The sequence below is a fragment of the Spiribacter curvatus genome (assembly GCF_000485905.1).
Taxonomy (GTDB): Bacteria; Pseudomonadota; Gammaproteobacteria; order Nitrococcales; family Nitrococcaceae; genus Spiribacter; species Spiribacter curvatus.
The window spans coordinates 962049-1019542 of the sequence record NC_022664.1 but is presented as its reverse complement, the minus strand read 5'-3'; the positions used below and the strand labels follow the sequence as shown (position 1 = coordinate 1019542).

Annotated in this window: 56 protein-coding genes (2 of these 56 cut by a window edge); 44 read left to right on the top strand and 12 right to left on the bottom strand. The window is 64.1% G+C overall.

Annotated features, from left to right (window positions below; genetic code table 11):
- Positions 1–286, top strand: the 3' portion of a protein-coding gene (locus tag SPICUR_RS05045; protein ID WP_041381702.1) for a type II toxin-antitoxin system RatA family toxin. It extends 152 nt beyond the left edge of the window; the window shows 286 of its 438 coding nt (coding positions 153–438); its start codon lies off the left edge, out of view; it ends in the stop codon at positions 284–286.
- Positions 273–596, top strand: a complete 324-nt coding sequence (locus SPICUR_RS05040) for an RnfH family protein (protein WP_023366711.1) — start codon at positions 273–275, stop codon at positions 594–596. The genes SPICUR_RS05045 and SPICUR_RS05040 overlap by 14 nt, the downstream gene beginning before the upstream one ends.
- Here the strand turns inward: SPICUR_RS05040 and SPICUR_RS05035 are convergent.
- Positions 593–976: an outer membrane protein assembly factor BamE gene (locus SPICUR_RS05035; RefSeq protein WP_023366709.1), complete on the bottom strand. Its 384-nt coding sequence runs from the start codon at positions 974–976 to the stop codon at positions 593–595. The two genes, SPICUR_RS05040 and SPICUR_RS05035, sit on opposite strands and share 4 nt — an antisense overlap.
- A 35-nt stretch (positions 977–1011) precedes the next feature.
- Between SPICUR_RS05035 and fur the strand changes: the two genes are divergently transcribed.
- A complete protein-coding gene (fur, locus tag SPICUR_RS05030) occupies positions 1012–1491 on the top strand; it encodes a ferric iron uptake transcriptional regulator (protein WP_023366707.1) in 480 nt (159 codons plus the stop codon).
- Here fur and recN read toward each other — a convergent pair.
- Together recN and SPICUR_RS05020 are read right to left on the bottom strand one after the other, a co-directional pair.
- A complete protein-coding gene (gene recN / locus SPICUR_RS05025; RefSeq protein WP_023366705.1) occupies positions 1479–3149 on the bottom strand; it encodes a DNA repair protein RecN in 1671 nt (556 codons plus the stop codon). The two genes, fur and recN, sit on opposite strands and share 13 nt — an antisense overlap.
- The gene (locus SPICUR_RS05020) at positions 3143–4027 is read right to left on the bottom strand and encodes an NAD(+) kinase (RefSeq protein WP_023366703.1); all 885 of its coding nucleotides are present in this window, start codon (positions 4025–4027) and stop codon (positions 3143–3145) included. Before SPICUR_RS05020 ends, recN begins: the two co-directional genes overlap by 7 nt.
- A gap of 121 nt (positions 4028–4148) precedes the next feature.
- Between SPICUR_RS05020 and hrcA the strand changes: the two genes are divergently transcribed.
- The 6 genes from hrcA (at position 4149) to SPICUR_RS04990 (ending at position 10963) form a co-directional block, all read left to right on the top strand.
- Positions 4149–5204 carry a heat-inducible transcriptional repressor HrcA gene (hrcA, locus tag SPICUR_RS05015; protein WP_023366701.1) on the top strand — a complete coding sequence of 352 codons (1056 nt, stop codon included), beginning with the start codon at positions 4149–4151 and terminating at the stop codon, positions 5202–5204.
- A gap of 44 nt (positions 5205–5248) precedes the next feature.
- Entirely contained in the window at positions 5249–5851 is a 603-nt protein-coding gene (gene grpE, locus SPICUR_RS05010) for a nucleotide exchange factor GrpE (protein WP_023366699.1), read from the top strand.
- A 67-nt stretch (positions 5852–5918) separates the two neighbouring features.
- Positions 5919–7847, top strand: coding sequence for a molecular chaperone DnaK (gene dnaK, locus SPICUR_RS05005; RefSeq protein WP_041381698.1), 1929 nt, complete (start codon positions 5919–5921; stop codon positions 7845–7847).
- 139 nt (positions 7848–7986) lie between these two features.
- Positions 7987–9132: a molecular chaperone DnaJ gene (dnaJ, locus tag SPICUR_RS05000; RefSeq protein ID WP_023366695.1), complete on the top strand. Its 1146-nt coding sequence runs from the start codon at positions 7987–7989 to the stop codon at positions 9130–9132.
- Position 9133: 1 nt separating this feature from the next.
- Positions 9134–9940 carry a 4-hydroxy-tetrahydrodipicolinate reductase gene (gene dapB / locus SPICUR_RS04995; RefSeq protein WP_023366693.1) on the top strand — a complete coding sequence of 269 codons (807 nt, stop codon included), beginning with the start codon at positions 9134–9136 and terminating at the stop codon, positions 9938–9940.
- A 27-nt stretch (positions 9941–9967) separates the two neighbouring features.
- Positions 9968–10963 carry an NAD(P)/FAD-dependent oxidoreductase gene (locus tag SPICUR_RS04990; protein WP_023366691.1) on the top strand — a complete coding sequence of 332 codons (996 nt, stop codon included), beginning with the start codon at positions 9968–9970 and terminating at the stop codon, positions 10961–10963.
- On the opposite strand, the gene dapE is transcribed toward SPICUR_RS04990, so the two are convergent.
- From dapE to map, 5 genes are read right to left on the bottom strand one after another with little or no spacing between them, the layout of a single operon-like run.
- Positions 10923–12107, bottom strand: a complete 1185-nt coding sequence (gene dapE, locus SPICUR_RS04985; RefSeq protein WP_023366689.1) for a succinyl-diaminopimelate desuccinylase — start codon at positions 12105–12107, stop codon at positions 10923–10925. The genes SPICUR_RS04990 and dapE overlap by 41 nt on opposite strands.
- Positions 12108–12926: a 2,3,4,5-tetrahydropyridine-2,6-dicarboxylate N-succinyltransferase gene (dapD, locus tag SPICUR_RS04980; RefSeq protein ID WP_023366687.1), complete on the bottom strand. Its 819-nt coding sequence runs from the start codon at positions 12924–12926 to the stop codon at positions 12108–12110.
- A 17-nt stretch (positions 12927–12943) separates the two neighbouring features.
- The gene (gene dapC / locus SPICUR_RS04975) at positions 12944–14170 is read right to left on the bottom strand and encodes a succinyldiaminopimelate transaminase (protein ID WP_023366685.1); all 1227 of its coding nucleotides are present in this window, start codon (positions 14168–14170) and stop codon (positions 12944–12946) included.
- Positions 14160–16835 carry a [protein-PII] uridylyltransferase gene (glnD, locus tag SPICUR_RS04970; protein WP_041382257.1) on the bottom strand — a complete coding sequence of 892 codons (2676 nt, stop codon included), beginning with the start codon at positions 16833–16835 and terminating at the stop codon, positions 14160–14162. Before glnD ends, dapC begins: the two co-directional genes overlap by 11 nt.
- A gap of 1 nt (position 16836) precedes the next feature.
- Positions 16837–17595 (bottom strand): type I methionyl aminopeptidase, encoded by a 759-nt coding sequence (gene map / locus SPICUR_RS04965; protein ID WP_023366681.1) that lies wholly within the window; start codon positions 17593–17595, stop codon positions 16837–16839.
- Between the two features lie 166 nt (positions 17596–17761).
- Between map and rpsB the strand changes: the two genes are divergently transcribed.
- The 25 genes from rpsB to truD all read left to right on the top strand — a co-directional run bounded on the left by rpsB (position 17762) and on the right by truD (position 44102).
- Positions 17762–18574 (top strand): 30S ribosomal protein S2, encoded by an 813-nt coding sequence (gene rpsB, locus SPICUR_RS04960; protein ID WP_041381696.1) that lies wholly within the window; start codon positions 17762–17764, stop codon positions 18572–18574.
- Complete coding sequence (gene tsf / locus SPICUR_RS04955; RefSeq protein WP_023366677.1) at positions 18564–19448, top strand: translation elongation factor Ts; 885 nt, start codon at positions 18564–18566, stop codon at positions 19446–19448. Before rpsB ends, tsf begins: the two co-directional genes overlap by 11 nt.
- Positions 19449–19458: 10 nt before the next feature.
- Positions 19459–20178 carry a UMP kinase gene (pyrH, locus tag SPICUR_RS04950; RefSeq protein ID WP_023366674.1) on the top strand — a complete coding sequence of 240 codons (720 nt, stop codon included), beginning with the start codon at positions 19459–19461 and terminating at the stop codon, positions 20176–20178.
- 4 nt (positions 20179–20182) lie between these two features.
- Positions 20183–20740 (top strand): ribosome recycling factor, encoded by a 558-nt coding sequence (gene frr, locus SPICUR_RS04945; protein ID WP_023366672.1) that lies wholly within the window; start codon positions 20183–20185, stop codon positions 20738–20740.
- Between the two features lie 13 nt (positions 20741–20753).
- Positions 20754–21515 carry a polyprenyl diphosphate synthase gene (gene uppS / locus SPICUR_RS04940; RefSeq protein WP_023366670.1) on the top strand — a complete coding sequence of 254 codons (762 nt, stop codon included), beginning with the start codon at positions 20754–20756 and terminating at the stop codon, positions 21513–21515.
- Entirely contained in the window at positions 21499–22329 is an 831-nt protein-coding gene (locus SPICUR_RS04935; protein WP_023366668.1) for a phosphatidate cytidylyltransferase, read from the top strand. Before uppS ends, SPICUR_RS04935 begins: the two co-directional genes overlap by 17 nt.
- The gene (locus SPICUR_RS04930; RefSeq protein ID WP_023366667.1) at positions 22326–23525 is read left to right on the top strand and encodes a 1-deoxy-D-xylulose-5-phosphate reductoisomerase; all 1200 of its coding nucleotides are present in this window, start codon (positions 22326–22328) and stop codon (positions 23523–23525) included. Before SPICUR_RS04935 ends, SPICUR_RS04930 begins: the two co-directional genes overlap by 4 nt.
- Positions 23522–24886 (top strand): RIP metalloprotease RseP, encoded by a 1365-nt coding sequence (rseP, locus tag SPICUR_RS04925; protein ID WP_041382255.1) that lies wholly within the window; start codon positions 23522–23524, stop codon positions 24884–24886. The genes SPICUR_RS04930 and rseP overlap by 4 nt, the downstream gene beginning before the upstream one ends.
- An 11-nt stretch (positions 24887–24897) precedes the next feature.
- Entirely contained in the window at positions 24898–27192 is a 2295-nt protein-coding gene (gene bamA / locus SPICUR_RS04920) for an outer membrane protein assembly factor BamA (protein ID WP_023366663.1), read from the top strand.
- Positions 27193–27729: an OmpH/Skp family outer membrane protein gene (locus SPICUR_RS04915; RefSeq protein ID WP_023366661.1), complete on the top strand. Its 537-nt coding sequence runs from the start codon at positions 27193–27195 to the stop codon at positions 27727–27729.
- 14 nt (positions 27730–27743) lie between these two features.
- Positions 27744–28793, top strand: a complete 1050-nt coding sequence (gene lpxD, locus SPICUR_RS04910) for a UDP-3-O-(3-hydroxymyristoyl)glucosamine N-acyltransferase (RefSeq protein WP_237220314.1) — start codon at positions 27744–27746, stop codon at positions 28791–28793.
- Positions 28777–29271 carry a 3-hydroxyacyl-ACP dehydratase FabZ gene (gene fabZ / locus SPICUR_RS04905; protein ID WP_023366657.1) on the top strand — a complete coding sequence of 165 codons (495 nt, stop codon included), beginning with the start codon at positions 28777–28779 and terminating at the stop codon, positions 29269–29271. Before lpxD ends, fabZ begins: the two co-directional genes overlap by 17 nt.
- The gene (gene lpxA, locus SPICUR_RS04900; RefSeq protein ID WP_023366655.1) at positions 29268–30044 is read left to right on the top strand and encodes an acyl-ACP--UDP-N-acetylglucosamine O-acyltransferase; all 777 of its coding nucleotides are present in this window, start codon (positions 29268–29270) and stop codon (positions 30042–30044) included. Before fabZ ends, lpxA begins: the two co-directional genes overlap by 4 nt.
- 12 nt (positions 30045–30056) lie before the next feature.
- On the top strand, positions 30057–31214 hold the full coding sequence (gene lpxB, locus SPICUR_RS04895) for a lipid-A-disaccharide synthase (protein ID WP_023366653.1): 1158 nt from the start codon (positions 30057–30059) through the stop codon (positions 31212–31214).
- A complete protein-coding gene (rnhB, locus tag SPICUR_RS04890) occupies positions 31201–31809 on the top strand; it encodes a ribonuclease HII (RefSeq protein ID WP_023366651.1) in 609 nt (202 codons plus the stop codon). Before lpxB ends, rnhB begins: the two co-directional genes overlap by 14 nt.
- A 37-nt stretch (positions 31810–31846) precedes the next feature.
- Positions 31847–35344, top strand: coding sequence for a DNA polymerase III subunit alpha (dnaE, locus tag SPICUR_RS04885; RefSeq protein ID WP_023366649.1), 3498 nt, complete (start codon positions 31847–31849; stop codon positions 35342–35344).
- A gap of 43 nt (positions 35345–35387) precedes the next feature.
- On the top strand, positions 35388–36353 hold the full coding sequence (locus tag SPICUR_RS04880; RefSeq protein ID WP_023366647.1) for an acetyl-CoA carboxylase carboxyltransferase subunit alpha: 966 nt from the start codon (positions 35388–35390) through the stop codon (positions 36351–36353).
- On the top strand, positions 36337–37695 hold the full coding sequence (gene tilS / locus SPICUR_RS04875) for a tRNA lysidine(34) synthetase TilS (protein ID WP_158499829.1): 1359 nt from the start codon (positions 36337–36339) through the stop codon (positions 37693–37695). The genes SPICUR_RS04880 and tilS overlap by 17 nt, the downstream gene beginning before the upstream one ends.
- A gap of 108 nt (positions 37696–37803) precedes the next feature.
- Positions 37804–39447 (top strand): CTP synthase, encoded by a 1644-nt coding sequence (locus SPICUR_RS04870; RefSeq protein WP_023366643.1) that lies wholly within the window; start codon positions 37804–37806, stop codon positions 39445–39447.
- 2 nt (positions 39448–39449) lie between these two features.
- The gene (gene kdsA / locus SPICUR_RS04865; protein ID WP_041382247.1) at positions 39450–40283 is read left to right on the top strand and encodes a 3-deoxy-8-phosphooctulonate synthase; all 834 of its coding nucleotides are present in this window, start codon (positions 39450–39452) and stop codon (positions 40281–40283) included.
- An 11-nt stretch (positions 40284–40294) separates the two neighbouring features.
- Entirely contained in the window at positions 40295–41590 is a 1296-nt protein-coding gene (gene eno / locus SPICUR_RS04860; RefSeq protein WP_023366639.1) for a phosphopyruvate hydratase, read from the top strand.
- Between the two features lie 8 nt (positions 41591–41598).
- The gene (locus SPICUR_RS04855) at positions 41599–41877 is read left to right on the top strand and encodes a septum formation initiator family protein (RefSeq protein ID WP_023366636.1); all 279 of its coding nucleotides are present in this window, start codon (positions 41599–41601) and stop codon (positions 41875–41877) included.
- The gene (gene ispD, locus SPICUR_RS04850; RefSeq protein WP_023366634.1) at positions 41870–42580 is read left to right on the top strand and encodes a 2-C-methyl-D-erythritol 4-phosphate cytidylyltransferase; all 711 of its coding nucleotides are present in this window, start codon (positions 41870–41872) and stop codon (positions 42578–42580) included. The genes SPICUR_RS04855 and ispD overlap by 8 nt, the downstream gene beginning before the upstream one ends.
- Complete coding sequence (gene ispF / locus SPICUR_RS04845) at positions 42577–43053, top strand: 2-C-methyl-D-erythritol 2,4-cyclodiphosphate synthase (protein ID WP_023366632.1); 477 nt, start codon at positions 42577–42579, stop codon at positions 43051–43053. The genes ispD and ispF overlap by 4 nt, the downstream gene beginning before the upstream one ends.
- Positions 43050–44102 carry a tRNA pseudouridine(13) synthase TruD gene (truD, locus tag SPICUR_RS04840; RefSeq protein WP_023366630.1) on the top strand — a complete coding sequence of 351 codons (1053 nt, stop codon included), beginning with the start codon at positions 43050–43052 and terminating at the stop codon, positions 44100–44102. Before ispF ends, truD begins: the two co-directional genes overlap by 4 nt.
- On the opposite strand, the gene SPICUR_RS04835 is transcribed toward truD, so the two are convergent.
- The gene (locus SPICUR_RS04835) at positions 44103–44639 is read right to left on the bottom strand and encodes a Smr/MutS family protein (RefSeq protein ID WP_041382245.1); all 537 of its coding nucleotides are present in this window, start codon (positions 44637–44639) and stop codon (positions 44103–44105) included.
- Between the two features lie 70 nt (positions 44640–44709).
- Between SPICUR_RS04835 and surE the strand changes: the two genes are divergently transcribed.
- From surE to SPICUR_RS04815, 4 genes are read left to right on the top strand one after another with little or no spacing between them, the layout of a single operon-like run.
- The gene (surE, locus tag SPICUR_RS04830) at positions 44710–45459 is read left to right on the top strand and encodes a 5'/3'-nucleotidase SurE (protein ID WP_041381692.1); all 750 of its coding nucleotides are present in this window, start codon (positions 44710–44712) and stop codon (positions 45457–45459) included.
- Positions 45459–46121 (top strand): protein-L-isoaspartate(D-aspartate) O-methyltransferase, encoded by a 663-nt coding sequence (locus SPICUR_RS04825; RefSeq protein WP_023366624.1) that lies wholly within the window; start codon positions 45459–45461, stop codon positions 46119–46121. Before surE ends, SPICUR_RS04825 begins: the two co-directional genes overlap by 1 nt.
- Entirely contained in the window at positions 46121–46699 is a 579-nt protein-coding gene (locus SPICUR_RS04820) for a YqaA family protein (RefSeq protein ID WP_023366623.1), read from the top strand. The genes SPICUR_RS04825 and SPICUR_RS04820 overlap by 1 nt, the downstream gene beginning before the upstream one ends.
- Positions 46651–47418, top strand: coding sequence for a peptidoglycan DD-metalloendopeptidase family protein (locus tag SPICUR_RS04815; protein ID WP_237220313.1), 768 nt, complete (start codon positions 46651–46653; stop codon positions 47416–47418). The genes SPICUR_RS04820 and SPICUR_RS04815 overlap by 49 nt, the downstream gene beginning before the upstream one ends.
- On the opposite strand, the gene SPICUR_RS04810 is transcribed toward SPICUR_RS04815, so the two are convergent.
- Positions 47406–47786: an Mth938-like domain-containing protein gene (locus SPICUR_RS04810; RefSeq protein ID WP_023366619.1), complete on the bottom strand. Its 381-nt coding sequence runs from the start codon at positions 47784–47786 to the stop codon at positions 47406–47408. The genes SPICUR_RS04815 and SPICUR_RS04810 overlap by 13 nt on opposite strands.
- 169 nt (positions 47787–47955) lie before the next feature.
- Between SPICUR_RS04810 and alaC the strand changes: the two genes are divergently transcribed.
- Genes alaC through recJ form a run of 5 tightly spaced genes read left to right on the top strand, consistent with a single transcriptional unit; the run spans position 47956 to position 54384 of the window.
- Positions 47956–49146 carry an alanine transaminase gene (alaC, locus tag SPICUR_RS04805; protein WP_041382242.1) on the top strand — a complete coding sequence of 397 codons (1191 nt, stop codon included), beginning with the start codon at positions 47956–47958 and terminating at the stop codon, positions 49144–49146.
- 19 nt (positions 49147–49165) lie between these two features.
- A complete protein-coding gene (locus SPICUR_RS04800; protein ID WP_041382240.1) occupies positions 49166–50476 on the top strand; it encodes a homoserine dehydrogenase in 1311 nt (436 codons plus the stop codon).
- Entirely contained in the window at positions 50476–51612 is a 1137-nt protein-coding gene (gene thrC, locus SPICUR_RS04795; protein ID WP_023366613.1) for a threonine synthase, read from the top strand. Before SPICUR_RS04800 ends, thrC begins: the two co-directional genes overlap by 1 nt.
- Before the next feature lie 55 nt (positions 51613–51667).
- Positions 51668–52642, top strand: a complete 975-nt coding sequence (locus SPICUR_RS09545) for a hypothetical protein (protein WP_023366611.1) — start codon at positions 51668–51670, stop codon at positions 52640–52642.
- Complete coding sequence (recJ, locus tag SPICUR_RS04785; RefSeq protein ID WP_023366609.1) at positions 52639–54384, top strand: single-stranded-DNA-specific exonuclease RecJ; 1746 nt, start codon at positions 52639–52641, stop codon at positions 54382–54384. The genes SPICUR_RS09545 and recJ overlap by 4 nt, the downstream gene beginning before the upstream one ends.
- Positions 54385–54391: 7 nt before the next feature.
- On the opposite strand, the gene SPICUR_RS04780 is transcribed toward recJ, so the two are convergent.
- Entirely contained in the window at positions 54392–56443 is a 2052-nt protein-coding gene (locus tag SPICUR_RS04780) for a carboxy terminal-processing peptidase (RefSeq protein WP_023366607.1), read from the bottom strand.
- Between the two features lie 158 nt (positions 56444–56601).
- Between SPICUR_RS04780 and SPICUR_RS04775 the strand changes: the two genes are divergently transcribed.
- Entirely contained in the window at positions 56602–57423 is an 822-nt protein-coding gene (locus SPICUR_RS04775) for an alpha/beta hydrolase (protein ID WP_041382235.1), read from the top strand.
- A 3-nt stretch (positions 57424–57426) separates the two neighbouring features.
- On the opposite strand, the gene SPICUR_RS09540 is transcribed toward SPICUR_RS04775, so the two are convergent.
- A protein-coding gene (locus SPICUR_RS09540; protein WP_023366603.1) for a DUF6231 family protein crosses the window boundary here: on the bottom strand, positions 57427–57494 show its 3' end. 415 nt of this gene lie beyond the right edge of the window; 68 of the gene's 483 nt are visible here — the last part of the coding sequence; the start codon falls outside the window, past its right edge; the stop codon is at positions 57427–57429.

The window sequence follows — 57494 nt, the reverse complement described above, 5'->3', positions numbered from 1 at the left end:
ACTGTTCTCGAAGGCGGGGTTCGAGAAGTCCTTTGTCACGCGCAACCTTCGCCAGCCCGGCAAGATGATCGAGATCCGCCTGATCGAGGGGCCATTCCGGCATCTGGAGGGGTTCTGGCGCTTTGAACCGATGGGCGAGGGTGCCTGCAAGGTCTCGGTGGATCTTGAGTTCGAGTTCTCGAGCCGGTTGCTGGCAATGGCCTTTGGCAGGGTCTTCACCCAGGTCGCCGGCACCCTCGTCGACTCCTTTGTCACCCGCGCCAATACCTGCTATGGCCAACGCTGACGCGATGGCAGACGCATCGACGATGAACGTGGAAGTGGTCTATGCGCTGCCGTCCGATCAGCGTCTGATCACGCTCGAGGTACCGGCGCAGACCAGCGCCCGGAAGGCGATCGAGCGCTCCGGGTTACTCGCCGAATTCCCTGATCTCGATCCAGCGGCGTGCGGTGTGGGAATATTCTCCCGGCCGATCGACCTCGATACAGTGCTCAGCGATGGTGATCGGGTCGAAATCTACCGACCGCTGCAGATCGACCCGAAGGCCCAGCGGCGGGCCCGGGCAAAGACGCAGCGCCGGTCCGGGAACGGCTAGTCGGCCGACATCGAGAGCGGGTGGTCGGCATCAACGAAATCACCCTCTGCACTGACCAGCTCGCCGTCATCAAACCGCACCGTCACGTGTCGCGAAATGGCGTCGACATCAGCACTGCGCGGCTCAACCTCGTAGATATAGTCCCACCGGTTGTCGGTGAACGGATCCTCGATGGTTGGTGGCCCCAGAACGAAGCGCACCTGCCGCTCGGTCATGCCGGGGCGGAGCGCATCAACCGCTTCCTCATCAATCAAGGTGCCCTGGCGGATCTCCGGTTTGTAGAGAAACGGGAGGTTATTCACCGTGCTGGTGCAGCCCGCAACGGCGACCGACAGGAGAGTAGCTGCGGCGATCCGTTTGCCAATGTATACTGGAATCATTATAAAGAGAGCATCGTCCTGAGTGGTTTAGTGCAATGGTAACCCAAGCCCGTCCCGCCTCACACATTCCCTGGGAAATCAGCCACGAGTCGGATGAGCTCCGGCGGGCCGGCCTGAAGGCCACCGCGCCGCGACTCAAGATCCTGCGTATCCTCGCGGGCCGCGAGCGTGCTCACCTCGCCGCCGAGGAGGTCTATCAGCGTCTACATGACGACGGCGAGGATATTGGTCTGGCGACGGTCTATCGCGTGCTCACCCAGTTCGCGGAGGCCGGCATCGTGATCAGGCACAACTTTGATAGCGACCGGGCCGTGTTCGAACTCAACTCAGGCATTCACCATGACCACCTGGTCTGTGTCGATTGTGGCCGGGTTGAGGAATTCAAGGACCGGGTCATCGAACGTCGTCAGGCGGATGTCGCCGCCGTCTCTGGCTATGAGCTGCAGAGCCACTCGCTGATCCTCTACGGTCGCTGTCCGGACTGCGCCAGAACGGGGAGTCGTCAGCCCGCCTGATCGAGCATCTCGCGGGCATGGTTGAGCGTTTTCTCGGTGATCGCGAGTCCGCCAAGCATGCGGGCGATCTCGTCAATGCGCTGATCCTCCGACAGGACCTGTACGTCGGTAACCGTGCGGCCGGTCTCGGTCTGGCGCTTTTCCACCTGTAATTGGTGCATGCCCTGCGCGGCGACCTGGGGCAGGTGGGTAATGCAGATGACCTGATGATGCTGCGACAGTGCCCGCAGCTGCCGTCCCACTACCTCAGCCACGGCGCCGCCGATACCCGTGTCGGCCTCATCGAAAATCAGCGAGGGCAGCTCGGCGGTGTCCGCTGTGGCGACTTCCAGTGCCAGTCCAATGCGTGAGAGCTCGCCGCCCGAGGCGATCTTCTGAAGCGGGGCGGGGCGTTGGTCGGGATTGGTGCGGATATCGAACCGCACGCGGTCGGCGCCATGCTCGGTGGGTGCGGCGTCAAGGTTGGGCTCGACCACAATGATCAGCTGGGCCCCCGCCATGCCCAGTTCGCCGAGAAGCTCGCCGACGCGCTCGCCGAGCGCGGCGGCGGCTGACTGTCGTGAATCCGAGAGCTGCTCTGCCGCGAGGCGATAGTCGGCGACCAGCGCGGCCTGTTCCGCCTGTAGGGCGACCAGCCGCTCGTCCGCCGATTCCAGTCGCTCCAGCTCGTGGCGAAGCTGCTCGGTGTGGGGGGCGAGGTCCTCGGGTTCGATCTGGTGCTTGCGGGCGAGGTCGTGGAGTTGACTCAGCCGATCCTCGACGGTCTGAAGCCTTTGTGGGTCCATCTCCATATGATCAGTGAAGGCCCGCAGCGCCTGGGAGGCCTCATCGATCTGGACCTGCCCGGTCGCAAGCAACTGCTGGATGTCGCTCATCTGCGTGTCCACATCGAGATGAGGCTGCAGATCACGCTCGGCGCTCGCGATCAGCGACTGTGCGCTGACCTCGCCGTCGTAGAGTGTCTCGAGGCTGCGTTGGCAGGCCGCCATGATCTCGCCGGCGCTGGCGAGGCGGCGTTGTTCGCGCTCCAGATCCGCGAACTCCTCGGCACTCGGTGCGGCGTCATCCAGTTCGTGGAGCTGGTAGCGGAGCAGGTCGATGCGATCCTGGTGATCGGCGCTGCCGCCACTGAGTGATTCGATCTCGGCGTTGACGCCCCGCCAGCGCGCATGCAGATCGGCCACTCTTGCGAGGTGTTCGGGATGGGCTGCAAAGCCATCCAGCGTGCGCCGCTGCATGTCGGTACGCATCAACGCCTGGTGGGCATGCTGGCCGTGGATCCCCATCAGCCGCGCGCCGAGCTGCTCGAGCTGGTAGCGGGTCACGGGGCGGCCATTGATCCATGCCTGAGAGCGGCCGTTGCGCTGGACGACCCGGCGGATCAGGCAGTCGTCATCCTCGTCCAGGGACTCGTCGGCGAGCCAGGCGCGCGCGCCAGGCGTATCCGTTACATCGAACAGGCCATGGATCTCGGCGCGCTTCGCTGCCTCGGGGACCATTGAGGTATCCGCCCGATCGCCGAGACACAGCCCGAGCGCGTCGAGCAGGATCGATTTACCTGCGCCGGTTTCGCCGGTGAGGACGGTCAGACCGGCCTCGAAGTTGAGCCCGAGGTAGTCAATGATGGCGAAGTCACGGATTTCGATACGGTTCAGCATGGTGGTGCCCCATCTCCCCAGTGCAGCTTGGCACGGAGGATATCGAAGTAGCGGTGCCCCGGTGGGTGCACGAGTCGCAGCGCGTGCGGATAGGTGACGATATCCAGTCGCCCCTCGCGTGCAAGCTTCAGATCGCTCTGGCTATCGCAGCTGACATGGACGTGGTCGATGGAGGCATGCTGCACCCGGACCTCAATATGACTGCTCGCGCTGATGACCAACGGCCGGTTGCTGAGCGTGTGCGGTGAGATCGGCACCATCGCAACCGCGTTGATCCCGGGGTGCATGATCGGTCCGCCGCCGGAGAGCGCATAGGCGGTCGAGCCAGTGGGCGTCGAAATGATCAGCCCATCCGAGCGGTGACGGTTGCATGGCTCGCCGTCGATCCAGGTCTCAAACTCGATCATCCGCGCTGTGTTCCAGCGCTGCAGGACGACTTCATTCACCGCCGGGGCGCGTGCGACGACCTGATCATCGGCCACGACGCGGGCCTCGAGCATGAGCCGCTCTTCGATGTGCATATCGCCGTCGATGACGCGTGTGATCTCGTCGAAACGATCGGGCGAGACATCGACCAGAAAACCCAGCCGACCCCGGTTCACGCCCAGAATCGGCACCTGGTGTGCTGCCACCCGCTTGCCGGCATGGAGCAGCGTCCCGTCGCCCCCGACGACGATCAACAGGTCGAGACTCGCGGCCACGGATTCCAGGCGCGCGACAGGGGGGGCGCCAGCGTGGGTCAGGGCATCGCCAATGGCGTCGTCGAGGAAGACCTCCAGTCCGCGTCCCTCGAGCTCGGTGACGAGCTTTTGAATCGTATCGATGACCGCGCTGTCACCGGGCTTACCTGTGATGGCGATACGTTGGAACGGTTGCATGCGATTCCCTCGACAGTTCGTCGTCAACCTAGCACGGCGGCCGCAAATTGACAGCCATAGGGGGCGTTGATAGCTTGGATTAGCACTCTGTTTTCTGGAGTGCCAATCCCGGGAGGATGCTATGGTTCAGCGACGTCGCGACGAGCCACTCAGTGCTCGTTCGCAGCACCTGCTGAGAGTGCTGGTGCATCGCTATATCCGCGACGGTCAGCCCGTCGGCTCACGGGCGCTCACCCGCGAAACCGAGCTTGATCTGAGTGCGGCATCGATTCGCAACGTCATGGCCGATCTCGAGGAGGCGGGCTATGTGCGCTCGCCCCATACCTCCGCGGGCCGCATCCCCACCGATCGGGGCTACCGATTTTTCGTCGATACCCTATTGAGCGCCCGTCGCGACACCGGGCTCGACGCCGAGAGCCTGCGAATCCGGCTCGACGGGGCGGGTAATACCGATTCACTGGTGGACTCGGCATCGAACGTACTCTCCGGGCTTACCCACCTCGCCGGTGTGGTGACGCTGCCGCGGCGGGATCACGGGGCGATCCGGCATATCGAATTCCTGCCGCTGTCACCGCGCCGGATCCTGGCGATTCTTGTGCTCAATGACTCCGAGGTGCAGAACCGCGTGATCGAGACCGATCGCGATTACAGTGCCGCCGAGCTCCAGCAGGTCTCGAATTTCCTGTCGGCGGAATTCGCCGGCAAGAGCGTGGGCGATGTCCGCCGTGGCCTGCTCGAAGCAATGCAGGCGGATCAGCATGACGTCAATGCTCAGATGAGCTCGGCCATTGCGGTGGCGCGTGAGCTGTTCGCCGGCGACGCGGGCGAGGACGACGATTTCGTGATGGCGGGCGAGACCAATCTGATGACCCTCGCCGAGCTCGCCAGCGTCGAAAAGCTCAAGGAACTGTTCGAGGCATTCGGCCGTAAACGCGACATACTCCATCTCCTCGACCGCTGCCTGTCGGCGGACGGGGTGCAGATCTTCATCGGCCAGGAGTCGGGCTATCAGGCCTTTGACGGTGTCAGTCTGGTGACCTCCACCTACCGGACCGATGACGACGTGCTGGGCGTGCTCGGCGTGATTGGCCCGACGCGCATGGAATACGACCGCATCATCCCCATCGTCGATGTCACGGCACGTCTGCTCGGGCATGCCTTGAAACCCACGCATTGATCCCCACTTCTGCGATCAGGTGATTTCCAACAGCGGAGCGAAGCATGAACGAAGACGATAAACAGGCGGCCCAGCCCGACGAAGAACAGCCGACCGACCCGGTGACGGCGGACCAGTCCGGCGAGACGCTCGAGGGAGACACCGAGCAGCGGACACCGGAGGAGCTCAGCGCGGCACTCGAGGCGGCCGAGGCCCGTGCCCAGGAGAACTGGAGCGAGTATCTGCGCGCCCGCGCCGAAATGGAAAACCTGCGCCGGCGCTCGGAAAAGGATGTGGCTGCGGCTCGGCAGCAATCGCTGGAGAAGCTTGCCGGTGAACTGCTCGCGGTTAAGGATAGCCTCGAAATGGGCCTCAAGGCCGCGCAGGAAGAGAACGCCGATGCGGCGCGGCTTGCCGAGGGCTCAGAGCTCACACTGCGGATGTTCGACCAGGCGCTTGATAAGTTCAGCATCGAGGCCATCGATCCGCAGGGCGAGCGGTTTGACCCGGAGCGTCACGAGGCGATGACCGCGCAGGAGACGGCCGACTACGAGCCCAACACCGTGGTGACGGTGATCCAGAAAGGCTATCGGATCGGCGAGCGTCTGCTCCGGCCGGCGCGGGTGATCGTTTCAAAGGCCCCGACCGATTCAGGGGACGGGGCTTGAAAAATCCGTTGGGCGGCACCACATCTGCCGGCAACACGAAGTTTAGGATATTGAGGAGCAATCTCTGATGGGTAAGATCATAGGCATTGACCTGGGAACAACGAATTCCTGCGTCGCCGTCATGGAAGGTGGCTCGGCACGGGTCATCGAGAACGCGGAGGGCGACCGCACCACGCCGTCCACCGTGGCCTTTACCGAGGATGGCGAGGTGCTCGTCGGCGCGGCCGCCAAGCGCCAGGCCGTCACCAACCCTGAGAATACGCTGCACGCGATCAAGCGGCTGATCGGTCGTAAGTTCGAAGAAGACGTCGTCCAGCGCGACGTTCGCGAGATGCCCTATAGCATCGTCAAAGCGGACAATGCCGACGCCTGGGTCGAAGTGCGCGACAAGAAAATGGCGCCGCCGGAGGTCTCCGCACGCGTCCTGCAGAAAATGAAGAGCACTGTCGAGGACTACCTCGGCGAGGAAGTGACTGAGGCGGTCATCACCGTACCGGCGTACTTCAATGACTCGCAGCGTCAGGCGACCAAGGATGCCGGCCGTATCGCGGGGCTCGAGGTCAAGCGGATCATCAACGAGCCGACCGCCGCCGCGCTCGCCTATGGACTCGATAAACAGGGTGGCGATCGCAAGGTCGCGGTCTACGACCTCGGTGGCGGTACGTTCGACGTCTCGATCATTGAGATCGCGGAAGTTGAGGGCGAGCACCAGTTCGAGGTGCTGTCCACCAACGGCGATACCTTCCTCGGGGGCGAGGACTTCGACCGCGCGGTCATCGATTACCTGATCGCCGAGTTCAAGAAGGACCAGGGCATCGACCTGTCCGGCGACCGGCTGGCGCTGCAGCGGCTCAAGGAAGCCGCTGAGAAGGCCAAGATCGAGCTCTCCTCGGCGCAGCAGACCGAGGTCAATCTGCCCTACATCACGGCGGATAACACCGGGCCCAAGCATCTCAATCTCAAGCTCACGCGGGCCAAGCTCGAAAGCCTCATTGAGTCGCTGGTCAAGCGCACCATCAAGCCCTGCGAGGTGGCATTGAAGGATGCCGGTCTCAAAGCGAGCGATGTCGACGAGGTGATCCTGGTGGGCGGCCAGACCCGTACGCCGAAGGTCCAGGAAGCGGTGAAGTCATTCTTCGACAAGGACGCCCGCCGCGATGTCAATCCGGATGAGGCGGTTGCGGTCGGTGCGGCCATCCAGGGCGGCGTGCTCGGCGGTGACGTCAAGGACGTGCTGCTGCTCGACGTCACCCCGCTGTCGCTCGGTATCGAGACGCTCGGCGGTGTGATGACCAAGCTGATCGAGAAGAACACCACAATCCCGACCAAGGCCAATCAGGTGTTCTCCACTGCCGAGGACAACCAGAGTGCGGTCACCGTGCATGTCCTGCAGGGCGAGCGGGAGATGGCCAACGATAACAAGTCGCTGGGTAAGTTCGATCTGTCCGATATCCCGCCGGCACCGCGTGGTGTACCGCAGGTCGAGGTGACCTTCGACATCGACGCCAACGGTATCCTCCATGTCACTGCGAAGGACAAGGGCACCGGTAAGGAGCAGTCGATCCAGATCCGCGCCTCAGGCGGGCTGTCGGACGAGGACATCGAGCGGATGGTGGATGACGCGGAGTCGAACGCCGAGGAAGACCGCAAGGCCCGTGAGCTGGTGGAGGCCCGCAACCAGGCCGATGGTCTGATCCATGGTGCGCGCAAGAGCCTCGAGGAGGCCGGTGACAAGGTCTCGGACGAGGAAAAGCAGTCTGTCGAAGAGGCCATCACCAACCTCGAAGAGGCGGTGAAGGGCAGCGACAAGGACGCCATCGAGTCCGCCACCGAGGCGCTCGCCACCGCATCGGGCAAGATTGCCGAGAAGCTCTACCAGGACGCCGGCGCCGATGACGGCGGTGAGCAGTCTGGCGACAGCGGCAAGGCGGAGTCCGATCAGGACGATGTCGTCGACGCCGATTTCGAGGAAGTCAAGGACGACGACAAGAAGTAAGACCGTCCCGCGGTCTTCCGCTTCGTCGGCAAGGCGCAGCTCACCGTCTGATCCGGCTCTGGCCGGCATTCGGTGCCTGCGCCTTTGCTGTTAGCGAAGCGGCCGTTACTCTGCAACGACAACGGTTAGTACGGGCACCATGGCAAAACGCGACTATTACGAAATTCTCGAGGTCTCCAAGAACGCCTCGGAGAGCGATCTAAAAAAGGCCTATCGCCGTCTGGCGATGAAATACCATCCGGACCGGAATCCGGATGACGGCGACGCCGAGGTGCGCTTCAAGGAGGTGAAGGAAGCCTACGAGGTCTTGAGCGATCCGCAGAAGCGATCGGCTTATGATCAGTTCGGTCATGCCGGCGTCGATCCCAGTGCGGGCGGCGGTGGCGCCGGCGGCGGTGGATTCGGCCGCGGCAGCGCCGACTTCGCCGATATCTTCTCCGATGTCTTCGGCGATATCTTCGGTGGTGGCGGTCGCGGCGGTGGGCGTGCCTTCCGCGGCGCCGATCTGCGCTATCGCATGGAGATTTCACTCGAAGAGGCGGTCCAGGGTGTCGAGCAGGACATCCGTATTCCCACGCAGGTGGAATGTGACGCCTGCGAGGGCAGCGGTGCGGCGCCGGGTAGCGAGCCCGAGACCTGTCCCACCTGTAATGGCCATGGTGATGTCCGTGTCCAGCAGGGCTTTTTCTCGATCCAGCAGAGCTGCCCGCGCTGCCAGGGGACTGGTCAGGTGATCAGCGATCCCTGTCGCAAGTGTCGGGGCAATGGGACGGTGTCCGATCAGAAGACCCTGCATGTTCAGGTCCCGCCGGGTGTTGATACCGGTGATCGTATCCGGCTGAGCGGCGAGGGCGAGCCCGGTGAGCAGGGTGGCCCGCCGGGGGATCTGTACGTGGAAATGGTGGTGAAACCCCATCCGATCTTTACCCGTGAAGGCGCCGATCTGCGCTGTGATATCCCGCTGAGCGTGACCACGGCGGCCCTCGGGGGTGAAATCGAGGTGCCCACGCTGGGCGGGCGCGTCACGCTGCGTATCCCGGCGGGTACCCAGTCCGGCAAGGTCTTCCGGGTCCGCGGCAAGGGCGTGAAGCCGGTGCGTGGCGGTACCCACGGTGATCTGCTCTGCCGGGTCATGATGGAGACACCCGTCAATCTCACGGGCCGGCAGAAAGAGCTGCTCGAGGAACTCGCCGAGACGCTGGATCAGGATGGCCAGCACCATAATCCACGGGGCAGCTCGTGGCTGGACTCGGTGAAGTCATTCTTTGATCGGATGAAACTCTGAAATGACCCGAATCGCGATCCTCGGTGCCTCCGGTCGGATGGGACGGACACTTATCCGGCTGATTGGTGATGCCGATGGGCTGACGCTTGCCGGCGCGACGGCCCGGCCAGGCAGCGACGCGGAGGGTCAGGATGCCGGTACATTGGCCGGGTGCGGAGCGCTTGGTGTCAGCGTTTCAACATCGGTACGGAGTGCCCTGGCGGGCGCCGATGTGGCCATTGATTTCACGCTTCCGGCGGGCCTGCCCGGTAACCTCGAAGCCGCGTTAACGGCCGGCTGTCCGTTGGTGATCGGCACCACGGGGATCGGTGCCGAGGGCACGAGCGCTATCGACGCCGCCGCCGCGTCGCTGCCCATCGTCTATGCCGCTAACTACAGCAGTGGCGTGACGCTCCTCCAGCAGCTGGTCCGCACGGCCGCCGCGGCGCTCGACAGCGACTATGACGTCGAGATCGTTGAGGCGCATCATCGCCATAAACGGGATGCACCGTCAGGCACTGCACGTGCCCTCGGGCAGTCGGTGGCTGAGGGACGGGGCGTGCGGCTTGACGATCAGGCGATCTACGCTCGTGAAGGTGCAACCGGCGAGCGCCCGGTCGGTGCAATCGGCTTCCAGGCCCTTCGTGGGGGCGATATCGTCGGTGAGCATACGGTGATGCTCGCCGGCGACGGTGAGCGCATCGAGCTGACGCATCGCGCCGGGAGTCGCGAGACCTTTGCCCGCGGTGCCCTTCGGGCCGCCCGGTGGTTAACGGCGCAGCCGGCGGGCCGCTACGATATGGAGGACGTCCTCGGCCTCAAGGGCTGAAGCGGCGTGGAACGCAGGGAGTCGACCATGCGCATCGCCATTATCGGGGCAGGCATCGCCGGGCTTAGCGCGGCTGGCGCACTGAGGAACGCCGGCGTCGAGCCGGTCGTCTTTGATAAAGGGCGTGGCCCCGGCGGACGCATCGTCAGCAAGCGTACCTCCTACGGAGGCATCGATCTGGGCACGCAGTACTTCACTGCTCGCGACGGTGCGTTCCGGGCGGCGGTGGATGATTGGCGGCGGGCCGGGGTCGTGGAGCCATGGGTCGTTACCCCCATGGTTCTCCCTGAACGCCAGCCGGCCCGTGCGCAGGAGCGGCTGGTGGCGGTGCCGCGTATGTCCGCACTGGCCCGTCACATGGCTGATGGGGTGGATGTGCACTGCGGTGTCCAGGTCAGTGAGATGATCCGTGAGTCGTCGGACTGGGCGATTTATGATCGTCACGGTGAGTGCCTGGGTCGGTTCGATAGTGTACTGCTCACGGCTCCGGCCCCTCAGGCCCAGTCGCTGCTGGCTGAGCCCAGCCCGCGTCTGGCCGCGCGGGCGGCTGCCGCGCCGATGCAGCCCTGCTGGTCGGTCGGTGTGGTGCTCGAGAAACCGCTTGATGTGGATTTTGAGGCTGGTTTTCCAAGCAGCGGTCCACTTGGCTGGGTCGCGCGGCTGGGCTCCCGGCCGCAGCGCCCGGACGACCCCGAGATCTGGACGCTGCACGCAACGGATGCCTGGAGCGAGGCAAACATTGAGTGGTCGGAAGATGCCGCCGGAGAGTTCCTTGCGCAGTCCTTTTCAGAACTGGTGCGGCGGCAGCCACTGATTCGTGACCGCATCGCCCATCGCTGGCGCTTTGCCCGGGCCCGGGCTGCACTGGCCGAGTCTGCCGGTTATCTCGAGCATGATCATCTGCTCTGTGCCGGTGACTGGGTCGCCGACGGCCGGGTCGAGGGGGCCTGGCGAAGTGGTCAAGCGGCCGCGCGGCGGCTACTCAGTCTGGGAGCGGAGCAGACCGGCCCAGCTGTCGGATGATCGCCTCATAGGCCTCGGTGAGCTGACCGATGGCCGCCAGGGCGACATGTTCATCGACCTGATGGATGCTCTGATTGACCGGCCCGAATTCCACCACTTCTGCGCCCAGCGGGGCGATGAAGCGCCCGTCGGATGTCCCGCCAGCGGTGTTGGCGATCGGCGCTGCGCCGGTCTGCGCCGCAATCACATCGATGACCGCCTGCCGCAGGGGACCGGCATCGCTGGCGAACGGAACCGCGGAGTGATGCCAGTCGATCGCCGCCGTCGGGGCATGGGCATCAAGCGTCTGAGCGATGCGTTGCTGCAATGCCTCGGCGGTGGTGGCGGGGGAATAGCGAAGGTTGAACCGAGCCGATGCCCGGCCCGGGATGACGTTACCGGCGTCTGTGTCGGTATCAATGCCAGTGACCTGTAGCTGGGTCGGGGGGAATTCGTCGGTCCCGGTATCCCATTGCACGTTGACAAGCTCCGCCAGCACTGGAGTCAGGCGATGAAGGGGGTTATCCGCCTGATCCGGGTAGGCGACATGGCCCTGGCGACCGGTGACCGTGATCTCGCCACTCAGTGAGCCGCGTCGACCCACTCGGATGGTGTCGCCCAGGGTCGATTGGCTGCTCGGCTCCCCCACCAGACACCAGTCAATCGTACCGAGGCGATCGGCGATGACCGGCGCAATCGCCCGTATCCCGTCCTGCGCTGGCCCCTCCTCGTCACTGGTGAGCGCAATGGCGATACGCAGACCATCGGTGGCCGAGGGGGTGGCTGCTAGCGTTTCGCAGGCGGTCACGAAGGCGGCGACGCTCGTCTTCATGTCGGCGCTGCCGCGACCGTAGAGGTAGCCGTCGCGTCGCGTTGGCGCGAACGGTGGCGACTGCCAGTCAGCCGCCGGTCCGGGGGGCACCACATCGGTGTGGCCGACAAACAGCAACAGTGGGCCCGACTGACCACGGGTCGCGAGCAGGTTGGTGACCTCGCCGCGCGGCAGCCAGTCGATCGTGAAACCGGCGCTTTCCAGATGGGCGGCGATCTGTGACTGGCAGCCCGCATCGCTGGGCGTCACCGAAGCGCGGGCAATCAGGGCCTCGGTCAGTGCGACAGCCCGATCAGCACTCGCGGCGCTATCCATGGCGTTATGATCCGCCATTCAGGGCCGGAGCAGCTCATTGATGCCGACCTTGGCACGGGTCTGAGCGTCGACATGCTTGATGATGACCGCGCAGGCAAGGCTGTGACTGCCGTCGGCAGCGGGCAGACTGCCGGGTACCACGACAGCGCCAGCCGGCACGCGGCCATGGATTACCTCGCCGGTCTCGCGGTTGTAGATCTTAGTGCTCTGGCCGATGAATACGCCCATCGAGATGACAGCGCCTTCCTCGACCCGAACGCCCTCGACGATCTCGGAGCGCGCACCGATAAAGCAGTTGTCCTCCACAATGGTGGGGCTGGCCTGTAGGGGCTCGAGCACACCACCGATGCCGGCGCCGCCGGAGAGATGGACATTGCGCCCGATCTGGGCACAGGAGCCGACCGTCGCCCAGGTATCGACCATCGTGCCGCGATCGACATAGGCGCCGATGTTGACATAGGAGGGCATCAGCACCACGCCTTCGGCGATATAGGCGCCACGACGGGCGGCGGCCGGCGGGACGACGCGGACACCATCCGCCTCGAAATCGGCGCTGTTGTAGTCGGCATACTTCATCGCGACCTTGTCGAAATAATCCGTCTCACCGCCGCGGATACGCTGATTGGGGGTAAGGCGGAATGAGAGCAGCACGGCCTTTTTCAGCCACTCATTGACCTGCCAGTCGCCGTGCATCTTCTCGGCCACTCGGGCCTCGCCCCGATCCAGTCGCCCCAGCGCCTCCGCCACGGCATCATGCAGTTCGGCGGGGGCGTTTGCCGGCGTCAGTGTGTCGCGCCGCTCGAAAGCGGTCTCGATCGTTGCCTGGATGGATTCCATTGAATGCTCTCCGTGAGTCACTTCGGTTGCTCGATGAATTGACGGATACGATGCATGGCATCCTCGCAGACCGCGGTATCGGCGACCAGTGCCATGCGGACATGGCCGGCGCCGGGATCGCCGTTGGCGGTGGGACGCGACAGATAGCGACCCGGCAGGACCGTGATTCCGGTGCGGGCGTAGAGCGCACGGGTGAATGTCTCGTCATCACCACCGGGGACCGGCAGCCAGATGTAGAAACCGGCTTCGGGGTCGCGATACGGCGCCACATCGGCGAGGATCGACCGGGCGCGGCGGAATTTCTCGCGATAGGCCTCGCGGTTTTCGAAAACATGGGTTTCGTCGGACCACGCCGCCTGACTGGCGCGCTGCACATGCAGGGGCAGGGCACAGCCCTGGTAGGTGCGATAGGCCCTGAACGCCTCAATGAGCCGCGCATCACCGGCGATGAACCCGGAGCGAAGCCCGGGAACGTTGGAGCGTTTTGACAGGCTGTGAAAGACCAGGCATCCCTCAAAGCGGTCACGGCCATCCGCGGCGCAGGCCTGCAGAAGGCCCAGCGGCGCCCGCGTCTCGTCGCGATAGAGCTCGCTGTAGCACTCGTCGGCGGCGATCACGAAGCCGTGGCGGTCCTGCAGGCGGAAAAGCCGTTCCCAGAACCCCTGCGGGATGACCCGGCCGGTCGGATTGCCGGGACTACATAGATAGATCAGCCCGCAGCGTGCCCAGTCGGCATCGCTGAATGCCTCGATCATCGGCAGACCGCTGTCCGCATCGGTATTGAGCATGCGGGGCCGGCCACCCGCGAGCAGGGCCGCGCCTTCGTAGATCTGGTAGAAGGGGTTGGGCATGAGTACATCGGGGCGACTGGCCGGATCGAGCAGGGCCTGGGTGACGGCGAACAGCGCCTCTCGGGTCCCTGCTGCCGGCAGGATGTGCCGCTCCGGATCGACGCCCGTATCCCCTAACCGAAACCGTTCGCCAAGCCAGGCTGCAATGGCTTCACGGAGCGCCGGCTGCCCCGCCGTAGCGGGGTAGCGGCCGAGACTTTCGGCAACGCCGGCATGAAGCGCATCGGCGATCAATGCCGGCACCGGATGCTTGGGCTCACCGATGGACAGTGGGACCGATGGCTGATCCGAAGGTGGTTCGACATCCGCCAACAGCGTGCGCAGGCGCTCGAAGGGGTAGGGCTGCAGCTCGGCGAGCCCGGGCTGGCCGGGGTTATACCGGTTAGACACCATCACCCCTCCGCATGATGTCCGAATCATCATCAAACGCGCTCAGCAGTTCACTGCGCAATTGCTGCCGGATAGCACTCCCGAGTGGCGCATTCGCATCATCGGTCATGAAAAAGACATCTTCGGCGCGTTCACCGAGGGTCGCGATCTTGGCGTTCTGTACCCGCAGGCCATGGCGCGCCAGTGTGTAACCGACCTGCGCGAGCAGCCCGGGCTGATCACCGGCAATCAGCTCCATGGCGGTGCGGTTGTTACGGGTGTCGTCACTGAAATCGACCTGCGTCATCGTATTGAAATGCCGCAGCCGACGGGGTGTGGCGCCGGTGGCAGGCTCGGGCAGCGTCTTCGGGTCAGCGAGATGGGTGCGCAATGTCTCGCGGATGGTCACGGCTGTCGCGGTGGGATCGTCGCCGCCGGTCGGGGTGTGGACCAGAAAGCTATCCAGCGTATAACCGTTGTCGGTGGTGATGATGCGCGCATCGAGGATATCCAGGCTCAACTGATCCAGCGCCGACACCGCCAGCGCGAAGATATTGTCGCGGTCGCGGGTATAGATGAATACCTCGATGCCGCCGCGCTGGGTGTCCGGTTCAACCAGTACCAGCGGCGCATGAGCGGCATCGCCGGCGGCGTGGATCGCCGCGGTGTGCCAGGCCACCTCGGCCGCCGAGTAGCGTAGGAAGTAATCCGGCGTGAAATGGCGCCAGATCGAGCGCACCGTCATGTGGTGCAGGCCCTTGTGCCGGAGTAGCTCGCGGGCACGATGCTGCGCCTCGGCCACAAGCTCATCCTCGTCGATCGGCTGGCCGAGCCCGCGCCGGAGTGCCTGGGCCGTGCGGCGATAGAGCTCCTGGAGGAGCGACTTGCGCCAGTTGTTCCAGAGCTTGGCGTCGGTGGCCCGTATATCGGCAACCGTGAGCAGGTAGAGATACTCGAGATGCTTGCGATCGCCAACCTCGCCGGCAAACTCGTTGATCACGCCGGGGTCGCTGATGTCCCGGCGCTGCGCGGTCATGGACATTAACAGGTGCTTGCGTACCAGCCACGCGACGAATCGGCAGTCATAGCGCGACAGACCATGCTGCAGGCAGAACGCATAAGCGTCTTCGGCGCCGAGTTCGGAATGATCGCCGCCCCGCCCCTTGGCGATATCGTGAAAGAGGGCGGCCAGGTAGAGCAGTTCAGGCTTGGGCAGGCGCGAGTGGATCTCGCTGAGGAGCGGGAATTCGTCGCGATGCTCGGGCACGCTGAGCCGCCGCAGGTTACTGACCACCATCAGCGTGTGGGTATCGACGGTATAGACGTGGAACAGGTCGTACTGCATTCGACCGGTGATCGTCGCGAACGCCGGGATGTAGCGCCCCAGAATGCCGTGGCTGTGCATGCGCCGCAGCGCATGGGTAATGCCTGCAGGCTGGCGGAAGATCTCCATGAACAGGCTTCGGGCGCGCAGATCGCGGCGGAAGGCGTTATTGATGCGATGACGGTGCTCACGGAGCTGACGGATCGTCGCGGCGCGGATACCGCGGATCTCCGGGTGCTGCTGCATGAGCAGGAAAAGCTCAAGCATGGCAAAGGGATAGCGCTGAAAGACGTTGCGGTGTGTGATCTCGATAAAGCCCCGCTTGATCTGAAAACGCTTGTTGAGCAGCTGCGGTTTCTCATCGAGTTCGGTGTAGAGGATGGTTTCCTGATAGAGCTGCAGCAGCATCTCATTAAGCCGCGATAAGCGCTTGATCATGCGATAGTATCGCTGCATGAACTGCTCCACCGCGAGGGTGTGCTCCGCGTCCTTGTAACCAAACTGACGGGCGAGATCGGCCTGATAGTCAAACAGGAGGCGGTCCTCCCGGCGACCCGCGAGCCGATGCAGCGCGAAGCGGATATCCCACAGGAAATGCTGGCCCTGGATCAGCTCCTCGTATTCACTCTCGCTGAGGAATCCAAGGTCGACGAGGTCACTGAGTGCCCCGGCGTTGAAGTGCCGCTTAGCGACCCAGCCGATCATATGGATGTCGCGCAACCCGCCGGGGCTTTCCTTGAGGTTGGGCTCAAGGTTGTAGGCGGTGTCGTCGTAGCGCTCGTGGCGTTTTTGCTGCTCCGCCCATTTCGCCTCGAAGAAATCCGGCCCGGACCAGATTCGATAGGGACTGGTGGCCGCATCCATGGCATCGAATAGCGACCGATCACCCGCCAGCGGGCGAGCCTCCATTAGATTCGTGGCGACCGTTATGTCCCGCCGGGCCTGTTCGACGCAGTCGTTGACACTGCGCACGCTATGCCCGACCTCAATACCGATATCCCAGAGTCGTGTGACCAGATCGCTGAGGCGCGACTCGAGAGCCTCGGGCAGTGGCGCCGGGATGATGATCATCAGATCGGTGTCCGAGCCCGGATGCAGCTCACCGCGGCCGTACCCCCCGACCGCTGCCAGACAGGCATGGTCGGCGAGATCCCCGAGACAGATTGCCCAGGCCCGCGTGACCACCGCATCCATGACCGCGGCGCGGAGCGGTACGAGCTTGAATGCCGGCTCGCCATCGAGGAATCGGGCACTCAGCGTATCGTCCGCATCGGCCAGCGCGCGCTGGAGAACGGGGGTGACGTTGGCCGTGTCGGTGAGCGCACGATCGAGCGCGTCGAGATCGAGCAGCTGCCGATCGATCATGTCAGTCGTCGCCACTGAGGGTCAGGATATCGACTCCCTCATCGGTGACGGCGACGGTGTGCTCCCACTGGGCGGAGAGGCTGTGATCCTTGGTGACAACGGTCCACTGATCGCCGAGTAGACGGGTCTCGGCGCGGCCGGCGTTGATCATCGGCTCGATGGTGAAGGTCATGCCGGGCTTCAGGGTCTCGCCGGTCCCCGGCTGGCCGTGGTGGAGGACCTGGGGATCCTCGTGAAAGCCCTGGCCGATGCCATGGCCGCAGTACTCGCGGACGACCGAGCACCCCTGGCCTTCGGCGAACGACTGGATGGCATGGCCGATATCTCCAAGCCGGGCGCCGGGACGGACGATATCGATACCGGCGTAGAGCGCATCATATGCCACACGGCTGACGCGCTGGGCCTGGACGCCGGGTTCGCCGGCGAAGTACATGCGACTGGTGTCGCCATGCCAGCCGTCATGGATCACCGTGACATCGATGTTGAGGATGTCGCCGCGCTTGACCTTCTTGCTCCCGGGGATGCCGTGGCAGATCACATGGTTGACGGAGATGCAGGTGGCTTTCGGGAAGCCACGGTAGTTGAGCGGGGCGGGGATATCCCCCATCGCCTCGATTTTCTCGTGACAGAGGCGATCGAGTTCACCCGTGGTGACGCCGGGACGGACATGCTCACCGATCATGTCGAGGACGGCGGCGGCGCGTGCGCCGGATTCACGCATTTTCTCGATCTCGGCGGGTGATTTGATGGAAATCGTCATGAGGGCTTTCAAATTGTCGCTGTTAGCCGCCTATGGTATAAATACGCCGCCTTTTGGGCAATTCAATCTAAAACCACACATGGTCCGACACGGCTGGCGGGGTGCCCCTGGAGGTTGTCAGCTGCGGGTCCATGGAGGCTCAACCCAATCACAAGGAGTTTCAGACATGGCAAAAGTAACCATGCGCCAGATGCTGGAGGCCGGCGTTCATTTCGGCCATCAGACCCGTTACTGGGATCCGAAGATGGCGCCGTATATCTTCGGCCACCGCAACAAGATCCACATCGTCAACCTCGAAAAGAGCCTGCCGCTCTACGAGGATGCCGTTAACTATGCCGGCAAGCTCGCCGCCAATGGCGGTCGGATCCTTTTCGTGGGGACCAAGCGCGCCGCACAGGATGCCGTCCGCGAAGAGGCCGAGCGCTGCGGTATGCCCTACGTCAACCACCGCTGGCTGGGCGGCATGCTCACCAACTTCCGCACGGTGAAGCACTCGATCCGCCGCTATAAAGAGCTCCAGCAGCAGAAGACCGACGGCACATTCGAGAAGCTTGGCAAGCGTGAGGTCCTTTCACTGCAGCGTGAGATGGACAAGCTCGAGCGCTCCTTCGGCGGTATCGTCAACATGGAGTCGCTGCCCGATGCGCTGTTCGTGATCGACGTCGGGTACGAAAAGATCGCCATCCAGGAGGCGAAAAAGCTCGGCATTCCGGTGGTGGCCGTTGTCGACACCAACAACAGCCCGCGCGAGGTCGACTATGTCGTGCCGGGCAACGACGACGCCATCCGAGCGATCCGTCTCTATCTGCGTGGCATTTCCGATGCGATCCTCGATGCGCGCATGAGCACGGCGCAGGCGCCGGCGGGCGATGACGAGTTCGTCGAGCTGCCTGGCGAGGCCGCTGCAGCCGAGACAGCCGAACCGGCGGCCAGCGACGAGACGAGTACCGAACAGAAGGGAACAACGCATGGCAATTAGTGCACAACAGGTAAAGGATCTGCGCGAGCGCACCGGCGCCGGCATGATGGAGTGCAAAAAGGCACTGGTTGAGACCGACGGCGATATGGAGTCGGCGGTCGAGCATATGCGCAAGCGCGGACTCGCCAAGGCGGATAAGAAGGCCGATCGAGTGGCGGCGGATGGTGCCGTGATCGCCCGCGTGGCCAGTGACGGGCACAGCGGTGCGATCGTGGAGATCAATAGCGAGACGGATTTTGTCGCCAATGGCGACGATTTTCAGGCATTCGCGAACAAGGTGGTCGAACGGATCCTCGAGGATGACCCGGCCGACCGCGAAGCGCTGATGGCACTGCCGCTCGAAGCGGGCGGTGAGGCCGTGGAGCTCGCCCAGAAAGAGTTGGTCGCGAAGATTGGCGAGAACATTCAGGTCCGTCGATTCCAGCGCTATGGCAGCGAATCGGCCCAGGTCCATCACTACCTCCATGGCAGCCGGATTGGCGTGCTCATCGAGCTCGAGGGCGGTGATGAGGCGTTGGGGCGGGATCTGTGCATGCACATCGCCGCGAGTCAGCCGGTCTGCGTGAGCGTTGATGACGTGCCCGAGGAGCGCGCGGCAAGCGAGCGTGAGGTGCTGGTGGCGCAGGCCGAGGCTTCGGGCAAGCCGCCGGAAATCATCGATAAGATGGTTGAAGGCCGACTCCGCAAGTGGCTCGCCGAAATCACCCTCCTCGGGCAGCCCTTCGTCAAGGATCCAGACCAGACCGTCGAGGCGCTGCTCGAGGCCAGGGGCGCACGCGTGGTCAACTTCACGCGGCTCGAGGTCGGTGAGGGCATCGAGAAGAAGGAAGAGAACTTCGCCGACGAGGTGGCCGCGACGATTCAGGGTAGCTGAGGGTCGTCTGATGGCAGATCCAGTCTACCGGCGAATCCTGTTAAAGCTCAGCGGCGAGGCGTTGCTTGGAGAGGCCGACTACGGGATCGATCCCGAGGTCCTCCGGCGCCTCGCCGCCGAGGTGCACGCACTGATCGACCGCGGGGTCGAGGTGGCACTCGTGATCGGTGGCGGTAACATCTTCCGGGGCGCGGGTCTCGCAGCCTCCGGCATGGACCGGGTCAGCGCTGATCATATGGGCATGCTCGCCACGGTGATGAACGGATTGGCAATGCAGGATGCGCTTGAGCATGAGGGTGTCTTCACCCGCGTCATGTCGGCGGTGAAGATCAACCAGGTCTGCGAGGACTACATCCGGCGTCGGGCCGTACGGCATCTGGAAAAGGGGCGGGTGGTGATTCTCGCCGCCGGCACCGGCAATCCCTTTTTTACGACCGATTCAGCGGCCAGCCCCCGCTCCGTGGAGATCGGAGCGGATGTGATGCTCAAGGCGACGAAGGTCGACGGGGTCTATTCGGCGGATCCAGTCAACGATGATTCGGCATTCCGCTATGAGCGCCTGACCTATGACCGGGTGCTCGATGAGCGGCTGTCGGTGATGGATGCGACGGCGATTGTCATGTGCCGCGACCAGAATATGCCCATCATCGTGTTCGACATTAACCGACCCGGGGCACTGGCAAGCATCGTTGAAGGTGAGAATGTCGGTACACGGGTCGAGCGGGGGTAACGCAATGATCGACGATATCACCAGCGACGCGGATCAACGCATGGACAAGAGCGTTGAGAGCCTGCGTCAGGATCTCCAGAAAATACGCACGGGCCGGGCCAATACCAGTCTTCTCGATCAGGTGACAGTCAGCTACTACGGCACGGAGGTGCCACTCCACCAGGCGGCTTCGGTGACGGTGAGCGACGCCCGGACGCTGATGGTGACGCCGTTCGAGAAAAGCATGGTCTCTCCGATTGAAAAAGCGATCATGGAATCGAATCTGGGCCTGATGCCCAACTCTGCAGGCCAGACGATTCGGATTCCACTGCCACCGCTGACCGAGGAGCGTCGCAAGGACCTGGTCAAGGTGGTGCGCAGCGAAGGCGAGCAGGCCAAGGTGGCGGTCCGGAATATCCGTCGCGATGCGAATGGCGACTTCAAGCAGCTCCTCAAGGACAAGGAAATCACTGAGGACGATCAAAAGCAGGGCGAGGATCGCATCCAGAAGCTGACCGACCGTCACGTCAGGACGATTGACGAGATGCTCTCGGCCAAGGAAGAAGAGTTGATGGCCGTCTGAGGTCATCCGACCTATGACGACCGAACAGACTGCCTCCCCCCATGCCGTTCCGCGGCATGTCGCGGTCATCATGGATGGCAACGGGCGTTGGGCCGCCGAGCGGGGAAAACCCCGCCACCACGGGCACCGAGCCGGCGCCGAGTCGGTGCGTCGCACAGTGGAGTACTGTGCTCGGTCAGGGGTCGAGGCGCTCACCCTGTTCGCGTTCAGCAGCGAGAACTGGCAGCGGCCGGCGGCCGAGGTCAGTATGCTCATGTCGCTTTTCATGCGGGTCCTCGACCGCGAGGCCGAGCGTCTGCAGCGCAACGGCATTCGACTGAACATTGTTGGCGACCGCGGACGATTGTCAGAGCGCTTGCAGGCGCGCTGCGCTTCGGCCGAAGCGCTGACCGCTGATGAGACCGGGATGCAGCTCAACATCGCGGCGAGTTATGGCGGACGCTGGGATATTGCGACCGCGGCGCGGCGCCTTGCCGAGCAGGTAGCAGCCGGGGAGCGCTCGCCGGCCTCCATCGATGTCGATTCGCTCGGCGATGAGATCTGTCTGCATGCGCTGCCGGCACCGGATCTTTTCATTCGCACGGGTGGCGAGCAGCGGATCAGCAACTTCCTGCTCTGGCAGATGGCCTATACCGAGCTCTACTTTACGCCGGTGCTATGGCCGGACTTCGACGATGATGAGATGGCCCGCGCGATGGACTGGTTCGGCGCCCGTGAGCGCCGTTTTGGACGGGTCAGTGCATCACCCGTGAGCGGGGATGCCGACGGTGCTTAAACAGCGGATCCTCACCGCGGTGCCGCTCGCACTCATCGTGCTCGCGCTCATCTGGCGGGCGCCTGTCGTGTGGATACAGATCGTCATGGCCGCCGCAATGCTCGTCGCTGCGTGGGAATGGGCGGATCTGTCCGGGTATCAACGGCGCTCGTCCCGCATCGCATATGTCGGCGTTATGGCCGTGTTGCTCGCCGTCATGGCGACCACTGAGCTTGCCGATCAGACCCTCTGGCGGGTGCCGGGCCTGCTCTGGTGGCTCGGGGTGGGCGTGTGGCTCCTCTATCAGGCGCGTCGTCCCATGCCGGCACACCTGCCCGGCTGGCTCCGAGGCGGCGCCGGGCTGGTCACACTCACCCTCGCCTGGGCCAGCGTCGCATCGATCCATGGCCAGCCCGGAGTCGGACCGTTCTGGCTGACCGTGCTGGTGATTCTGGTCTGGGGGTCGGATATTGGCGGGTATTTCGCCGGCCGTCGGTATGGCCGCCACAAACTCGCCCCGTCGATCAGTCCCGGCAAGACCTGGGAGGGCGTCGCTGGCGGCCTCGCGCTGGCGATCGCCCTTGTGGTGGCGCTGCGCGCCATCGCGGACGGGTACTATACCGATCTGCCCGGTTATAGCTGGTTGATCGCGGTGGGGATCATGGTCGCGCTGCTCTCGGTGGTCGGCGATCTGTCTGAGAGTGTTCTCAAACGCCAGGCCGGGCGCAAGGACAGTGGTCGGCTCTTACCGGGTCACGGCGGAATGCTTGACCGTATTGATGCGCTCCTTGCGGCTGCCCCGGTGCTGGCGGCAGCGCTCGTGAGCGGGCCATGACGGTGACACGGAAACCAACCGGCGTCGCCGTACTCGGCGCCACGGGCTCGATCGGCACCAGCACCCTGGATGTTGTCGCACGGCATCCTGACGCGTATCGCGTCATCGCGCTGTCGGCAAGCCGTGATGTCGATGGTATGGCAGCACTGTGTCGTCGCTTCCGGCCGGCGCTCGCGGCAATGGCCGATCCACAGGCCGCGGCCGTGCTGCGTGACCGGCTCAGTGATCTCGCCGATATCCGCGTCACCGATGGAGCCGCCGGTCAGCGGGAAGCCGCTGCCCACCCCGATGCCGGGACCGTGGTGGCCGGGATCGTGGGTGCAGCGGGACTTGCCCCCTGTCTGGCGGCGGTCGAGGCGGGCAGGCGCGTTCTGATCGCCAACAAGGAAGCGCTGGTGGTTGCGGGGTCGTTGATCATGGCCGCGGCACAGACCAGCGGGGCGGTGCTGCTGCCGATCGATAGCGAGCACAACGGGATCTTTCAGTGCCTGCCCAGTCAGCCTGGTCAGCCACTGGCACTGACCGGCGTCGAGCGATTGATTCTGACGGCATCGGGTGGACCGTTCCGTGATCGCGACCCGTCAACACTCGCGACCGTCACCGTCGACGAGGCCTGTACCCATCCCAACTGGTCGATGGGCAGAAAGATCTCTGTGGACTCGGCAACGATGATGAACAAAGGCCTGGAACTGATTGAGGCGTGTCGTTTTTTTGGTATGCCCGCGGAGCAGGTCGATATCGTGGTTCATCCGCAGAGCCTGGTCCACGCCCTTGTCCAGTACCGCGATGGATCAACGCTCGCGCAGATGGGCAACCCCGATATGCGCACGCCCATTGCCAACGCGCTCGCCTGGCCCGAGCGGGTCGACGCCGGAGTCGGTCGGCTCGATCTCCTTAAAGCGGCGCGGCTTGATTTTACGGCGCCAGATGATCAGCGATTCCCCTGTCTGGCACTGGCGCGGGCCGCGCTTGAAGCCGGAAGCGGGGCGACGGCCGCCCTCAATGGCGCCAACGAGGTGGCCGTCGCCGAATTTCTCGATGGCGGGCTGCGATATGACCGGATTGCTGCGGTCATAGAGGATACGCTCGCCGCATTGCCGGTGGAGCCGGAGGCAAACCTCGAGGCATTGATTGCCCATGAACAGTGGGCGAGACGGCAGGCGGCCGACTCGCTCCAACGCTGGAGGCATCGTTGAGCTGGCTTATTAACATCATCGGTTTTCTGCTCGTCATTGGCGTGCTGGTCGCCGTGCACGAATTTGGGCATTTCTGGGTCGCGAGACGCGTGGGTGTGCGCGTCCTGCGGTTTTCGATCGGGTTTGGCAAGCCGTTGCTCCAGCGTACCGGTAGCGACGGCACGGAGTACGTGCTGGCCGCGATTCCGCTGGGTGGCTACGTGAAAATGCTCGACGAGCGTGAAGCGCCCGTTGCCGAGGACTCGCTGCATCAGGCGTTCAATCGCAAGCCACTGTGGGCGCGGAATGCGGTGATCTGCGCGGGGCCAGCCTTCAACTTCGCGCTGGCGATCGTCGCCTATTGGCTGGTATTCGTGATTGGGGCGACGGAAGTCCGGCCAGTGGTCGGTCCGGTTACGCCGGAATCGCCCGCGGCGGAAGCGGGGCTTGTCAGCGGCGATGAGTTCCTGCGTATTGACGACAAGCGAGTCCAGGCCTGGGATGACACGGTCATGACCCTGATCGGTTCAGCCGACGACGGGCCCTTCCCGGTTGAGGTTGAGCGGGAGAGCGGCACCCGTACCTCTCTCACCCTCGATCTGACCGGCGTTCGATTGCTCGAGGAGCAGGGCGAGGCCCTCCAGAGGGTCGGACTGCAGCCGATGCAGCCCACGATCGATCCAGTGATCAATGAAGTCGTGCCGGAGAGCAGCGCGGCGCGGGCCGGACTCGAGTCAGGCGATCGAGTGCGCCAACTTGATGGTGAGCCCATCGATTCCTGGCGGGCATTAGTGATGGCGATCCGCGAGCGTCCCGACTCGGAAGTGACGCTGACGATCGAACGTGGAGGCACGGCGCTGACCCGGTCATTCACGCTGGACAGTCGCGGGGCCGGTGACGGGCGTACCGGCGTGCTGGGTGTCACCCCGCAGGTCCCCGAGGGGGTATTGTCCGATCTACGCCATGAGGTGCGTTATGGGCCGGTAGCGGCTGTGGGCCAGGCGGTTGGATCGAGCTGGCAGGCGGCAGCACTGACTGTCGACGTGCTCGTGAAAATGGTGATCGGCGAGGCATCGGTCAAGAACCTCAGCGGACCGATTAACATTGCCCAGTACGCCGGCGACTCGGTGTCGCTGGGACTGATACCGTTTCTGAAGTTTCTTGCGATCGTGAGTATCAGTCTTGGTATCCTGAACCTGATGCCGGTGCCCGTCCTTGATGGCGGGCACTTGCTGTATAACGCAATCGAGTGGGTGCGGGGGCGTCCCCTCTCCGAGGCCGCCCAGGGGATGGGTCAGCAGATCGGTATGGTGCTGCTGTTGATGCTCATGACCCTGGCTTTCTACAACGATCTCAACCGGGTATTCGGCGCCGGGGGCTGAGTAAAGAGCGAATGATGCGATTAAGACTGGCCGCGTTTGTGCTGCTGCTGACCATCGTCAGCGCCGCACAGGCATTCACGATTGAACAGATCCGCATTCGCGGTCTGGACCGCATCGCTGAGGGCACGGTGCTCAATTACCTGCCCCTGGAGGTTGGCGACGAGCTCGACGCCCGGCGCAGCGCGGATTCGGTGGAGGCGCTGTTTGACACGGGGTTTTTCGATGATGTTTCGCTGCTTCGCGATGAGGCGACGCTGATTGTCGAAGTGGACGAGCGACCAGCCATCGCGCAGATCGATTTCATCGGCAACAGTCAGATTGATAATGACCGTCTGCGCGAGGGCTTGACGGGCGCCGGTCTGGGAGAAGGTCAGAGCTTCGACCGGCCGCTGCTGGCACGAATCGAGCGTGAGCTCGAACAGCAGTACTTCGCCCTTGGTTACTACGACGTCGACATCGAGAGTACGGTCTCACCGCTGCCCCGGAACCGCGTCAGCCTTCGCGTTGACGTCGAGGAAGGCGAGCCGGCGTCGGTCCAGGGCATCCGTTTCATCGGCAACCGCGGCTTCGATGCCGATCGCCTCCGGGATGTCTTCGAGATGGGCGCCAAGCCCTGGTGGGCGGTCCTCTCGCAGCGCGATAAGTATTCCCGGCAGCGGCTCTCCGGCGATCTCCAGCGGTTACGGGCGTTTTACCGCGACCGCGGCTATGCCGACTTAAGCATCGATTCGACGCAGGTCACGATCAGTCCAGACCGCCAGCGAATCAATATCACCGTCAACCTCGATGAGGGGCAGCAATACACGGTGGGTGACATCGAGCTGGCCGGCAATCTGATCTACCCTGAGGAAACGCTGCGTGATCTCATCGAGATCGACAGCGGTGCGATCTATAACCAGCGCAATATCAGCCGGACCGTGGAGGCGATCCAGGATAAGCTCGGTGAGCGGGGCTATGCGTTCGCGCGTGTCAATCCGGTGCCGGATCTGCGGGCCGCCGAGCGGATCGTCGATATGACACTGTTCGTCGACCCGGCTGAGCGGGTCTATGTCCGACGCATCCGTATCAGTGGCAACGAGTCGACGCGCGACGATGTGATCCGCGGCGAGCTCCGCCAGTACGAGGGGACGTGGCTGTCCACCAGCGATCTTAGCGATTCCGAGTCACGGCTCGGGCGGCTCGGCTTTTTCAGCGACGTCAGCATCGATACCCCACGCGTCCCCGGGACCACCGATCAGGTGGACGTCGAGGTCGATACCACCGAACGGCTCTCCGGTAGCCTGCGCGCCGGCGTCGGTTTTGGCAGTGATCAGGGGCTGCTGCTCAATCTCGGTATCCAGCAGGACAATGTGTTCGGCACCGGTGACCGGGCCGAATTCGTCGCGAACAGTGATGATGCCGATACCGTCTATCGCCTGTCCTATCTCGAGCGCAATCACACCATGAGCGGCATCGACCGCCGCTATGCGCTGTCATTCCGGGATCGCGACGCCGATGAGGCGGATCTGGCCGATTACGGCGTCAAGACCGCGCGGGGCTCCTACGGCTATCGCATCCCGGTGAGTGATACGGATCGCCTCGGCGCCGATGTCACCTTCGAGGACGTGTCCCTGGACTTCGCCGATCCAACGGATTTTCAGGAGGATTTCCAGGCGCGCAACGGCACGTCCAATCGCGCCATCCTCACCGACCTGTCGTGGACGCGGGATTCCCGGGACACCGCCATATTCCCCACCAGCGGTGCGCGGCAACGGCTGGGTCTCGCCGTCGCCCTGCCACAGGTCTCGGATATCGAGTATTACCGTTTCAGCTACGAGCAGTCGCGTTATCTGGCGATCAGTGAGCGGTTCACCCTGGTCCTCGATGGCACGCTCTCCTATGGAAACGCCTATGGCGCGGGCGAGCGGCTACCGTTCTACGAGAACTTCTTCGCCGGTGGTATCCGCACCGTGCGTGGCTTCGAGGCGAATTCGCTGGGACCACGGGATGAGAACGATGACCCTACCGGCGGAAACCTGCGCGCATTGGGTCGAGCGGAAATCCGCTTCCCGCTGGCCGAGGATGAGGACGGCAATAATCTACGATTCGCCACCTTCGTCGACGCCGGTCAGGTCTGGGACCGTGAACGCGACAGTCTCGATTACAAGTCAGATATCGCCTTTTCCGGCATGCGCTTCTCGGCGGGGCTCGGGCTGGTCTACTATTCGCCGATTGGCCCATTCACCGTCAGTGTCGCGGAGCCGCTCAATGAAAAGGACCGGGATGATACGCAGCGCTTCCAGTTCACCATCGGAGCCAGCTTCTGAATGAATGTCCGCGTGATCATAGCCGGCCTGCTAATGCTGGCGACCTCAGGAACGTCGGCGCAGATGGATACCGATATGACCATCGGCTATGTCAATCCCGGCCGGGTCTCGGATGAAGCCCCGCAGGCCGACGCGGCGCGCCAGCGCCTGCAGGAGGAATTCGCGCCCCGCGATGAGGAAATCGTTGCCCTGCAGGAATCGTTGCGGGCATTGGAGGATCGCCTCGCCAGCGAGCGGATGAGCCTCGACAGCGAGGCAGAGCAGGCGTTGCGCCGTCGGATTGTCAATCAGCGGCGGCAGATCCAGCGCCAGCAGGAGATTTTTCGTGAGGATTTCAACCTGCGGCGCAACGAGTCGTTGGGTGATCTCCAGCGACGTATCCTGCGGGTCGTCGAGCGCTTTGCAGAGGAGCAGGGCTATGATCTGGTCGTGAGCGATGGCGTGGTCTTCGCCAGCGATGCGGTGAATATTACCGACCGGATCATCGAGCGCCTCGAGCGCCAGTACGAGCAGCGCAATGATGATGACGATGAGTGATGGAGGAAGGGCCGGTGGCTGGAACGCGGTACACGCTCGCTGAGTTGGCGCGTTTAACCGGCGCCGATCTGGAGGGGCCGGGTGATGCCTTGATCACCGGCGTGGCGGCACTGGAAACGGCCGGATCGAGTGATGTCAGTTTTCTCGCCAACCGCCGCTATCGCCACCAGCTCGCGGATACCCACGCCGCCGCCGTTATCCTGTCCCGCGGGGAAACCGGTTCGGGGTACGATTTCACAGTGCTGCGGGCGGACAACCCCTACCTGGTGTTCGCGCGGATGGGCTGGCTCCTGAATCCGGGGCCATCGCCGCAACCCGGCATCGACCCGGACGCGTCCGTGTCCGCGTTGGCGGACATCGACGCCAGTGCCACCATCGCGCCGCGAGCGGTGATTGAGGCAGGTGCACGGGTGGGGCCTCGGTGTTGGATCGGCCCGGGCGCCGTCGTAGCCGCCGGTGTCCATATGGGCACGGCATGCCGCATCGATGCCAACGCCTCGGTGCTGGCCGGGAGCCAGCTGGGGGACCGGGTCGAGATCATGTCGGGCGCTGTCATCGGCAGCGCCGGATTCGGCTTTGCCGATGCCGGTGATCACTGGGAGGCCGTTCCCCAGCTGGGTCGGGTGCTGATCGGTGATGACGTCTCGGTCGGCGCCAACACGACCGTCGATCGGGGCTCGCAGGGCGATACCCGAATCAGCAACGGCTGTAAGATCGACAATCTCGTGCAGATCGCGCATAACGTGCAGATTGGCGACCATACCGTGATCGCCGCGAATGCCGGGATCTCGGGCAGTACACGCATCGGACGATACTGTCGGATTGCCGGCGGTGTCGGCTTTGCCGGGCATATCGACATCGCCGATGGATCGACGTTTACCGGAATGAGCATGATCACCGGTAGCATCCACGAGTCAGGCGTGTATTCCTCGGGTGTCCCGCTGATGCCGACCCGCGAGTGGCGGCGTAGCGCGGTGAGATTCCGCCAGCTCGATGACATGGCACGCCGGCTGGATACGCTTGAGCGAATAATGACAACCACAGAGGATGGTGATGGGCGCTGAACAGACCAACGGTACAACCAACCGCCAGCTTGGGCCCGAGGCCATCCGGCAGCGACTGCCGCATCGATATCCGTTCCTGATGATCGATCGGGTGCTCGACTACACACCGGGCGAGTCCCTGAGCGCAGTGAAGAATGTCAGCGCCGCCGAACCCTGGGTGCCGGGACACTTCCCTGAAAAGACGGTTATGCCGGGTGTCCTGCTGGTCGAGTCGATGGCCCAGGCCTGCGGTCTGTTGGCCTACGTCACCCGCGAGGCCGAGCCGGCGGCCGAAATGCCGTCCACACCCCCGCTTTTCTATCTGGTGGGCGTCGATGACGTGCGCTTCAAGCAACCGGTCGGCCCCGGTGACAGCCCACGGATTACCGCCACGCTGGATCGGGTGGTCCGCGGGATCTGGCTATTCAAGGCGCGGGTCGACCTCAACGACCGGCTCGTCACGAGCGCGGGCATCCGCTGCACGATGGAGGCAGCGTGACGGACATCCATCCCACCGCGATCATCGATCCCGCTGCTGATGTGGCGCCGACTGCAACGGTGGGTCCCTACGCAGTGATCGGGCCGGGTGTGGAGATCGAGGCAGGTTGTACGATCGGCCCGCATGCCGTCATCAATGGTCCGACCCGGATCGGCGCCGGTACGCATATATTTCAGTTCGCCTCGGTGGGCGAGCAGCCGCAGGATAAGAAGTTCGAGGGTGAGGACAGCCGGCTGGACATCGGTTGTGACAACACCATCCGCGAGTTTGTCACGATCAATCGTGGTACTCAGGATGGTGGCGGTGTGACAACGATCGGTGATGGCAACTGGATCATGGCCTATGTCCACATCGCCCATGACTGTCAGATCGGGCAGGGCGTTGTGTTCGCCAACGGTGCGTCCCTGGCGGGGCATGTCAGTGTCGGCGATCGGGCGACACTGGGCGGATTTACGCTGGTTCACCAGTTCTGTCGGTTGGGTGAGGGCTGCTTTACCTCGATGGGGAGCTGCATTCGCCGTGATGTTCCACCATGGGTCATGGTGGCCGGCGATCCGGCGGCGCCGCATGGCACCAACAGCGAAGGGATGCGCCGTCGGGGCTTTGATGCCGATGGCCAACGCCGTTTTCGATCGGCCTATCGCACGCTCTATAAACGCGGTCTGCGGCTACAGGAAGCGATCGAGTCGATCAGCGCAGAGGCCACGGATGATCCCGCATTGCAGCGGTTCGTGGCGTTCCTGCAGGCCTCTCCCCGCGGCATCGTCCGCTGAACCGCCGGCGCTATGCGAATCGCGCTGGTTGCGGGTGAACTATCCGGTGATTTCCTTGGCGCCGGACTGATCCGATCCCTGGCAAAGCGCTATCCAACAGCCCGATTCGAGGGGATCGGCGGGCCGTCCATGCAATCGGCCGGCCTGCATAGCGACCACCCCCTGGAGGCGCTCTCGGTAATGGGACTGGTGGAAGTGCTGGGCCACCTGCCGCGTATTCTGGGCATCCGTCGGGACCTTCGGTGGCGCTGGCTCGACGATCCGCCGGATGTCTTCATTGGTATCGACGCGCCAGACTTCAATCTGGGGCTCGAGCAGGCGTTGCGCGCCGCAGGCGTCCCCACATTGCACTATGTCAGTCCCACGGTCTGGGCCTGGCGGGGTGGACGGATTCGACGGATCCGCAAGGCCGTCGATCGCATGCTCTGTATATTCCCGTTCGAGGAGCGCTTTCTCATCGATCAGGGCGTCGATGCATGGTTTGTGGGTCATCCGCTGGCCGATGCGATCGAGCCCATGACCGATCCCCGAGCCCCGCGCCGGGAGCTCGGCATCGCAGCGCACGAGACCGCCATCGCGATCCTTCCCGGCAGCCGTCGTAGCGAGGTGAACACACTGCTGCCGGTGTTCCTCGCGGTGGCGGCGCGGATTACCGAACGCTTTCCAGATGTCCGCTTCCTGGTCCCGGCCGCGACCCCCGCGCTGCATGCCCGCATCCGGGCGCGGATCGATGCGCGCGCCGAGCGGCTGCCGATCGAGGTGGTCGACGGCCAGGCGAGAACGATACTGGCGGCCGCCGACGCGGGTCTGATTGCATCCGGTACGGCAACGCTCGAGGCCATGCTGCTGCGTTGTCCATCAGTGATGGCCTACCGCGTTCATCGCATCACCGCGATGCTGGTACGACGCAGCCTGCGTATCTCGTATTTCGCCATGCCCAATCTAATGGCCAATGAGATGTTGATGCCGGAGTTCGTCCAGAACGAGGCCGACCCCGATCACCTCACCGACGCATTGGCGGGGTTGCTCGAGGCGCCGGATCAGCGTGCCGAAATCGCAGCCCGCTTTGCCAGTCTTCATGAATGCCTTCGCCGCGATGCCAGTGAGCGCGCCGCCGATGCGGTCACCGATCTCCTTGCCGGGCGGGGGATCGACCATGCGATCGGATGACATCGATCCGGCGGTGGCCGGCGTCGACGAGGTGGGGCGGGGCCCGCTGGCCGGTCCAGTCGTTGCCGCGGCGGTGATACTCGATGCGCGCACGGATTGGTCCATGCTGCGCGACTCCAAACGCCTGTCTGCGAAACGTCGCGAGGCGCTCGATCAGCGGATCCGGGCAGCGGCGCTGGCCTGGCGGATCGCGTCCGCGGACGTCGAGGAGATTGATCGGCTGAACATCCGCGAGGCCAGCCTGCTGGCGATGCAGCGTGCGGTGGAGGGGCTTGATCCAGCACCGGCGTCCGTCCGCGTCGACGGCCGTGACTGTCCGGTGGTGGCCTGTCCCGTGACAGCGGTGATCGGTGGCGACGATCAGGTTCCGGCGATCGCCGCGGCCTCGATCATCGCCAAGGTCTACCGCGATCAGTGCGCGCTCGAGCTGCACGCCCGATTCCCTGAATACGGCTTCGACCGGCACCGGGGTTACCCCACCGCCCTGCATCGTGAACGACTGCTGCGTCACGGCCCATGCGCCGCGCACCGACACAGCTTTGCACCGGTCCGTGCGGCGGATGGCACCTATCATCGGGAACACTCCGGGCGGTAACATACGGACACAGCTCCCCACGGGTCCGGATCAGGCAATGGCATCAGGTTTCGTTCATCTCCATCTGCACACGGAATTCTCCCTGATCGATGGCACGGTGCGGGTGAAGCCGCTGGTCGAGGCCGCCGCCCGACAGGGTATGCCGGCCGTGGCCGTCACCGATCAGGGCAATCTGTTCGGTATGGTGAAGTTCTATACCGCCGCGGTGGCGGCCGGGGTCAAGCCCCTGATCGGGGCCGATCTGCGCGTCGCTGACAGCGAGCGGGATGATCATCACACGATGACGTTCCTGTGCATGAACGACACGGGGTATGCCAACCTCACCCGGCTGATCACCGCCAGCTATCTCCAGGGGCAGGCACAGGGTCTGCCGCTGGTCGACCGGCAATGGCTTGATGAGTGGAACGCCGGGTTGATCGTTCTCTCCGGTGGGGCGCGTGGCGACGTCGGCGAGGCACTGGTCGCCGGCAATGGTGATCTTGCCCGCCGGCGGCTGGCATTCTGGCAGGCCCGCTTCGGTGATCGCTATTATCTCGAGCTCCAACGCACCGGCCGTCCCGGTGATGATGCCCATGTCCATGCCGCCGTCGCGCTGGCGGGTGAGGCCGATATGCCAGTGGTGGCCACGAATGATGTGCGCTTTCTCGAAGCGGCCGATTTCGAGGCTCATGAGGCGCGCGTGTGCATCCATGATGGTCGGGTGCTGCAGGACGACAGCCGTCCGCGCCACTACAGCGATTCGCAATTCCTGCGTAGCCCCGACGAGATGGCCGCACGGTTTGCTGATATCCCTGAGGCGCTCGACAATACCCTCGCCATTGCCCGCCGCTGCAACCTCTCGCTGACGCTCGACCAGAACGTCCTCCCGGATTTCCCGGTGCCGGCCGATCAGGGCATCGAGGATTATCTGCGTGATCAGGCGCGCGCTGGCCTCGATCAGCGACTCCAGCGGCTGGGGACGCCAGGCGGGCGCGAGGCGGACTATCGTGAACGGCTCGAGCACGAGCTGGGTGTCATCATCGAGATGGGCTTTCCCGGCTACTTCCTGATTGTTGCCGATTTCATCCGTTGGGCGAAGTCGCAGGACATTCCAGTCGGTCCCGGCCGCGGTTCCGGTGCCGGCTCGCTGGTCGCCTATGCGCTCGACATCACCGATCTCGATCCGCTGCGCTACGATCTTCTCTTCGAGCGGTTCCTCAACCCCGAGCGGGTCTCGATGCCCGACTTCGATGTCGACTTCTGCATGGAAAAGCGCGACCGCGTGATCGACTACGTCGCCGAGCGTTACGGGCGGGAGAAGGTCTCGCAGATCGCCACCCACGGTACAATGGCCGCTCGGGCGGTGGTGCGTGACGTGGGACGCGTCCTCGGGCATGCCTATGGCTATGTCGACCGGATCGCCAAGCTCATTCCCTTCGAGGTCGGCATGACGCTCGACAAGGCGCTGGCCCAGGAGGCGGATCTGCGCCAGCTCGGGGAGCAGGATGAGGATGTCCGCTTCCTGCTCGATCTGGCGCAGCGGCTCGAGGGACTGTCACGCAATGTCGGCAAGCACGCCGGCGGCGTGGTTATCGCTCCCAGCGATCTGACCGATTTCTCGCCACTGTTCTGCGAGCCGGGTGGCGGTGGGCTCGCCACTCAGCTCGACAAGGACGATGTTGAGGCGGTGGGACTGGTCAAGTTCGATTTCCTCGGCCTGCGTACCCTGACCATCATCGACTGGACGGTGCGCGCGGTGAATGCGCTGCGCGAACAGCAGGGCGAAACCCCACTCGATATCGCCACGATCCCGCTTGATGATCAGACGACCTTCAACCGCCTCAAGGATTGCCAGACCACGGCGGTGTTCCAGCTTGAGTCGCGGGGGATGAAGGACCTGATCCGCCGTCAGCGCCCCGACACCTTCGAGGACATCATCGCGTTGGTGGCGCTGTTCCGGCCCGGACCGCTGCAGTCGGGCATGGTCGAGGATTTCATCGATCGCAAACACGGCCGCAAGCCGGTTGCCTATCCCACGCCTGAGCTGCATCACGCCGATCTCAAGCCGATCCTCGAGCCCACCTATGGCGTTATCCTCTACCAGGAGCAGGTCATGCAGATCGCCCAGACTGTGGGCGGTTACAGTCTGGGCGAGGCGGATCTCCTGCGCCGGGCGATGGGGAAGAAAAAAGCCTCGGAGATGGCCAAGCAGCGGAGCATTTTCCTGGCCGGTGCACGCAATCAGGGACTGCCGCCGGAGCAGGCCGAGGGTCTGTTTGACCTGATGGAGAAATTCGCCGGTTATGGCTTCAATAAGTCGCACTCCGCGGCCTATGCACTGCTTTCCTATCAGACAGCGTGGCTGAAGGCGCACTATCCGGCAGCCTTCATGGCCGCCGTGCTGTCATCGGATATGGACAACACAGACAAGGTTGTCACGCTGATCGATGAATGTCGGGCGATGTCACTGGAGGTGGCGCCGCCGGATATCAATCGCTCCGACTGGATGTTCCAGGCGCCCGATCACGGCGGTGTGGTGTATGGCCTGGGGGCAGTCAAGGGCGTCGGGCATGCCGCGGTGGAGGCGATCATCGAGGCGCGCCGCGCCGGTGGCCCATTCACCGATCTTTATGATCTGTGCCGGCGGATCGATCTGCGCCGCGTCAACCGACGCGTGCTCGAGGCACTGATCCGCTCCGGCAGCCTGGATGCACTGAGTCCGAACCGCGCCTCGGCCATGGCGACACTGCCGGCCGCCCTTCAGGCGGCCGAGCAGCAGAGTCGCAACGCCGAAGTCGGTCAGAATGATCTGTTCGGGCTGGGTTCAACCGGGGACGCCGCGCCGAAGGGCGACGAGGCCGTACGGCATCGGTCGGAATGGGCAGAGCGTGACCGCCTGAGCGCGGAGAAGGAAACCCTGGGTCTCTATCTCACCGGGCATCCCATCGAGGAGCACGAGTCGGAGCTGTCCGGGTTTGTCACCTGTCGTCTCAATCAGGCGGCGGCAGGACTCGAGCGGGGCAGTGGGCGAGGCGACAGCGAGCCGCGCGTGATCCTCGCCGGGTTGGTCGTTGCCGTGCGCAGCCGCGTGACCCAAAGTGGTCGCCGGCTCGGATTTGTCACGCTGGATGATCGAACCGCGCGGATGGAGGTCATCCTCTTCGGTGATGTCTATCAGCGTCATCGCCACCTGCTTGAAAAGGATCAGTTGATTGTGGTCGAGGGCGATCTCGGCTATGACGAGTTCAGTGACGGCTATCGGGTCTCGGCCGAGCGCGTCCATGATCTGACGGGAGCCCGACTGCAGTTCGCACGCCGGCTGGTGTTGCGCGTTGGGGCGGCCGAGGCCGGTAATGGCTTTGTACCAGCCCTCCAACAGGCCCTCACGCCCTATCAAAAGGGTGACTGCCGGGTCTGCATCGATTACGAGACCGATGGTGCGCTGGCCCGGCTGCGACTGGGCGATGAATGGCGGGTTCGCCCCGAGCCGGAGTTGATTGATGCGCTGACCCGCCTTCTGGCGAGTGATCGGGTGGCCGTCGACTACCGGCGCTAGGCGCGTGATAATATCGCTGATCTTTGGTTAGGGGAGTGCAGCATTGGCGGCGAGTAATCTGAATTTCCTCGAATTCGAGCGTCCCATCGCCGAGCTCGAGGCGAAGATCGAAGAGCTGCACTACGTCAACGATGACGCTGAGATCAACATCAGTGACGAGCTTACACGCCTGCGTGCGAAGAGCCGGCAACTCACCGAGCAGATCTTCCGCAACCTCACACCCTGGCAGGTATCGCAACTCGCGCGGCATCCCCATCGGCCCTACGCGCTGGACTATATCGAATCGATCTTTACCGGTTTCGAGGAACTCCATGGTGACCGGGCGTTCGCCGATGATGCGGCGATCGTGGGTGGGCTCGCGCGCCTTGACGGCGTGCCGGTCATGGTCATCGGTGAGCAGAAGGGGCGCGATACGCGCGAGAAGATTGCCCGTAATTTCGGCATGCCAAGGCCCGAGGGGTATCGCAAGGCGAAACGGCTGATGGAGATGGCCGAGCGCTTCTCACTGCCGGTGTTCACCTTCATTGATACCCCCGGGGCCTATCCCGGTGTCGAGGCGGAAAAACGCGGTCAGAGCGAGGCCATTGCCCACAATCTGTTCGCGATGTCGCGCCTGCGTACACCGATCATCTGCACGGTGATCGGCGAGGGCGGGTCCGGTGGGGCCCTCGCCGTTGGTGTGGGTGACCGGCTGCTGATGCTCCAGTACAGCACCTATTCGGTGATCTCGCCCGAGGGCTGCGCGTCGATTCTCTGGAAGAGCGCCGATAAGGCGGCGGACGCCGCGGACGCCATGGGCATCACGGCGACGCGGCTGGCCGAGCTGGGGCTGACTGACGAGGTGATCGAAGAACCCCTCGGCGGGGCGCATCGGGACTGGGCCGACACTGCCCAGCGACTCGGTGAGGCACTCAGACGACACTGGGCGGAGCTGAGCGAACTGGCTACCGATCGTCTCTGCGCCGAGCGTTATGAGCGACTGATGGCGCTTGGTGAGTTCAAGGAGTAACCCGCGATCCGCCGACGGGCTGAGTGCCCGCGTGATCGAGCCCGCCCTGCCGGTGAGCACCACGGGACTGGTGGTCGCGTTCAGTGGCGGGGTCGATTCCACGGTGCTCCTGCATCTCGCCGTGCAGAGCCGATGGCCCGTCCGCGCGGTGCATGTCCACCATGGCCTCCATGAAAATGCCGATCGCTGGGCGGATCACTGTCGGCGGACCGGTGACCGGCTCGGCGTCAGTGTTGATACACGGTCGATCAGCAGCATCAATGGTGACGGAGAGGGGCTTGAGGCGGCGGCCCGGGCCGAGCGTTATCGTGTTCTCGGCGATGCGCTGCAGGGCGATGAGTGCCTGCTCACTGCACATCATGCCGACGATCAGTTCGAGACCCTGCTCTATCGTTTGCTGCGAGGGACTGGACCGTCCGGGATGGGCGGTATTCAGCCGCGCATGCCGTTCGGGCACGGTTGGCTGATCCGGCCGCTGTTGGCGACACCCCGCGCGCAGCTTGAGGCTCATGCCCGAGCCAACGATCTGCACTGGATCGATGATCCCAGCAACGCCTCGCTCGATCATGATCGAAACTATCTCCGACACCGCGTCATTCCCTCGATTGAGGCGCGCTGGCCCAGGGCGAATGCCGCCGCCGCGCGTCTGGCGACTCATGCCCGGGAGCAGTGCGGGCTGACCGATGATCTGCTCAGGGATCGCCGCCAGTCCGCTGCAGCAGCGATCAATGGTCCGCTGGCCGTGGCGGATTGTGCGTCCGGCGATGAGCCCTTCGATCGGGCCATGCTCAGGATGTGGATCCGCGATGGCGGCCATCGACCGCCGGGGGCGCGTCGTCTCGCCGTTGGAAGGGCGGCGTTAGTGAATGCCGCCCGGGACCGCGACCCGACTATGACGGGCCTCGATTTCGCGATCCGGCGACACCGGGGCTGGCTGTTCCGTCTGCCCCGCCCGCTCCCCGAGGTGCCGGTGCCCGTGCCGGTGCCGTCGGGAGCGGATCGAGCGAGTTGGGGCGCTCTGGGCGAGGTCTCCTGGCCACCCGCCCTCGGCGGGCCGCTCTGGCTGCGCGCGCCTCATCCCGGGGAGCGGATCGCCCTACCAGGACGGCGGACCCGGCCGATCCGCGAATTGTACCGTGAGCGGGGGATTACGCCGTGGTGGCGCGATCGCCTGCCGGCGCTGGTGGACGCGCGCGATGAGTGCCTGGCCGTGGCGGGCCTCGGTCTGACGCGGTCTGGTGTTGAGCGTGCACCGCAGGCTTTAGCGATGGGGCTCGAGTTCACGCCCTCGCCATCGGCCACTGGTGCAGACTGGGCGTGGTTGTCAGCGCCGCCGCAATGAACCGGCAGCATGGCACTCAGATTGTGCCGATCCGGTCCTTCTGCTAAGTTCCCTATCCATTCCGAGTGGTCTCCCGCCACCACGTTTCGCCACCAAACCGACGGTATCATGACGCGTTTTATCTTCATTACCGGCGGTGTCGTGTCCTCTCTGGGCAAGGGCATCGCCGCCGCCTCATTGGGCAGCATCCTCCAGGCGCGGGGGCTGAGCGTGACCATGGTCAAGCTCGATCCCTATATCAACGTCGATCCGGGGACCATGAGCCCCTTCCAGCACGGTGAGGTGTTTGTCACCGACGATGGTGCCGAGACCGATCTCGATCTGGGTCATTATGAGCGTTTCGTGCGGATGCGCGCCGCCCAGGCGAATAACCACACCACCGGGCGGATCTATGAGAGCGTTATCCGCAAAGAGCGCCGTGGCGACTACCTGGGCGGCACGGTTCAGGTCATCCCGCATATCACCGACGAGATCAAGCGCTGCATTGAGCATGGCGCCGGCGATGCGGATGTGGCGCTGATCGAGATCGGAGGAACCGTGGGCGACATCGAGTCACTGCCGTTTCTCGGGGCGATCCGCCAAATGGGCACGGAACTCGGTCGCGAACGCTGCCTTTTCATCCACCTGACGCTGCTGCCCTGGATCGGTGCCGCTGGCGAGATGAAGACCAAGCCGACCCAGCATTCCGTCAAGGAACTGCGCAGCATTGGTATTCAGCCGGATATCCTGGTCTGCCGTGCATCCATGCCGATCCCGGCGGAGGAGCGGCGAAAGATCGCGCTTTTCACCAATGTCGAGCCGCAGGCGGTGATCTCGGCGCTGGATGTCGACAATATCTACAAGGTCCCGGCAATGCTCCACGAGCAGGCGCTGGATGGGATTGTGGCCGAGAAACTGGGATTGACCCTCCCGCCAGCCACGCTGAACGACTGGGCCCATGTCGTGGAGGCGATGGAATCGCCTGAGGGCGAGGTCACCGTGGCGATGGTGGGTAAGTACGTTGACCTGGCGGACGCCTACATGTCCCTCAACGAGGCACTTCGCCATGCCGGCATCCAAAAGCGTCAGACTGTGCACATCCGTTATGTCGACTCCGAGGAGATCGAGCGTGAGGGCACCTCGCTGCTCAACGATGTCGATGCGATCCTGGTGCCCGGTGGCTTCGGCGAGCGCGGTATCGAGGGCAAGATCGCTGCGGCGGGCTATGCCCGGCGTGAAGGGGTTCCATTCCTTGGCATCTGTTTGGGGTTGCAGGTGGCGGTGATCGAGTTCGCGCGGCATGTCGCCGGCCTGGAGGGCGCTCACAGTACCGAGTTCGTGACCCATCCGCGCCATCCGGCCATTGCATTGATCACCGAATGGATGAACGCCGAGGGGCTTCGTGAGTACCGCGATTCCGACTCCGACATGGGCGGCACCATGCGGCTCGGGGCCCAGGCCTCGACACTGGTGCGCGGGACCCGATTCCATCGCGTTTATGGCAAAGACGTCATCCGTGAGCGCCACCGCCATCGCTACGAATTCAATAATGGCTACGCGGACCGACTCACCGGGGCCGGTCTGGTGATTGCCGGCTGGTCGGGCGATACCCACCTGGTCGAGGCCGTGGAGCTCTCAGATCATCCATGGTTCCTTGCCTGCCAGTTCCATCCGGAATTCACCTCAACGCCGCGGGATGGCCATCCGCTGTTCACCGATTTCATCGCCGCCGCCACCGTCCAGCGTGACCAGCGGCGGGACGGCGAGTCGTGACGATCCGCGTGCAGGGCCACGAACTGGGGCTCGATCAGCGGCTCTGCCTGATCGCCGGCCCCTGTGTGGTCGAATCGCATTCCGCCACCCTGGCGATCGCCGAGCGACTGACGGAGATCACGGCACGACGGGGTATCCCGTTCATCTTCAAGGCATCCTACGACAAGGCCAACCGGTCGTCCTCGCGTAGCTATCGCGGACCGGGGCGGTCACAAGGGCTGGAGACACTGGCTGCGGTACGGGCACGATTCGGCATTCCCATCCTCACCGATGTTCACGAATATACGCCGCTCGATGAGGTCGCGGATGTCGTCGACTGGCTGCAGACGCCGGCGTTTCTCTGCCGCCAGACCGACTTCATACAGTCGGTCGCCGCCTGCGGCCTTCCAGTCAATATCAAGAAGGGACAGTTTCTGGCGCCCTGGGATATGTCGCATGTGGTCGATAAGGCAAAGGCGACCGGTAACACCCGGATCGCGGTCTGCGAACGGGGAGTAAGCTTTGGCTATAACAACCTGGTCGCGGATATGCGCTCGCTGGCGGTGATGCGGACAACGGGTGCGCCGGTGATCTTCGATGCCACGCATTCCGTCCAGCTACCCGGTGGACAGGGCAGCGCATCCGGCGGGCAGCGCGAACATGTCCCGGTGCTGGCCCGTGCCGCGGTCGCGGCGGGTATCAGCGGTCTTTTCATGGAAACCCACCCGGATCCGGCGAACGCGCTGAGTGATGGTCCGAACAGCTGGCCACTCGATCAGCTGCCCGCATTACTCGATGCGCTGCTGGCAATGGATAACGTGGTCAAGCAGCACGGCTTCGCCGAAAACGAACTTTAAAAGGAGGCAGCATGCCCAGTATCACCCGCATTCATGCCCGCGAGATCCTTGATTCGCGCGGCAACCCCACCCTCGAGGCCGAGGCGACGCTCAGCGATGGCAGTATCGGTCGGGCGGCGGTACCTTCGGGGGCCTCCACCGGTGCCCGCGAGGCCGTGGAGCTGCGCGACGGGGACAAGTCGCGGTACCTGGGCAAAGGCGTTCTGCAGGCTGTGGCCAACGTCAATGGCGAGATCAATGATGCGCTGAACGGTCAGGTGGCGGAAGACCAGCGGGCCATTGACCAGCGGTTGATCGAGCTCGATGGCTCCGAGAACAAGGGCCGTCTTGGTGCGAATGCACTGCTGGGGGCGTCACTGGCTGTTGCCCAGGCCGCCGCTCAGTCGGCCGGACAGTCGCTGTTCGCCTACCTCGCACCGGCGGAGGAATACACGCTGCCGGTGCCGATGATGAATATCCTCAACGGCGGGGCACACGCCAGCAACAGCGTCGATATCCAGGAATTCATGGTCATGCCGATCGGCTTTGATCGGTTCAGCGATGCATTGCGCTGTGGTACCGAGATTTTCCACGCATTGAAAAAAGTGCTCGCGGGCCGCGGCCTCTCCACGGCGGTGGGCGATGAGGGCGGTTTCGCACCGGATCTACCCTCCAACGAGGCGGCCATCGAGGTCATTCTCGAGGCCGTCCGTGCGGCCGGATACACGCCGGGTGAGCAGGTCTGGCTCGCGCTGGATGCGGCGAGCTCGGAATTCTGCGAGAACGGCCAGTATTATCTCGCCTCCGAGGATCGCCGCTTCGATGCGGATGGATTCGCCGCGGTGCTCGCGGACTGGGTGGCGCGTTATCCGATCATCTCCATCGAGGATGGCATGGGCGAGGATGACTGGGCCGGCTGGGCGACCCTCACCCGCCAGATCAGCGAGGGCGTGCAACTGGTTGGCGACGACCTGTTTGTCACCAATACCCGGATCTTCCAGTCCGGTATTTACAAGGGCATCGGCAACTCAATCCTGATCAAATTCAATCAGATCGGCACACTGACTGAGACGCTGGATGCCATCAGCATGGCCGATCAGGCCGGCTACTCCGCCGTTGTCTCGCACCGCTCGGGGGAGACCGAGGATACGATTATCGCTGATCTGTCAGTCGCCAGTACGGCCACGCAGATCAAGACCGGATCACTGTGTCGCTCGGATCGGGTTGCCAAGTACAACCAGCTGCTGCGGATTGAAGAGGCGCTGGGTGATCGGGCGCGCTACGCCGGTCGCACGGCCTTCCCCAATCTGCGTCGCATGGGTGCCTGAAGCCGGTCATGCGCTGGATCGCGGTCGGCCTGGTGCTATTGATACTGGTGCTGCAGTCGCAACTGTGGCTGGGCGAGGGCAGTATCCCGGCGATGCGTCGGATGCAGGCCGCTGTCGCCGAGCAGCGTGCCGAGAATGAACGCCTCGATGAGCGGAATCGTGCGCTGGCGGCTGATGTCGCGGATCTACGCGGTGGCCTGCAGAGTGTCGAGGAACGGGCGCGTCGCGACATGGGCATGATCGGCACCGACGAGCAATTCTATCGGGTCGTCATTCCACGTGACTGATTACCGGCTCTGGGGATTGATCGCGGCGGCTGGCGTCGGTCAGCGGATGGACTCGGAGGGTCCGAAGCAGTATCACCGAATCGCCGGGCGCCCGGTGCTTGGCTGGTCGATCGATGCTCTGCTTGGCATGCCGGATGTCACTGGTGTCATGGTCGTGCGCAACGCTGATGACCGGTATTTCGAAACGGTCCTGCCATCAGGCGATTCGCGGTGCAGCGATTGTGTCGGCGGGGCCCAGCGCCAGGCGTCAGTCCGGGCCGGGCTGGCAGCGCTGCGCCATTGGGGGGCTGATGCCGACGACCGGGTGCTCGTGCACGATGCCGCTCGCCCTGCGGTGCGCCGGGATGATATCCGTCGGCTGATCGAGCAGGTGGCGGACGACCCGGATGGCGGGCTCCTCGCCGCGCCGGTCCGTGACACGCTAAAGCGCGCGGATCGTGACCGGCGCGTCGCATCAACGCCCTCAAGGGAGGGGCTGTGGCAGGCGATGACCCCACAACTCTTTCCCCTGGGTCGGCTTGAGTCGGCGCTCGCCATGGTGGCGGATGATGCGGTCACCGATGAAGCACAGGCCATGGAGCGGCTGGGCGCCAGGCCCCGCCTGGTGGCCGGTGATCCGGGCAATATCAAATATACCTATCCGCAGGACGCGTACTGGCTTGCCTGGGCGCTCGACCGGAAATGGACAGGAGAGGGCGCATGATACGAATCGGTCAGGGCGTCGATGCCCATCGACTGGTCACCGGGCGGCCGCTGGTGCTGGGCGGCGTCGAGATTGCTTTCGATTACGGGCTTGACGCCCATTCCGATGGCGACGCACTGCTTCATGCCATCTGTGATGCATTGCTCGGTGCCGCCGGCATGGGGGATATCGGCCATCATTTCCCTGACACTGACCCGGCCTTCACGGATATCGACAGTCGCTTGCTCCTCCGCCGCGTGCAGTCCACGCTCGCCGATCGCGGCTGGGACGTCAGTCATATCGATGCCACGATCATCGCCCAGCGCCCTAAACTCGCGGGCTATCTGCCGGCGATGATCGATCATATCGCTGCGGATCTTCGAGTCGACGCGACGGCGGTCAATCTCAAGGCGACAACGCTTGAGTGGATGGGATTCACCGGCCGCGGCGAGGGCATCGCCACCACCGCCGTTGCAATGATCGAGCGCGCATGAACGCCACCGACCGATTGCCCCGTGCTTGGGGGCCGGCCCTGGGGGCGGCGACCGTGGCTGCGGCCCCCGAGGATTTCCAGGTCGATGAGCGCCTCGGCTTTGCCGCCGAGGGGGCCGGCCCCCATCTACTGGTGCACATTCGTAAATGCGGTCTGACGACGCTGCGCGCGATCCAGATGCTTGCCGACCAATGGCAGGTGGATCGTCGTGGCATGGGCTATGCCGGCCGAAAGGATCGGGTTGCGGTGACCACTCAGTGGCTGTCCGTACCCTGGCCGGTGAATGCGCCCACCCCGGCGGGCGGTAGGGTGTTCGATGACGGGGCAGCATGGCTCGAGGTTCTCAGTGTCGAGCGTCATCGACGTAAGCTGCCGGTCGGCGCGCTGAGCGGCAATCAGTTCACACTCACCCTGCGCGACGTCGAGCTCCCACCCGAGGCGATGGCGAGCCGGGTAGTGACCTTGGCCCGCCACGGCGTCCCCAACTACTTCGGTGGCCAGCGGTTCGGGCATGACGAGCAGAATCTCACTCGAGCCCGCGACTGGTTTGCCGGGACGATCCGACCGCGGTCGCGCAATGATCGCAGCATGCTGATTTCAGCCGCGCGTTCAGCGATGTTCAATGCCGTTCTGGCGCAGCGGGTCGAGGACGGTGACTGGCGCTGGCCACAGACCGGCGATGCGCTGACCCTTGATGGACGCGGCAGCCTCTTTACGGCCGAGGTGGAGGAAGCTGCCTTCAACCGCCGCCGTGCGGCCGGTCTGCGCATCCATCCCACCGGTCCGCTGCCAGGTGCGCTCAACCGCCGCCAGGCGCTCTCGGATCGACTCACGGCGCGCGAGGCGGGTCTGCTGGGGGACTGGGCTTCCTGGATCGAATCGCTGGAGGCACGCCGGGTGGTGGCGGACCGGCGTGCGCTACGCCTCAGTGTCCACGGCCTTGCGGCCCGGCAGCTCGATGGATCGACCTGGCGACTTCGGTTCTGGTTGACGCGCGGCGCCTATGCAACGGTTGTGCTCCGCGAGCTGGTGGCCGCACGTGAACGCTGATCAACGCCTCAGCAGGACGTAGAGCGCACCGGTGCCGCCGTCCACCGGCCGGGCGGAGCAGAACGCAAGGATGTCGTCGCGCTGTCGGAGCCAGCGATCGACCTGGCCCTTGAGCACCGGTCCCGCGTTCGATGAGCGGCGTCCCTTGCCATGGATGACACGGACGCACCCCATGTGGCGGCGATGGCATTCATTGAGGAAGTCGTGCATCAGCCGGCGCGCGGAATCAGCGGTGTGGCCATGTAGATCAAGCTCGGCCATCACGCTGAACTCACCGCGCCGCAGCCGTCGCAGCGTCTTGCGATGCAGGCCCGCCCGCGACCAGGCCAGTGCCTCGCCAAGCTCGGCACCCAGCTCCGAGCCGTCGCGCTCACCCTCGGCGAGTTCACGCAGGACCGCGCGGTCATCGGCACGCCGCTGTCCCGGGACGGGCGGTGGGCGGCGACGGCGCAGATCCGGCGCGTCGTCGCGGTCGAGCGGATTGACATCCTCCATGGCCGCCCGGAAAAGCGCGGTATCTGAATCATGATCTTCCATGGCTGTCTCCCGCAGCGCCTCCGGATCGGTATAGTACACGGGCAAAAGCACAAGGCGAAAAGGACCTTACATGAGAATCCTGGTGAGTAACGACGACGGCTATGAGTCCACCGGTATCGGGACGCTCGCCGCGGGGCTGGCGGAGCAGGGCACGGTGACCGTGGTGGCACCGGTGCGTGACCGCAGCGGGGCCAGCAATTCCCTGACACTGGATCAGCCGATCCGGGTCGAGGAGATCCGCACCGGTGTATTCCGCGTTGACGGTACACCCACTGACTGCGTGCATCTAGCGACCACGGGTCTGCTCGAGGCATTGCCGGACATGGTGGTGTCCGGCATCAATGCCGGGGGCAATCTTGGTGACGATGTCCTCTACAGCGGTACTGTCGCGGCCGCTGTCGAGGGACGCACGCTCGGCCTGCCCGCCATTGCCATCTCGCTGGTGGGTGATATGCCCGAGCATTATGAAACCGCGGCGATCATCGCCCGGCGGTTGATCGACCAGCTCCATCATGACCCGCTACCGGCGGATACGATCCTCAACGTCAATGTGCCAGATGTGCCCTGGGCGGCGATCAGCGGTATCGAGGCGACGCGTCTTGGCAGCCGCCACCGGGCCGAGGCGGCCATCCGCGACCGCGATCCAAAAGGTCGTACGATCTATTGGATCGGTCCACCCGGGGCAAGACAGGACGCCGGACCCGGCACCGATTTCGATGCCATCGAGCGCAACGCCATTTCCATCACGCCGATGCAGGTCGACCTGACCCGGTATCAGGCACTGGACTCGGTGGCTGGATGGATCGAGGGGCTGCGTTAATGGATACCCAGCGGATGCAGGGGATCGGCATGACCTCCCGCCGCACCCGCGAGCGACTCGCAGCGCGGCTCGAGAGCGCCGGTGTTCAGGATTCCCGGGTGCTCAACGTCATTCGTCAGCTCCCGCGTCACCTATTCGTGGACGAGGCGCTCGCATCGCGCGCCTACGAAGACACAGCGCTGCCGATCGGGCACGGACAGACCCTCTCCCAGCCGTTCGTGGTGGCCCGGATGACCGAGGTGCTGATCCGCGACGGTATACCGCGACATGTCCTCGAGGTCGGCACCGGATCGGGCTATCAGGCGGCGGTGCTTGCCGCGCTGGTGGATCGGGTCAATACCATCGAGCGCATCGGCGCCCTGCACGAGCGCAGTCGGCGGCTGTTCCGCCAATTGGGCATCCACAATGTCCGGCAGCGACTGGGCGATGGTTACGCGGGCTGGAGCGCCGCGGCGCCGTTCGATGCGATCGTTCTTACCGCCGCCCCTGAGGCGGTTCCCGCGGCGCTGTTCGACCAGCTCGCCGATGAGGGTCGGCTGATCGCGCCGGTGGGCGGGGGTGGCGCACAGGAGCTGCGCGTCTGGCACCGACAGGACGGGGCGCTGGTCGAGGAGACAATCGAGTCGGTGAGTTTCGTGCCGATGCGTGGTGGGATCGAGTAATGGCGCTTTTCACCTCGCTATACGACCGTGTGCTTGGATGGGCGCGTCACCGACGAGCGCCATGGCTGCTGGCTGGACTGAGCTTCGCGGAGTCGTCATTCTTCCCCATACCCCCCGATGTCATGCTGGCACCGATGTGCGTGGCTCGACCGCAGCGTGCGCTGCGGCTCGCTGCGCTGACAACGATCGCCTCCGTTGTCGGCGGGATTCTCGGCTATCTGATCGGACTCGTCGGCCTCGAGGTTGTGCTGCCGCTTATTCAGGAGGCGGGCTATGAGCCGGCCTATGAGCAGGCACGCCGCTGGTTCACCGACTGGGGGTTCTGGGTGGTACTGGTGGCCGGCTTCTCGCCCATTCCCTACAAGGTCTTCACGATCGCCGCTGGGGCGATGGCGGTGGCCTGGCTGCCGTTCGTGCTGGCGTCACTGCTGGGTCGTGGTGCGCGGTTTTTCCTCGTCGCGGTTGTGATCAGCTGGGGCGGGGCGCGGGTTGAACCCTGGTTGCGACGTTATATGGAGCGGATCGGTTGGTGCAGCGTCATCGTGCTGCTCGGGATCGTCGCCTACCTGTCGCTGTAAGGCGGCTGCTGGCGGGGTGGGGGCTGCTTTTACTCGCGCTCGCCGGTTGCAGCGAGTTCGACTATCCCGCTGACCGTGCGTTGCGTGAACTGGGCGTGAGCGCGGGCACGCCGGCGAGCTACACCGTTCGCGACGGCGACACGCTCTACCAGATCGCGTTCGCGGTCGGCCTCGACTTCCGGGACGTCGCCCGCTGGAACGGTATCGATCCGCCGTATGTCATCTATCCCGGTCAGCGCCTGCGTCTGCGCCCGCCGACCGGGAAGGATGCAGGCGATCGGCGTGTGGCGGCGAATCCGCGGCGCGACCCGACGCCCACACCCACGCCCGAACGAGCCCCTGATCGAGACGACCCGGATCGCTGGCAATGGCCGCTGGAAGGACGGATCGTCCGTGAATACAACGCCAACGCGCCAGGCAAACAGGGCATCGGCATCGCGGCGGAAGCGGGTAGCGCGGTCAGCGCATCCGCGGGCGGCCATGTCGTCTACAGCGGGGATGGTCTACCCGGTTACGGTAACCTGATCATCATCAAGCACAACGAGCGCTTCCTGACCGCATACGGTTACAACCGCGAGTTGCTGGTGGGAGAGGGCGATGCCGTCGACCGCGGCGAGTCCATCGCCCGGGTGGGCGCCAGCGATGACTACCCGGGCGAGCTACACTTCGAGCTGCGCGAGCGTGGCCAGCCCGTGAATCCGACAGCCTATCTACCCTGATCGATGATCAGCGCCGCGACGACCCGCCGGCCCTCTGACATCAGGACATTATAGGTGCGACAGGCCGATGCCGTGTCCATGACCTCCAGGCCGATGCCGCTCTCGAACATGCCGAGCATGAGTTCGCGGCTGGGGAAAATCTGCCGCGCACCGGTTCCCAGCAGCACCACCTCGGGATCGAGCTCGTGGACTGGCTTGAAATCGGTCCTCCCGACCGCCTCCAGTGAGGTGGGCCCCCATTCGGTGATGAGGGTGTCAGGCGCGACCAGCAGGCTCTGTCCATAACGGACGTCGTTGATACGGATTTCGCCATCGGCGTATCCCTGGATGCGGTAAGTGCCGTCGGCACCGTCAAGACTCATTTTCATGCCGGAACGATAGCGACTGAGTGACCCCGCCGGCAAGCCACAGCGCTGGTGGATGGAAAATCCCCGATTTGACAGTCCCGGGAGGCAATTTTAGCGTTCAGGGGTTATCATTCGGCCTTTCGGGAAATGATCCCGATCGTGATTGGACGAACGGCCCGAGGGGATCGCTTTGAACGAGGAATTCCAGCGCATCAAGCGCCTGCCGCCCTATGTGTTCAACATCGTCAATGAACTCAAGGCGGAGGCGCGGGCCCGCGGTGAGGACATCGTCGACTTCGGCATGGGCAATCCGGATCAGCCGACGCCGCGGCACATCGTCGATAAACTCGCCGAGGCGGCCCAACGGCCGGACACCCACCGCTACTCCGTTTCGCGGGGCATCCCTCGACTGAGGCAGGCGATCGCGCGCTGGTACGAGACCCGCTATAGCGTGCCAATCGATCCGGAGACGGAGGCGATCGTCACCATCGGATCAAAGGAAGGCCTGGCGCATCTGGCGCTGGCGACCCTGGGTCCAGGCGATGCGGTGCTGGTCCCCAACCCCGCCTATCCAATCCATCCCTACGGCATCGTGATCGCCGGAGCGGATATCCGCCATGTGCCGCTGATCGAGGATGGTGATTTCTTCACCGAGCTCGAGAAGGCGATCAAGGACACCTGGCCAAAGCCGAAGATGCTGATCCTCAACTTCCCGGCCAATCCAACAGCCCAGTGTGTGGATCTGGCGTTCTTCGAGCGGGTGGTGGATATCTGTCGGGAGCACGGGATCTGGATCGTTCACGATCTTGCCTACGCCGACCTGGTCTACGATGGCTACCGCGCGCCGTCGATCCTCGAGGTGCCTGGCGCCCGCGAGGTTGCAGTGGAATCATTCTCGCTGTCCAAGAGCTACAACATGCCCGGCTGGCGGGTCGGGTTCATGTGCGGCAATGACAAGCTGATCGCCGCACTGGCGCGCATGAAATCCTACCTCGACTACGGAATGTTCACCCCGATACAGGTGGCCGCCATCCATGCCCTGGAGGGCCCCCAGGACTGCGTGACGGACATCCGCGACACTTATCAGGGTCGGCGCGACGTGCTCTGCGACGGGCTTGAGGCGGCCGGGTGGCCGATCAATCGCCCCCAGGCCACCATGTTCGCCTGGGCGCGCATCCCTGAGCCCTATCAGGCGATGGGTTCGCTGGAATTCGCCAAGAAATTGATCAGCGATGCCGGCGTGGCGGTGTCACCGGGCGTGGGCTTTGGCGAATATGGCGATACCCATGTGCGCTTCGGGCTCATCGAGAATCAGCACAGGACACGACAGGCCGTGCGGGGGATCAAACAGATGTTCCGGCGGGATGGTTATGGGCAGTAATAACAGGGGAGAAAGCGACTTGGAGCCGGTAAAGGTCGGGGTACTTGGGCTGGGTACGGTTGGCGGTGGGACCGTCAATCTGCTCGAGCGCAATCGAGACGAGATCACACGACGGGCCGGTCGGCCGGTGGATGTGATCCGGGCTGCGGCGAGGCATCCCGATCGCCCGCGGACCTGCAGCACTGAGGGGATCCAGCTCGATTATGACGCCCAGGCGGTGGTCGACGATCCGGATATACAGATCATCGTTGAGCTGATCGGCGGCGAGACCCTCGCGAAGGACCTCATGCTGCGTGCCATCGACAATGGCAAGCATGTGGTAACCGCGAACAAGGCGCTCATCGCGCTGCATGGCAACGAAATCTTCGCGCGGGCGCGGGCGAACGGCGTGACGGTTGGTTTCGAGGCCGCCGTGGCCGGTGGCATCCCCATCATCAAGGCAGTCCGTGAGGGACTGGTCGGCAATCGCATCGAATGGCTCGCTGGCATCATCAATGGCACTGGCAATTTCATCCTCACCGAGATGTGCTATGCCGGTCGCGCTTTCGGTGATGTGCTCGCCGAGGCCCAGCGGCTCGGCTACGCCGAGGCCGATCCGACCTTTGATGTCGATGGGATCGATGCGGCCCACAAGCTCACCATCCTCGCCTCGATTGCGTTCGGCATCCCGCTACAGTTCGACAAGGTCTACACTGAGGGCATCGGTCAGGTCAGTACTGACGACGTCGCCTATGCGGCGGAACTCGGCTTTCGTATCAAGCACCTCGGTATCTGCCGCCGCGAGGGTGAGGGTATCGCCCTGCGGGTCCACCCCACGCTGCTGCCCGAACGCCAGCTCTTGGCCAATGTCGACGGTGTCATGAACGCGGTGATGGTGAACGCCGACCCGCTCGGACCGACGCTCTACTATGGCGCGGGGGCGGGCGCCGAGCCCACCGCCTCTGCCGTGGTCGCCGATCTGGTGGACGTGGTCCGCGAGTTCACACTCGAACCAGAGAACCGGGTGCCCTATCTGGCCTTCCAGTCGCACTCCCTCTCCGATGAGCCGGTTGTCGGGATGCAGTCAGTGGAGACCGCGTACTACCTTCGGGTCGAGGCTCAGGACCAGCCCGGCGTGCTCGCCGACATCACCGGTATTCTGAGTACCGCCGGTATCAGCATCGAGGCGGTCATCCAGAAACAGCCCGCGCCCGCCGCCGAGACCGTCCCGGTCATCCTGCTCACCCACCGGGTCCAGGAGGCGCGCATGGATGAGGCCTGCGACCGAATCGAGGCCATGGAAGCGATTCACGGTCATGTGACGCGGATCCGCGTGGAGGCGCTACTCTGATGAAAGGCAATCGTTACACCGGGCTCATTGGCGCGTACGGGTCAAGACTGCCGCTGGATGCCGGGGCCCGCCCGATCAGTCTGGGCGAGGGCAACACACCGCTGATCCGGCTCGATAACCTGCCGCTGGCTCGAGAGCGGGATATCGAGTTGTATGTGAAATACGAGGGGCTCAACCCCACCGGCTCGTTCAAGGATCGGGGCATGACGGTCGCGGTGACCCAGGCAGTGGCCGAGGGCAGTGAGGCGATCATCTGCGCTTCAACGGGTAACACGTCGGCCTCGGCGGCGGCCTATGCCGCCCGCGCCGGGATCAAGGCATTCGTGCTCATCCCGGATGGCAAGATTGCGATGGGCAAGCTCGCCCAGGCGATCATGCATGGTGCCGATGTGCTGCAGATCCGCGGCAACTTCGACGACGGCATGCGGATCGTCAAGGAAATGGCGCAGCAGGCACCGGTCAGCCTCGTCAATTCAGTCAATCCCTACCGCCTGCAGGGTCAGAAAACCGCAGCGTTCGAGATCTGCGAGGCACTCGGCGAGGCACCGGACTATCACTGCCTGCCAGTGGGGAACGCTGGCAACATTACCGCCTACTGGATGGGCTATAGCGAGATGGCACTCTCCCCGGGGGATCCGGGTACCGAAGCCTGCGGGTTCTGCGGCGGCGACTGCGCTTTCCATGAGGGCCTCGTCCGCAACCGCCCGGTCATGCTGGGCTATCAGGCGAGCGGCTCGGCGCCGTTCCTGCGTGGCGGACCGGTCAGTCACCCCGAAACCCTGGCCACCGCGATCCGCATCGGCGCACCGCAGAGCTGGGACTATGCGCGCACCGCCTCGCAGGAGTCGGGCGGCTGGTTCGACGAGTTCACCGACGAGGCGATCCTCGATGCGCAGTTCCAACTGGCGAGTCACGAGGGGATTTTCTGCGAACCCGCCTCAATCGTCTCCGTTGCCGGTGCGATGCAGGACATCGAGCAGGGCAGGATCCCACCGGGGAGCCGGGTGGTATGCACACTGACCGGTCACGGCCTGAAAGATACTGATGTCGCCCAGCGCCATGCCGGTTCCGCGGTGACCACGGTGGATGCGGACGGCTCCTCCGTCCGCCAGGCGATCCTCGGCAAGATGGGCTAGGCCGGTGACGGCTCGCACCGGGATCCAATGCCTGGCGCCAGCCCTACTGGGGCCAGTGCCAGCGACGCTCGCCGAGGCGGCCGGTTCAGCGGGACCGTTTCCGGCGCTGGAGTACGTTCTCGGTAAATCCCGTCGCCAGGGGGCCTCGCGGGCTGATGGCGAGGCGCTGATCCGGCGCATCGCTGGAAGCGATGTGCCGCCGGGGGGGATGCTTGCGAGTGGTTTCGGGATTGAGCCGGGTCGGATCGGCTACCGGGCCGCCCCCGCGCATATGCGCCCCGACCGTGACCGACTGCTGCTCTTCGCCGGTGATGCGGTTCGTCCAAGCGCCGATGACGCCGCCTCGATCTGCACGGACTTCAATCGTGCCTTCGCCGACGACGGACTCGAGCTCCACAGCCGGGACGGCGAATGGCTGCTGGTCGCCGATACACCGCTGGGTCCGGATCTTCCATCGCTCTCTGCGGTGGCTGGTCGCTATCTGGATACTGTGATTCCGGATGATGCAGCGACCCGGCCGTGGCGGAAGCTGCTCAATGAAGCGCAGATGTTTCTCTATGACCATCCAGTCAATCGGGCCCGTGAAACACGCGGCGAGCTGCCCGTCAACGGACTGTGGTTCTGGGGTGGCGGTGAGGTCTCACATGGCCCGATCCACGCTGGCCGCAATGGTACTCCCTGGATCATCAGCGACGATCCGCTGGCGCTTGGCGTCGGCCGAGCGCTGAATGCCGAGGTCAGCGCCCCGGATGCCGTTAATCAACAGATGCTCGCGGGTGCGGATACCGCCGTGATCGTCTGGACGGATGCGGAGCGGGCGTTGCTCGGTGGCGATGTCGAGGGTTGGCTCGCGGCCCTTCAGCGCTTCGAGGCTATCTGGGCCCCGGTGCTCCATGATCTTGCACTTGAATCCGGCCGGGCGGTGCGTCTACAGGTCGGTGGCGATCATGAATTCACGTTTGGATCGGGCGCTCGGCGGCGGTTCTGGCAATCGGTCCGGCCCCTGAGCGCCTGGATCGAGCGCGAATGATTGATACGCCCGGCCCGCGGATCCGCCAGCGTCAGCCGGCGGACGCAGCCGATGGGCTGCCGGATACACTCCCCACCATTCTGCGGGATCTGTACCGGGCGCGGGGTGTCACATCAGCGCAGGCGCTCGAGTATGGGCTCGGCTCGATGCCGTCACCAACCGCACTCACGGGCACTGATCGGGCGGCGCAGACACTGGCCACGGCCATCATGGCCGGTCAGCGGGTTCTGGTGGTCGGTGACTTCGATGCTGATGGGGCGACCAGCACGGCACTGGCGGTCAAGGGCCTGCAGTCCATGGGCGCCGGTCATGTCGACTACCTTGTGCCCAATCGCTTTGAATTCGGCTATGGGCTCTCGCCCGAGCTGGTGGCGGTTGCCCGGGAGCGCCGGCCCGATCTCATCCTTACGGTGGATAACGGCATCAGTGCCAACGATGGCGTGGAGGCGGCCGCGGCGGCGGGCATCGGTGTGGTGGTGACCGATCACCATCTACCCGGCGAGACACTGCCCCCAGCGCTTGCCATCGTTAATCCACAGGTCGGGTCGAAGGGCTTTGAAGGTCATCATCTCGCCGGTGTTGGTGTCTGTTTCTACGTCCTCCTCGCGACCCGGGCCAGGCTCAGGGCTGCGGCATGGTTCAGCGACGGGCGCCCCGAGCCCAACCTCGCTGAGCACCTGGATCTGGTCGCCCTCGGGACGGTGGCCGATGTGGTGCCACTTGACCGTGTCAATCGTCTGCTGGTCGAACAGGGGTTGCGCCGGATTCGCTCGGGGCGCGGTACCCCCGGTATTCAGGCACTGCTCGACGCCGCCGGTCGCGAGCCCGCCCGCGCCAACGCCACCGACCTGGGATTCGGTGCGGCGCCACGGCTGAATGCAGCGGGGCGGCTGGATGACATGAGTCTGGGTATCGAGACGTTGATCGCCGCCGATGCCACGACGGCGCAGCAATGCGCCGGGCATCTCGAACGTCTTAATCGTGAGCGTCGCCATCTGGAACGGGAGATGCGGGATACGGCCGTGGCCGATGTCGAGGCGGAATCACTGAAAGCGGACGGGGAGGTTGCGCCGATCCTGTGTCTGTTCAACCCGCGCTGGCACCAGGGTGTGGTTGGAATTGTCGCTTCACGACTGAAGGACCGGTTCCGTCGGCCGGTGGTCGCCTTCGCACCCGGCGAATCCGGTGAGATCAAGGGCTCCGCCCGTTCGGTGCCAGGACTGCACATGCGGGACCTGCTCGATGCCGTGAACACCCGCAGTCAAGGCCGATTGGTCCAGCGCTTCGGCGGCCATGCGATGGCCGCGGGGCTGACGCTGAAGGGTGATTCCTTTGAGGCCTTCAAGACGCTACTTGTCGAATGTGCCCGCGAGCGAGTGGGAGATGAGCCGGATGCCGAGGTATTCTGGACCGATGGGGCGCCACCTGCCGATGCCTACACGCTCGAGACGGCATCGCTGATCCGTTACGCCGGTCCCTGGGGGGCAGCGTTTCCAGAGCCCCAGTTCCACGACTGGTTCCGGGTCCAGAGTCAACGGACTGTCGGCGAGTATCATCTCAAGCTCTCGCTGAGCCCGCTTGAGGCCCCTGCAACGGCCATTGACGCCATTGCATTCAACGCTGCGGCGGACATCGCGTTGGCCCCGGGCCAGATGATCGAGGCGGTCTTCCGGCTCGAGGTCAACCAGTTCCGTGGTGTCGAACGCCCTCAGTTGATCATCGACCACCTCGCGCCGCGCTGAGCGCCGGTTACCGCCCGGCGATGCGGGCACCGTCATCCGCCCTGAGCTCGGCGAGATCCGCAATCACCGCTGCGCTCTCGTCGAGGAGTACGTCGGGCACCGAATCGGCGGTCATGGCGGATAGATCTTCAATGGGCGCCAGATCGTACGCCGCTCGCTGTGAATTGATCGCCTCCAGACGCTTCTCAGCGGCTGCATCCATTGATGCCTCGCGCTCGTCTTCATTGAGTGAGACCGTGGTCTGTTCACGTGCTTCTCGCAGGCGGCTGGCCTCGTCGGAAACCGCTGTCAGAGCAGGGTCCCGGCGGAGTCGACGCTCGTGGCGGTGGCGTAGTTCGCCCATCAATCCGTCCAGCCGATCCAGTCGCCGATAATCGGCAGTCTGAATCGTGTCCCAGGGAAGGGCATTATCTGCAGCGCGCTCACTCATCGCGTCATTGCCGTGGGGATAGGGCATCTCCAGATCGGGCGTTACGCCTTGCAGCTGCGTGCTATTGCCGTTGATGCGATAGAACTTGGCGATGGTCAGCTTGAGACGGCCACTGGGGTTGTCTTCGTTGCCCACCCCGAATCGATCCAGATTGATGAGCGTCTGCACGGTTCCCTTGCCAAATGTCTGATCCCCCATCACTACGCCGCGGCCATAGTCCTGCATGGCGGCGGCGAATATCTCCGATGCCGAGGCGCTGCGACCGTCAACGAGAACGCCCAGCGGGCCGTCGTACATCGCATCCTCCGCTTCCTGATCGTTGAGGACGCGACGCTCACCATTACGCCGATGGACCTGCACGATTGGACCTTCGTCGATGAATAGACCACTGAGACGGACGGCTTCATCCAGCGAGCCTCCCGCGTTACCGCGCAGATCGATGATAAGACCATCGATCCCTTCAAGCTGATCACTGTTGATCAGCTCACGCACGTCGCGGGTGGTGCTTCGATAGTCGGCGTCACCGGCGTTGGCGGCCTCGATATCGGCATAGAATGTCGGGATCTCGATCACACCGATGCGACGGTTGTCCTCGTCGCGCTTCACCTCGCGGATCTCGGCCTGGGCTGCCTGCTCCTCAAGCTCAATGGTGTTGCGCGTCAGGGAGACGACATCCTGTGTGCTGTCGCCAGCGCCACTCGGTGGCAGGATTTCCAGGTACACCTCTGACCCCTTGGGACCACGGATCAGGTCAACGACATCGGCAAGCCGCCGGCCTACTACGTCCTCGATGGCGTCCGGTGTCTGCCCGACACCCACGATCCGGTCGCCCGCGCTGAGCTCGCCGCTGCCCTCAGCCGGGCCGCCGGGGATAAGCTCGACGATCTCGACGAAGTTCCCCTCACTCCCGAGTAGCGCACCGATGCCCTCGAGCGAGAGGCGCATATTAATGTCGAAATTCTCCGAACGACGTGGCGACATGTAGCTGCTGTGAGGGTCGTATTCACCGGCCCATGCACTCATGAACGTCTGAAAGACATCTTCCGGCTCATACTGCGATAGCGTTCGCGGGAGGCGTTCATATCGGCCGCGGAGCGATTCCTTGATCGCGGACATATCACGGCCGCTGAGCTTTTGCTTGAGCGCATCGTTGGTCACGCGCTTGCGCCAGATGGCATCGAGTCCTGACGTTGATGTCGCCCAGTCGGCATCCGAGCGGTCGACTTCAAATTCCTCGTCACGGTCAAAGACAAGACCATCGTCGAGCATTTCCAGGGCGAATTCACTGCGCTCGCGCACCCGCTGGCGATAGCGCTGGAAGATCGCGTAGGCGGTATCGAGCTCACCATTGCTGACCTGGTCATCAAGCTCGCGGCGCTCATCAGCGAATGCACGGATATCGTCGCGGGTGAAGTAGACGCGCTGCGGATCGAGGGCGTCGAAGTAGGCATCGAAGACGGCCCGTGAGAGCCCATCGCCGGCATCGCGGTCATTGTAGTGGTAGCGCGACAATAACTCACCGACCACCTGCGCGGATTCCTCCTGTATCGCATCCGGCTCGATGGAGGTTGCCGCGAGCAGCCCTGGTGCGCTGATGAGCAAGACCAGGAAGCCGAGAAGGCGCGTCATTCTGTTGGCTTTTCTCAATGTTCCACCTTGATCCAATCGTTGGCGACTGATTCTCAGACACGCTACGACACAGGAAAATTCATTACTCGTTCTGTTAGCGTATCGGCTTCACGAAATAGGGGAAACCAATGTTTGCGCATTTCCATTGGCCGAATTGGGTGCAATCCAGCGATCCGGCGCTCGAGATCCTGACATCGCAGCCCCCGGCTGCACGCGCCGCCCGAAGGACGCCGATCGTGTTCGTGCATGGGGCCTTCATGGGCGCATGGTCGTGGCAGCCAAACTTTCTCGATTACTTCGCCAGTCAGGGCTTTCATGCGATCGCGCCGAGTCTGCGTGGGCATGGCGGCAGCGAGGGGATCGAGCGTCTCGACAGCGCCAGCATCAACGACTACGTCAACGATCTTGCGACAGTGGTGGGTGAGCTGAACGGCCCGCCGCCCATATTGGTCGGCCATTCAATGGGCGCACTGGTCGTGCAGCGTTATATGGAACGGGCGACAGTCTCAGCCGCGGTGCTGATGGCGCCGGTGCCACCACATGGTCTCATGCCATCGACCCTGCGGATGATGACCACCGATCCGATGCTTTACTGGCAGTTCGGGATGATGCAGTTCTTCGGCGCAGGCACCGTGGATAGCAGTGTCGCCCAGCGCGCGGTCTTCTCCGAGACCACGCCGCGCGAAGACCTTGAAAGCTATGCTGAGCTCGTCCAGCGCGAGTCGCAGCGGGCGCTCTGGGATATGAATGTCCATGCCCGTGGCCGACCCCGGTTGGTGAGCGGTGATGTCCCAATGCATGTCATCGCCGGCGCCGAAGACGCACTGTTCAATGCCCGCGAGACGAAGGCGGTCGCCAATGTCTGGGACGCGACGTGGGAGGCACTCCCGGGCCTTGCCCATGCGATGATGATCGAGCCGGGCTGGGAGCGATCAGCGGATGCCATTATTGAGTGGCTCGACTCAAGGAATATTGACTGAGGCCTACCAACGATACCGGTCCCAGAGTTCGGGGTTCGCCCAGTGTCTGGCATTGAGCCAATCCGGCGTGA

Bases quoted from the DNA above. Each gene is read 5' to 3' on its own strand.
- SPICUR_RS04810 (WP_023366619.1), bottom strand. From the start codon at position 47,786: ATGAAAATGAGTCTTGACGGTGCCGACGGCACTTACCGCATCCAGGGA.
- SPICUR_RS04915 (WP_023366661.1), top strand. From the start codon at position 27,193: ATGAATGTCCGCGTGATCATAGCCGGCCTGCTAATGCTGGCGACCTCA.
- frr (WP_023366672.1), top strand. From the start codon at position 20,183: ATGATCGACGATATCACCAGCGACGCGGATCAACGCATGGACAAGAGC.
- thrC (WP_023366613.1), top strand. From the start codon at position 50,476: ATGAAAGGCAATCGTTACACCGGGCTCATTGGCGCGTACGGGTCAAGA.
- eno (WP_023366639.1), top strand. From the start codon at position 40,295: ATGCCCAGTATCACCCGCATTCATGCCCGCGAGATCCTTGATTCGCGC.
- SPICUR_RS04835 (WP_041382245.1), bottom strand. From the start codon at position 44,639: ATGGAAGATCATGATTCAGATACCGCGCTTTTCCGGGCGGCCATGGAG.
- SPICUR_RS04990 (WP_023366691.1), top strand. From the start codon at position 9,968: ATGCGCATCGCCATTATCGGGGCAGGCATCGCCGGGCTTAGCGCGGCT.
- dapD (WP_023366687.1), bottom strand. From the start codon at position 12,926: ATGGAATCCATCCAGGCAACGATCGAGACCGCTTTCGAGCGGCGCGAC.
- truD (WP_023366630.1), top strand. From the start codon at position 43,050: ATGAACGCCACCGACCGATTGCCCCGTGCTTGGGGGCCGGCCCTGGGG.
- SPICUR_RS05020 (WP_023366703.1), bottom strand. From the start codon at position 4,027: ATGCAACCGTTCCAACGTATCGCCATCACAGGTAAGCCCGGTGACAGC.
- SPICUR_RS04825 (WP_023366624.1), top strand. From the start codon at position 45,459: ATGGATACCCAGCGGATGCAGGGGATCGGCATGACCTCCCGCCGCACC.
- recN (WP_023366705.1), bottom strand. From the start codon at position 3,149: ATGCTGAACCGTATCGAAATCCGTGACTTCGCCATCATTGACTACCTC.
- dnaJ (WP_023366695.1), top strand. From the start codon at position 7,987: ATGGCAAAACGCGACTATTACGAAATTCTCGAGGTCTCCAAGAACGCC.
- SPICUR_RS04780 (WP_023366607.1), bottom strand. From the start codon at position 56,443: ATGACGCGCCTTCTCGGCTTCCTGGTCTTGCTCATCAGCGCACCAGGG.
- SPICUR_RS04820 (WP_023366623.1), top strand. From the start codon at position 46,121: ATGGCGCTTTTCACCTCGCTATACGACCGTGTGCTTGGATGGGCGCGT.
- map (WP_023366681.1), bottom strand. From the start codon at position 17,595: ATGACGATTTCCATCAAATCACCCGCCGAGATCGAGAAAATGCGTGAA.
- hrcA (WP_023366701.1), top strand. From the start codon at position 4,149: ATGGTTCAGCGACGTCGCGACGAGCCACTCAGTGCTCGTTCGCAGCAC.
- SPICUR_RS04930 (WP_023366667.1), top strand. From the start codon at position 22,326: ATGACGGTGACACGGAAACCAACCGGCGTCGCCGTACTCGGCGCCACG.
- SPICUR_RS04855 (WP_023366636.1), top strand. From the start codon at position 41,599: ATGCGCTGGATCGCGGTCGGCCTGGTGCTATTGATACTGGTGCTGCAG.
- recJ (WP_023366609.1), top strand. From the start codon at position 52,639: ATGATTGATACGCCCGGCCCGCGGATCCGCCAGCGTCAGCCGGCGGAC.
- bamA (WP_023366663.1), top strand. From the start codon at position 24,898: ATGATGCGATTAAGACTGGCCGCGTTTGTGCTGCTGCTGACCATCGTC.
- fabZ (WP_023366657.1), top strand. From the start codon at position 28,777: ATGGTGATGGGCGCTGAACAGACCAACGGTACAACCAACCGCCAGCTT.
- SPICUR_RS04870 (WP_023366643.1), top strand. From the start codon at position 37,804: ATGACGCGTTTTATCTTCATTACCGGCGGTGTCGTGTCCTCTCTGGGC.
- lpxB (WP_023366653.1), top strand. From the start codon at position 30,057: ATGCGAATCGCGCTGGTTGCGGGTGAACTATCCGGTGATTTCCTTGGC.
- fur (WP_023366707.1), top strand. From the start codon at position 1,012: ATGGTAACCCAAGCCCGTCCCGCCTCACACATTCCCTGGGAAATCAGC.
- ispF (WP_023366632.1), top strand. From the start codon at position 42,577: ATGATACGAATCGGTCAGGGCGTCGATGCCCATCGACTGGTCACCGGG.
- grpE (WP_023366699.1), top strand. From the start codon at position 5,249: ATGAACGAAGACGATAAACAGGCGGCCCAGCCCGACGAAGAACAGCCG.
- tsf (WP_023366677.1), top strand. From the start codon at position 18,564: ATGGCAATTAGTGCACAACAGGTAAAGGATCTGCGCGAGCGCACCGGC.
- dapC (WP_023366685.1), bottom strand. From the start codon at position 14,170: ATGGTGTCTAACCGGTATAACCCCGGCCAGCCCGGGCTCGCCGAGCTG.
- dnaK (WP_041381698.1), top strand. From the start codon at position 5,919: ATGGGTAAGATCATAGGCATTGACCTGGGAACAACGAATTCCTGCGTC.
- dapE (WP_023366689.1), bottom strand. From the start codon at position 12,107: ATGGCGGATCATAACGCCATGGATAGCGCCGCGAGTGCTGATCGGGCT.
- SPICUR_RS05035 (WP_023366709.1), bottom strand. From the start codon at position 976: ATGATTCCAGTATACATTGGCAAACGGATCGCCGCAGCTACTCTCCTG.
- surE (WP_041381692.1), top strand. From the start codon at position 44,710: ATGAGAATCCTGGTGAGTAACGACGACGGCTATGAGTCCACCGGTATC.
- rpsB (WP_041381696.1), top strand. From the start codon at position 17,762: ATGGCAAAAGTAACCATGCGCCAGATGCTGGAGGCCGGCGTTCATTTC.
- uppS (WP_023366670.1), top strand. From the start codon at position 20,754: ATGACGACCGAACAGACTGCCTCCCCCCATGCCGTTCCGCGGCATGTC.
- dapB (WP_023366693.1), top strand. From the start codon at position 9,134: ATGACCCGAATCGCGATCCTCGGTGCCTCCGGTCGGATGGGACGGACA.
- SPICUR_RS04935 (WP_023366668.1), top strand. From the start codon at position 21,499: ATGCCGACGGTGCTTAAACAGCGGATCCTCACCGCGGTGCCGCTCGCA.
- rnhB (WP_023366651.1), top strand. From the start codon at position 31,201: ATGCGATCGGATGACATCGATCCGGCGGTGGCCGGCGTCGACGAGGTG.
- dnaE (WP_023366649.1), top strand. From the start codon at position 31,847: ATGGCATCAGGTTTCGTTCATCTCCATCTGCACACGGAATTCTCCCTG.
- pyrH (WP_023366674.1), top strand. From the start codon at position 19,459: ATGGCAGATCCAGTCTACCGGCGAATCCTGTTAAAGCTCAGCGGCGAG.
- SPICUR_RS05040 (WP_023366711.1), top strand. From the start codon at position 273: ATGGCCAACGCTGACGCGATGGCAGACGCATCGACGATGAACGTGGAA.
- glnD (WP_041382257.1), bottom strand. From the start codon at position 16,835: ATGATCGATCGGCAGCTGCTCGATCTCGACGCGCTCGATCGTGCGCTC.